Annotated in this window: 47 protein-coding genes, 1 tRNA gene, 4 pseudogenes and 1 other annotated feature (2 of these 53 cut by a window edge); of the genes and pseudogenes, 31 read left to right on the plus strand and 21 right to left on the minus strand. The window is 48.8% G+C overall.

The window, feature by feature from the left end:
• Together prc and htpX are read left to right on the plus strand one after the other, a co-directional pair.
• Positions 1-1,518, plus strand: partial view of a carboxy terminal-processing peptidase gene (prc, locus tag ACX9GV_RS07715; protein ID WP_473197641.1) — the 3' portion only. The gene continues 531 nt to the left of window position 1, outside the view; the window shows 1,518 of its 2,049 coding nt (coding positions 532-2,049); its start codon lies beyond the left edge, outside the window; it ends in the stop codon at positions 1,516-1,518.
• Between the two features lie 428 nt (positions 1,519-1,946).
• Positions 1,947-2,825 carry a protease HtpX gene (gene htpX / locus ACX9GV_RS07720; protein ID WP_023489683.1) on the plus strand — a complete coding sequence of 293 codons (879 nt, stop codon included), beginning with the start codon at positions 1,947-1,949 and terminating at the stop codon, positions 2,823-2,825.
• Between the two features lie 135 nt (positions 2,826-2,960).
• Here htpX and ACX9GV_RS07725 read toward each other — a convergent pair whose 3' ends face one another.
• The gene (locus ACX9GV_RS07725) at positions 2,961-4,349 is read right to left on the minus strand and encodes an MFS transporter (protein WP_037385759.1); all 1,389 of its coding nucleotides are present in this window, start codon (positions 4,347-4,349) and stop codon (positions 2,961-2,963) included.
• 252 nt (positions 4,350-4,601) lie between these two features.
• Between ACX9GV_RS07725 and kdgR the strand changes: the two genes are divergently transcribed.
• Positions 4,602-5,393: a DNA-binding transcriptional regulator KdgR gene (gene kdgR, locus ACX9GV_RS07730; RefSeq protein WP_473197642.1), complete on the plus strand. Its 792-nt coding sequence runs from the start codon at positions 4,602-4,604 to the stop codon at positions 5,391-5,393.
• A gap of 160 nt (positions 5,394-5,553) precedes the next feature.
• On the opposite strand, the gene ACX9GV_RS07735 is transcribed toward kdgR, so the two are convergent.
• From ACX9GV_RS07735 to hxpB, 3 genes are all read right to left on the minus strand, one after another.
• Positions 5,554-6,945, minus strand: coding sequence for an L-cystine transporter (locus tag ACX9GV_RS07735; RefSeq protein WP_473197643.1), 1,392 nt, complete (start codon positions 6,943-6,945; stop codon positions 5,554-5,556).
• A 370-nt stretch (positions 6,946-7,315) separates the two neighbouring features.
• Positions 7,316-7,864, minus strand: coding sequence for a metal-dependent hydrolase (locus ACX9GV_RS07740; RefSeq protein WP_023489304.1), 549 nt, complete (start codon positions 7,862-7,864; stop codon positions 7,316-7,318).
• A gap of 212 nt (positions 7,865-8,076) precedes the next feature.
• A complete protein-coding gene (gene hxpB / locus ACX9GV_RS07745) occupies positions 8,077-8,742 on the minus strand; it encodes a hexitol phosphatase HxpB (protein ID WP_473197644.1) in 666 nt (221 codons plus the stop codon).
• Between the two features lie 326 nt (positions 8,743-9,068).
• On the opposite strand from hxpB, the gene ACX9GV_RS07750 reads away from it, so the two are divergent.
• Positions 9,069-9,629, plus strand: a complete 561-nt coding sequence (locus ACX9GV_RS07750) for a YniB family protein (RefSeq protein ID WP_023489302.1) — start codon at positions 9,069-9,071, stop codon at positions 9,627-9,629.
• Positions 9,630-9,697: 68 nt separating this feature from the next.
• Here the strand turns inward: ACX9GV_RS07750 and ACX9GV_RS07755 are convergent, their stop codons facing one another.
• Positions 9,698-10,567 (minus strand): fructosamine kinase family protein, encoded by an 870-nt coding sequence (locus ACX9GV_RS07755; RefSeq protein WP_473197645.1) that lies wholly within the window; start codon positions 10,565-10,567, stop codon positions 9,698-9,700.
• Between the two features lie 711 nt (positions 10,568-11,278).
• On the opposite strand from ACX9GV_RS07755, the gene ACX9GV_RS07760 reads away from it, so the two are divergent.
• From ACX9GV_RS07760 to ACX9GV_RS07850, 19 genes are all read left to right on the plus strand, one after another.
• Positions 11,279-11,935 (plus strand): transglycosylase SLT domain-containing protein, encoded by a 657-nt coding sequence (locus ACX9GV_RS07760; protein WP_023490327.1) that lies wholly within the window; start codon positions 11,279-11,281, stop codon positions 11,933-11,935.
• Between the two features lie 70 nt (positions 11,936-12,005).
• On the plus strand, positions 12,006-12,890 hold the full coding sequence (locus ACX9GV_RS07765; RefSeq protein WP_473197646.1) for a PHP domain-containing protein: 885 nt from the start codon (positions 12,006-12,008) through the stop codon (positions 12,888-12,890).
• A gap of 349 nt (positions 12,891-13,239) precedes the next feature.
• Positions 13,240-15,168, plus strand: a complete 1,929-nt coding sequence (gene thrS, locus ACX9GV_RS07770) for a threonine--tRNA ligase (protein ID WP_023490325.1) — start codon at positions 13,240-13,242, stop codon at positions 15,166-15,168.
• A 3-nt stretch (positions 15,169-15,171) separates the two neighbouring features.
• On the plus strand, positions 15,172-15,723 hold the full coding sequence (gene infC, locus ACX9GV_RS07775) for a translation initiation factor IF-3 (protein ID WP_072011676.1): 552 nt from the start codon (positions 15,172-15,174) through the stop codon (positions 15,721-15,723).
• A 98-nt stretch (positions 15,724-15,821) separates the two neighbouring features.
• Positions 15,822-16,019 carry a 50S ribosomal protein L35 gene (gene rpmI, locus ACX9GV_RS07780; protein ID WP_023490323.1) on the plus strand — a complete coding sequence of 66 codons (198 nt, stop codon included), beginning with the start codon at positions 15,822-15,824 and terminating at the stop codon, positions 16,017-16,019.
• A gap of 44 nt (positions 16,020-16,063) precedes the next feature.
• On the plus strand, positions 16,064-16,420 hold the full coding sequence (gene rplT / locus ACX9GV_RS07785) for a 50S ribosomal protein L20 (RefSeq protein ID WP_004963673.1): 357 nt from the start codon (positions 16,064-16,066) through the stop codon (positions 16,418-16,420).
• A 108-nt stretch (positions 16,421-16,528) separates the two neighbouring features.
• Positions 16,529-16,653: a sequence feature (Phe leader region), on the plus strand.
• A 67-nt stretch (positions 16,654-16,720) separates the two neighbouring features.
• Entirely contained in the window at positions 16,721-17,704 is a 984-nt protein-coding gene (gene pheS, locus ACX9GV_RS07790; protein WP_023490322.1) for a phenylalanine--tRNA ligase subunit alpha, read from the plus strand.
• Between the two features lie 14 nt (positions 17,705-17,718).
• Positions 17,719-20,106 carry a phenylalanine--tRNA ligase subunit beta gene (pheT, locus tag ACX9GV_RS07795; protein WP_473197647.1) on the plus strand — a complete coding sequence of 796 codons (2,388 nt, stop codon included), beginning with the start codon at positions 17,719-17,721 and terminating at the stop codon, positions 20,104-20,106.
• 4 nt (positions 20,107-20,110) lie between these two features.
• Complete coding sequence (ihfA, locus tag ACX9GV_RS07800; RefSeq protein WP_023490320.1) at positions 20,111-20,407, plus strand: integration host factor subunit alpha; 297 nt, start codon at positions 20,111-20,113, stop codon at positions 20,405-20,407.
• Between the two features lie 104 nt (positions 20,408-20,511).
• Positions 20,512-21,546, plus strand: a complete 1,035-nt coding sequence (gene btuC / locus ACX9GV_RS07805) for a vitamin B12 ABC transporter permease BtuC (protein WP_473198002.1) — start codon at positions 20,512-20,514, stop codon at positions 21,544-21,546.
• A gap of 122 nt (positions 21,547-21,668) precedes the next feature.
• Positions 21,669-22,424, plus strand: a complete 756-nt coding sequence (gene btuD, locus ACX9GV_RS07810) for a vitamin B12 ABC transporter ATP-binding protein BtuD (RefSeq protein WP_473197648.1) — start codon at positions 21,669-21,671, stop codon at positions 22,422-22,424.
• Positions 22,425-22,766: 342 nt separating this feature from the next.
• The gene (gene arnB, locus ACX9GV_RS07815) at positions 22,767-23,921 is read left to right on the plus strand and encodes a UDP-4-amino-4-deoxy-L-arabinose aminotransferase (protein WP_473197649.1); all 1,155 of its coding nucleotides are present in this window, start codon (positions 22,767-22,769) and stop codon (positions 23,919-23,921) included.
• Positions 23,908-24,891 (plus strand): undecaprenyl-phosphate 4-deoxy-4-formamido-L-arabinose transferase, encoded by a 984-nt coding sequence (arnC, locus tag ACX9GV_RS07820; RefSeq protein ID WP_473197650.1) that lies wholly within the window; start codon positions 23,908-23,910, stop codon positions 24,889-24,891. The genes arnB and arnC overlap by 14 nt, the downstream gene beginning before the upstream one ends.
• Positions 24,888-26,870: a bifunctional UDP-4-amino-4-deoxy-L-arabinose formyltransferase/UDP-glucuronic acid oxidase ArnA gene (gene arnA, locus ACX9GV_RS07825; protein ID WP_473197651.1), complete on the plus strand. Its 1,983-nt coding sequence runs from the start codon at positions 24,888-24,890 to the stop codon at positions 26,868-26,870. Before arnC ends, arnA begins: the two co-directional genes overlap by 4 nt.
• Positions 26,867-27,760: a 4-deoxy-4-formamido-L-arabinose-phosphoundecaprenol deformylase gene (gene arnD, locus ACX9GV_RS07830; RefSeq protein WP_473197652.1), complete on the plus strand. Its 894-nt coding sequence runs from the start codon at positions 26,867-26,869 to the stop codon at positions 27,758-27,760. Before arnA ends, arnD begins: the two co-directional genes overlap by 4 nt.
• Before the next feature lie 13 nt (positions 27,761-27,773).
• On the plus strand, positions 27,774-29,438 hold the full coding sequence (gene arnT, locus ACX9GV_RS07835) for a lipid IV(A) 4-amino-4-deoxy-L-arabinosyltransferase (protein ID WP_473197653.1): 1,665 nt from the start codon (positions 27,774-27,776) through the stop codon (positions 29,436-29,438).
• The gene (arnE, locus tag ACX9GV_RS07840; protein ID WP_473197654.1) at positions 29,438-29,779 is read left to right on the plus strand and encodes a 4-amino-4-deoxy-L-arabinose-phosphoundecaprenol flippase subunit ArnE; all 342 of its coding nucleotides are present in this window, start codon (positions 29,438-29,440) and stop codon (positions 29,777-29,779) included. The genes arnT and arnE overlap by 1 nt, the downstream gene beginning before the upstream one ends.
• Positions 29,776-30,171, plus strand: coding sequence for a 4-amino-4-deoxy-L-arabinose-phosphoundecaprenol flippase subunit ArnF (gene arnF / locus ACX9GV_RS07845; RefSeq protein WP_023490311.1), 396 nt, complete (start codon positions 29,776-29,778; stop codon positions 30,169-30,171). Before arnE ends, arnF begins: the two co-directional genes overlap by 4 nt.
• 308 nt (positions 30,172-30,479) lie before the next feature.
• On the plus strand, positions 30,480-30,938 hold the full coding sequence (locus ACX9GV_RS07850; RefSeq protein ID WP_023490310.1) for an NlpC/P60 family protein: 459 nt from the start codon (positions 30,480-30,482) through the stop codon (positions 30,936-30,938).
• Between the two features lie 92 nt (positions 30,939-31,030).
• Here the strand turns inward: ACX9GV_RS07850 and ACX9GV_RS07855 are convergent, their stop codons facing one another.
• A complete protein-coding gene (locus ACX9GV_RS07855) occupies positions 31,031-32,077 on the minus strand; it encodes a 3-deoxy-7-phosphoheptulonate synthase (protein WP_473197655.1) in 1,047 nt (348 codons plus the stop codon).
• Between the two features lie 202 nt (positions 32,078-32,279).
• Between ACX9GV_RS07855 and ACX9GV_RS07860 the strand changes: the two are divergent.
• Positions 32,280-32,485 (plus strand): annotated as a pseudogene (locus ACX9GV_RS07860) (hypothetical protein); the annotation flags it as partial.
• Positions 32,486-32,568: 83 nt separating this feature from the next.
• Here ACX9GV_RS07860 and ACX9GV_RS07865 read toward each other — a convergent pair.
• The 7 genes from ACX9GV_RS07865 to ydiK all read right to left on the minus strand — a co-directional run bounded on the left by ACX9GV_RS07865 (position 32,569) and on the right by ydiK (position 41,582).
• A complete protein-coding gene (locus ACX9GV_RS07865; protein WP_473197656.1) occupies positions 32,569-33,192 on the minus strand; it encodes a CDP-alcohol phosphatidyltransferase family protein in 624 nt (207 codons plus the stop codon).
• The gene (locus tag ACX9GV_RS07870) at positions 33,185-33,826 is read right to left on the minus strand and encodes an ATP-binding cassette domain-containing protein (RefSeq protein WP_023490307.1); all 642 of its coding nucleotides are present in this window, start codon (positions 33,824-33,826) and stop codon (positions 33,185-33,187) included. Before ACX9GV_RS07870 ends, ACX9GV_RS07865 begins: the two co-directional genes overlap by 8 nt.
• 1 nt (position 33,827) lies before the next feature.
• Entirely contained in the window at positions 33,828-35,447 is a 1,620-nt protein-coding gene (locus ACX9GV_RS07875; RefSeq protein WP_473197657.1) for an ABC transporter permease, read from the minus strand.
• Positions 35,420-36,607, minus strand: coding sequence for an ABC transporter substrate-binding protein (locus ACX9GV_RS07880; protein WP_473197658.1), 1,188 nt, complete (start codon positions 36,605-36,607; stop codon positions 35,420-35,422). Before ACX9GV_RS07880 ends, ACX9GV_RS07875 begins: the two co-directional genes overlap by 28 nt.
• A gap of 23 nt (positions 36,608-36,630) precedes the next feature.
• Entirely contained in the window at positions 36,631-37,716 is a 1,086-nt protein-coding gene (locus tag ACX9GV_RS07885) for an FAD-dependent oxidoreductase (RefSeq protein ID WP_473197659.1), read from the minus strand.
• A complete protein-coding gene (locus ACX9GV_RS07890; RefSeq protein WP_473197660.1) occupies positions 37,716-39,866 on the minus strand; it encodes an FAD-dependent oxidoreductase in 2,151 nt (716 codons plus the stop codon). The genes ACX9GV_RS07885 and ACX9GV_RS07890 overlap by 1 nt, the downstream gene beginning before the upstream one ends.
• Before the next feature lie 615 nt (positions 39,867-40,481).
• Positions 40,482-41,582, minus strand: coding sequence for an AI-2E family transporter YdiK (gene ydiK, locus ACX9GV_RS07895; protein WP_473197661.1), 1,101 nt, complete (start codon positions 41,580-41,582; stop codon positions 40,482-40,484).
• 286 nt (positions 41,583-41,868) lie between these two features.
• Between ydiK and ydiJ the strand changes: the two are divergent.
• The 5 genes and pseudogenes from ydiJ (at position 41,869) to ACX9GV_RS07920 (ending at position 48,717) form a co-directional block, all read left to right on the plus strand.
• Positions 41,869-44,927 (plus strand): annotated as a pseudogene (gene ydiJ, locus ACX9GV_RS07900) (D-2-hydroxyglutarate dehydrogenase YdiJ).
• Positions 44,924-45,340 carry a 1,4-dihydroxy-2-naphthoyl-CoA hydrolase gene (gene menI / locus ACX9GV_RS07905; RefSeq protein ID WP_023490298.1) on the plus strand — a complete coding sequence of 139 codons (417 nt, stop codon included), beginning with the start codon at positions 44,924-44,926 and terminating at the stop codon, positions 45,338-45,340. Before ydiJ ends, menI begins: the two are co-directional and overlap by 4 nt.
• Positions 45,341-45,501: 161 nt before the next feature.
• Positions 45,502-45,876: pseudogene (locus tag ACX9GV_RS07910) on the plus strand (copper resistance protein).
• Between the two features lie 578 nt (positions 45,877-46,454).
• A complete protein-coding gene (locus ACX9GV_RS07915; protein ID WP_473197662.1) occupies positions 46,455-47,489 on the plus strand; it encodes an MBL fold metallo-hydrolase in 1,035 nt (344 codons plus the stop codon).
• A gap of 451 nt (positions 47,490-47,940) precedes the next feature.
• Entirely contained in the window at positions 47,941-48,717 is a 777-nt protein-coding gene (locus ACX9GV_RS07920) for a hypothetical protein (protein ID WP_473197663.1), read from the plus strand.
• An 86-nt stretch (positions 48,718-48,803) separates the two neighbouring features.
• Here ACX9GV_RS07920 and ACX9GV_RS07925 read toward each other — a convergent pair whose 3' ends face one another.
• The gene (locus tag ACX9GV_RS07925) at positions 48,804-48,902 is read right to left on the minus strand and encodes a phage integrase central domain-containing protein (RefSeq protein ID WP_473198003.1); all 99 of its coding nucleotides are present in this window, start codon (positions 48,900-48,902) and stop codon (positions 48,804-48,806) included.
• Between the two features lie 281 nt (positions 48,903-49,183).
• A tRNA-Arg gene (locus tag ACX9GV_RS07930) sits at positions 49,184-49,258 on the minus strand.
• A gap of 398 nt (positions 49,259-49,656) precedes the next feature.
• Here ACX9GV_RS07930 and ACX9GV_RS07935 point away from each other — a divergent pair.
• Complete coding sequence (locus tag ACX9GV_RS07935; protein ID WP_023490005.1) at positions 49,657-50,583, plus strand: L,D-transpeptidase family protein; 927 nt, start codon at positions 49,657-49,659, stop codon at positions 50,581-50,583.
• Positions 50,584-50,805: 222 nt separating this feature from the next.
• On the opposite strand, the gene ACX9GV_RS07940 is transcribed toward ACX9GV_RS07935, so the two are convergent.
• Both ACX9GV_RS07940 and ACX9GV_RS07945 read right to left on the minus strand, forming a co-directional pair.
• Positions 50,806-51,042, minus strand: coding sequence for a major outer membrane lipoprotein (locus ACX9GV_RS07940; RefSeq protein WP_023490004.1), 237 nt, complete (start codon positions 51,040-51,042; stop codon positions 50,806-50,808).
• Between the two features lie 288 nt (positions 51,043-51,330).
• Complete coding sequence (locus ACX9GV_RS07945) at positions 51,331-52,080, minus strand: YciC family protein (protein ID WP_473197664.1); 750 nt, start codon at positions 52,078-52,080, stop codon at positions 51,331-51,333.
• 345 nt (positions 52,081-52,425) lie between these two features.
• Between ACX9GV_RS07945 and ompW the strand changes: the two genes are divergently transcribed.
• Positions 52,426-53,067 (plus strand): outer membrane protein OmpW, encoded by a 642-nt coding sequence (gene ompW / locus ACX9GV_RS07950; protein WP_473197665.1) that lies wholly within the window; start codon positions 52,426-52,428, stop codon positions 53,065-53,067.
• 63 nt (positions 53,068-53,130) lie between these two features.
• Here the strand turns inward: ompW and trpA are convergent, their stop codons facing one another.
• The 4 genes and pseudogenes from trpA to trpD form a co-directional block, all read right to left on the minus strand.
• Positions 53,131-53,937 (minus strand): tryptophan synthase subunit alpha, encoded by an 807-nt coding sequence (gene trpA, locus ACX9GV_RS07955; protein ID WP_473197666.1) that lies wholly within the window; start codon positions 53,935-53,937, stop codon positions 53,131-53,133.
• Entirely contained in the window at positions 53,937-55,130 is a 1,194-nt protein-coding gene (gene trpB, locus ACX9GV_RS07960; RefSeq protein ID WP_473198004.1) for a tryptophan synthase subunit beta, read from the minus strand. Before trpB ends, trpA begins: the two co-directional genes overlap by 1 nt.
• Before the next feature lie 26 nt (positions 55,131-55,156).
• Positions 55,157-56,518 (minus strand): bifunctional indole-3-glycerol-phosphate synthase TrpC/phosphoribosylanthranilate isomerase TrpF, encoded by a 1,362-nt coding sequence (gene trpCF, locus ACX9GV_RS07965; RefSeq protein WP_473197667.1) that lies wholly within the window; start codon positions 56,516-56,518, stop codon positions 55,157-55,159.
• 3 nt (positions 56,519-56,521) lie between these two features.
• Positions 56,522-57,671: pseudogene (gene trpD, locus ACX9GV_RS07970) on the minus strand (bifunctional anthranilate synthase glutamate amidotransferase component TrpG/anthranilate phosphoribosyltransferase TrpD) (it continues 446 nt past the right edge of the window).

Here is a 57,671-nt window from a genome sequence, read left to right on the forward strand (position 1 = left end):
AAGCTGGCGGGTAAAACCGATCAGGAGATCCGCAATACGCTGACCAAACGTTATCAGCTAGCGATTAAGCGCCTGACGCAAACCAATAGTGACGACGTATTCTCACTGATCATGACCGCTTTCGCGCGCGAGATTGATCCGCACACTAATTACCTCTCTCCACGCAATACTGAACAATTCAATACCGAAATGAGCCTCTCTTTGGAAGGGATCGGTGCCGTATTGCAGATGGATGATGATTATACCGTCATTAACTCCATGGTACCGGGTGGCCCTGCAGCCAAGAGCAAAGCGATTACCGTGGGTGACCGTATTGTTGGTGTTGGGCAGACCGGCAAGCCAATGGTCGATGTTATTGGCTGGCGTCTGGATGATGTCGTTTCGCAGATTAAAGGGCCGAAGGGCAGCAAGGTGCGCCTGGAGATCCTGCCCGCCGGTAAGGGGACAAAAACCCGTATTGTTACATTAACCCGTGAGCGTATCCGCCTGGAAGATCGCGCGGTGAAGATGACCATCAAAACCGTTGGCAACCAGAAGGTTGCTGTGATGGATATTCCGGGCTTTTATGTCGGCCTGACTGATGATGTTAAAGTTCAATTGCAGAAAATGGCCAAACAGAATGTAGATAGCCTGATTATTGATCTGCGTTCTAATGGCGGCGGTGCACTGACCGAAGCGGTAGCGCTTTCTGGCTTGTTTATTCCAAGCGGCCCAGTGGTACAGGTACGTGATAATAACGGCAAGATCCGTGAAGATGCGGATGGCGATGATGTTATTTACTATAAAGGCCCGCTAGTGGTGCTGGTTGATCGCTTCAGTGCCTCCGCTTCTGAAATTTTTGCTGCAGCGATGCAGGATTATGGGCGCGCATTGATTGTTGGCGAACCTACCTTCGGCAAAGGTACAGTTCAGCAATATCGCTCGTTGAATCGTATTTACGATCAGATGCTGCGTCCGGAATGGCCAGCGTTAGGTTCGGTACAGTACACCATTCAGAAGTTCTATCGTGTTGATGGGGGCAGTACTCAGCGCAAAGGGGTGACCCCTGATATTCTGATGCCTACCGGCGTTGACCCAGCAGAAACCGGCGAGAGCTTTGAAGATAATGCTATGCCATGGGATAGCATCAATGCGGCCAATTATACTAAAACTGGCAATATGAAACCGCTAGAAGGCGAGTTGCTGAAAGACCATGCTCAGCGTATCGCCAAGGATGCTGATTTCCAATATATTGCCCAGGACATTGCTCGTTACAAGGCATTGAAGGAAAAACGCAATATCATCTCTCTTAACCTGGCCACCCGTGAGAAAGAGAACCATGACGATGATGCCATCCGCCTTCAGCGTATTAATGAGCGCTTGCAGCGTGAAGGTAAGAAGCCGTTGAAATCTTTGGAAGACCTGCCGAAGGATTACAAAGATCCCGATCCCTATCTGGATGAAGCGGTGAGGATTGCTCTTGATCTTGCCAATTTGGAAAAACAGAAACCCTCACAACAGATGACTGGCACCAAGTAAGTCAGCGGGTATAAAACAGAAAGCGTCCTTTTAGGGCGCTTTTTTTGTCGAAATAGTCAATGAGTTGAGCGGTATCAGGGTAGCAATAGGGCGTTAGCTATAATAAGTGATGAGTATAAAATTTAACCATTTTAACGGGTGTGGGGACTAAGTTTCTCCAACGATTTAACGTCTACGAAAAGATGTGTTGTGAGGTTATCTGGTTTATCACAGAGTTGGGGTGAACCGAATTTCTTAACTTTTACAACTCCCCCGCTATAATAAAAAGTGTTTATCTTTTGTAAGATTGTTGTGTGTACTCTGTATTGTAAAGTTTCGTATTTTTAGTAGGTTAATGATTCGCAACGCTTGAAACTACAACTTATGCCCATACGATTTGGCTATCAGAGATCGTTTTGTGTTAACACTAATGAGGAAGTAAACATTTTATGATGCGTATAGCTCTGTTTCTGCTCACCAACCTGGCGGTGATGTTAGTTTTCGGGTTAGTACTTAGCCTGACAGGGATTCAGTCTAGTAGCGTTCAAGGCTTGATGTTGATGGCGGGTCTGTTTGGTTTTGGTGGTGCGTTTGTTTCGCTGCTGATGTCGAAATGGATGGCGCTGCGTTCCGTCGGCGGGGAAGTGATCGAACAACCGCGTAATGAAACCGAGCGTTGGCTACTGGAAACCGTCAAGCGTCAGTCACAGCAAGTAGGTATTGCCATGCCACAGGTGGCTATTTACCATGCTCCAGACATTAATGCTTTTGCCACCGGGGCGCGTCGTAATGCCTCACTGGTGGCGGTGAGTACAGGCCTGCTGCAAAACATGAGCCGTGATGAAGCTGAAGCCGTTATCGCTCATGAAATCAGTCACGTTGCCAATGGTGATATGGTCACCATGACGTTGGTTCAGGGGGTAGTAAATACCTTTGTGATCTTTATATCGCGCTTGATTGCACAGGCGGCGGCTGGCTTCCTCGGAAACCGTGATGGTGAAGGGGAAGGTAATGGTAACCCGATGATTTATTTTGGGGTATCCATGGTGTTGGAATTGGTCTTTGGCATCTTGGCCAGCATTATCACCATGTGGTTTTCGCGCCATCGTGAGTTCCATGCTGATGCAGGGTCTGCCAAATTGGTGGGCCGTGAGAAGATGATTGCTGCGCTGCAACGATTGAAAACCAGCTATGAACCACAGGAAGCTGGCAGCATGATGGCGTTTTGCATCAATGGCAAATCCAAATCACTCAGCGAACTGTTTATGTCGCACCCACCGCTAGACAAGCGGATTGAAGCATTGCGTGCTGGGCAATATCTGAAGTAAAGATCAGATGATAACCCCATCATCCTGAGCTGCTGTAGTGCATTTCGTGTTCAGGTAAAGGCGTTTAGAAGTTTGTAGTATCTTTGCAACAACAAGCCCCGGTAATAATCCGGGGCTTGTTGTTTGTGAAGTGAGCTATTGGTTTTTATCAGCGGTGACTAAGCGTGGCTGCGTCATACGCAGGCAACTGACTAAGGCAGCCAGACTGGCAAATGATCCCGCCAGCACTAATGAGATATGCGTTCCGTTAGACGGGAACCAGTTAAACATCAATGCCACCAGCGCAGCCCCGGTGGTTTGCCCTAACAGACGAGCGGTGCCCAGCATACCACTGGCTCCACCACTGCGGTGCCGAGGCGCAGATGAGATAATAGTGTGGTTATTCGGGGATTGGAATAACCCAAACCCGGCGCCACAAAGCACCATACGCCAGATAATATCGAGGTCGGTCGGGTCGCTGGGGAGTAATGCCAGCAAAAATAACCCCAGCGCGAAGATAGCGAGGCCAATTCCCCCCAGTAAACCCGCATGAATACGCTCCACCAGTCGACCTGCAATGGGAGCCATCACGATGATGGCTAACGGCCAGGGGGTTAATAGCAATCCGGTGGCGACTACATCACGCCCTAAATGAGTCTGCAGAAAGAAGGGGAGTGATACCATGGCCAGCATCTGAGCGGCAAAGGAGCAGACAGAGGTGCCCATCGACAAGGCAAAAATAGGGATGCGTAACAGGTCTACCGGCAATAGTGGTGATTCTTGATGTAACTGACGGCGGACAAAGAAATAACCGATTACCAGCAGGGCGGCAACCTCTGCAGCAATCAATGGCAGGCTTTGCCCTTGAGCAAAGCCACTGATACTGATGATCAATAGACCGAAGGTTAACGCATTCATCAGAGCACTGAGTAGGTCAAAACGCTGGTTGTTACTTTTCTGACTATTGGCAGGTAGAAATTTCATTCCCAAGAGTAGTGCGACGATGCCGATAGGTAAGTTAATGGCAAAAAGCCATTGCCAAGAGGCGACGGATAGAATCGCAGCGGCAACGGTAGGGCCAGCTGCTGAAGAGAAAGCAACAATCAATGAGTTGATACCGATACCTCGCCCGAGGATCCGTTGTGGATAGATGATACGGATCAATGCCGTATTGACGCTCATAATGGCTGCAGCGCCAAACCCTTGCAGCACGCGAGCGATAGTCAGCGTTAATAGCGAATCAGCAAGTGCACAGAACAAAGAAGTAATACTGAATAGCAATAACCCAGCCTGATAAACACGGCGATAACCAATCAGGTCACCCAGTGAAGCCAGAGACAGCAATGAAATGGTGATGGCCAATTGATAGGCGTTGACGATCCAGATCGAACTGGCAGGGCTAGCCTGCAGGTCGGTGGCGATAGTGGGCAAAGCCACATTGGCGATGGCACCATCAAGCACAGAAACGGTGATGCCGAGGGCAATAGCCAGGATCGCACCATAGCGTTGTGGAATGGGTAAACCGTCGGAATCGGAGTGCGTCATAGCCAGGCTGTTAATCAACTTAGGAAGTATTAACATGCTAATCATATTCGATGCTGAATGCACCCTCAGTTTCTGTGCTAATTGTAAAAATGGTGAGGAAATGGGGCTAATTGCTTCATTGCTGGCTATTTTTAGGCAACTTTCATTGCATGGAATAAATTGTTGCGCTTATACTCACTACCTTCAGATAGAGTATATTGAAACTCTTATTCAAATTTCCTAAAACAAAAGCAGCTAAGTAAGGTATTTACTATGGCTAGTATCGATCTAGACAAGCAACCAGACTCGGTTTCATCAGTATTAAAGGTGTTTGGTATCCTGCAGGCACTGGGTGATGAACGTGAGATTGGTATTACCGAGCTTTCGCAGCGGGTAATGATGTCAAAAAGCACGGTTTATCGTTTTTTACAGACCATGAAATCACTGGGATACGTATCCCAGGAAGGGGAGTCTGAGAAATATTCACTCACGATAAAACTGTTTGAACTGGGGGCTAAATCACTTCAACACGTTGATTTAATCCGCAGTGCCGATGTTCAGATGCGTGAATTATCAAAGCAAACCCGTGAAACCATCCACTTGGGTGCATTGGATGAGGACAGCATTGTTTACATCCACAAGATTGACTCAATGTATAATTTACGGATGTATTCGCGTATTGGCCGCCGTAACCCGTTACACAGTACTGCTATCGGTAAGGTGCTATTGGCATGGCGTGATCGTACAGAAGTTGCTGAGATCCTCTCCCAGATTGAATTTACGCGTAGTACCCCTTACACCATCAGTTGTGCTGCAGATTTGTTGCCATTGCTGGATAAAGTGCGTGAACAGGGTTTTGGCGAGGATATTGAAGAGCAGGAAGAGGGGCTGCGCTGCATCGCGGTGCCAGTGTTTGACCGCTTTGGTGTGGTTATTGCGGGGCTGAGTATCTCGTTCCCGACGATCCGTTTCTCCGAAGACGCTAAAGATACTTATGTACAACAGTTACATACCGCAGCCCGGTTGATTTCAGTACAGATGGGCTATCGCGATTATCCATTTTAACCCATCAGCAGATGTTGGCGAGGGTGTGATGAGCGCCCTTGTTGTCGGTTCTCTGGGTCATTATTGATCTGCAATTGCCTGCTAACGAGGGTGATATCGGCTTATCAGCTAGAGATGTTAACCGCCGCCGAGGCAGCGGTTAACGTTGTGAATGGATTACCTATTGATGGGTTAATTCTTTCTCATCTTCGCTATCCATAATGCTTTTGTCTGTCTGTTTCATTAATTGACTGGTTACCGTTCCCGCCGTCATGGAGCCACTGACATTCAGTGCCGTTCTTCCCATATCGATCAGCGGTTCAACCGAAATCAATAAGGCTACCAGGGTAACAGGTAAGCCCATTGCAGGCAGAACGATCAGCGCAGCAAAAGTTGCACCACCACCCACACCAGCCACACCTGCGGAACTGATGGTAACGATGCCAACTAGCGTAGCTATCCACAGAGGGTCTAGCGGATTGATTCCCACCGTTGGGGCAACCATCACGGCCAGCATTGCCGGGTAGAGGCCTGCACAGCCGTTTTGACCGATGGTGGCACCAAAGGAGGCAGAAAAACTGGCGATTGATTCTGGTACACCCAGACGGCGAGTCTGTGCTTCCACGTTGAGCGGAATAGTGGCTGCACTTGAGCGACTGGTAAAGGCAAAAGTGAGCACTGGCCATACTTTACGAAAGAATTTCAGTGGGTTCACACCGGTAAAACTTAGCAGTAGGCCATGAACCACAAACATAATAGCCAAGCCAATGTAAGAGGCGACGACAAAACTGCCTAACTTAACGATGTCATGGAAATTGGACCCAGCAACCACTTTGGTCATCAATGCCAAGACACCGTAAGGGGTGAGTTTCATCACTAAACGCACCAACTTCATTACCCAGGCTTGCAAAGTATCGATTGCTGCCAGAACACTAACCCCCTTGGGATTATCATCTTTAAGCAACTGTAGTGATGCTATGCCCAAGAAGGCGGCGAAAATAACCACACTGATGATGGATGTAGGGTTGGCTCCCGTCAGGTCAGCAAACGGATTTTTCGGTATAAATGACAAAATCAACTGTGGGACGCTAAGATCAGCCACTTTGCCGGCATAGTTGGTTTCGATAGCGGACAAACGTGCCGTTTCCTGGGCACCTTGCACCAAACCTGATGCCGTCAAACCAAACAGATTGGTGATGAACACACCCACCAATGCGGCAATCAAGGTGGTGAACAATAGGGTACCAATTGTCAGTAAACTGATGGTGCCTAAAGCAGCGGCATTATGCAGTTTTGCCACTGCACTGAGAATAGAAACGAAAACCAATGGCATGATGATCATTTGCAGCAATTGCACATAACCATTACCAACGATGTTAAACCAACTGATAGACTCTTTCAGCAGCGGATTATCTGAGCCGTAAACCAGTTGCAGCCCTAACCCAAAAACGACCCCAAGTACCAGGCCAGCCAACACTTTTTTAGCCAGACTCCATTGCTTATGGCGGGATTGTGCCAACAGCAATAGAAGGGCGGCAAAAACCATCACGTTTATTACGAGAGGTAGGTTCATCCCCATTATTTCTCCAATTATCTTTTTTGGTTGTAAAAGTGGTTACGCACAGACAGGCACCCCCATGCCTATTCAAGTTGCATGGGGCGGTTTGGTGACTCGGCCATCGTCAGGCTTTGCGCGGTTATTACCTGTGTACAATTCAACGGAACTGGCTGACAACAAGGCAAATATCGTAACAGTTTGCTAATCAACTCACTTATACCCAAGTAGAATTTGATATAACTTTTTATACAGAATCAGTGGCTTTATTGCCAGCAAAAAGGATATCTAGCCAAGTTTACCTCTGTGGTACGCCATAACCCTGTGACGCGAACCACAACGGAGCTGTACCTGCCAAGGGCAATTTCACGTTGCTCAGACCCAATGGCTATAAGCGGAAATTTTTAATTTGTTGCCAATATGACCCTATAGGCATGCTGTCATTGCCTGGCCAGTAAAGGGAAAATGCCACTAGGCACAGGCACAGAACCCGTTCTAACTGGTTGCCCTTTTGGGAATTGAGTAATGGCAGGCAGAAACGCCAGCGGCAGGGCCACAGCAAGGGGACGCCCGCCGGGGTAAGGGCATCTGCTAGCAGGTGACTAAAATAACCAATAATCATGGCATGCAATACATCGGCCGGAATGAGCCAACGACCATACACATCTAATTGTAATAACAACATACCGCCGACGATAGCCAGCAGGCTATGAGTAAAACCCCGGTGACCAAAAATGCGTGCGATAGGGATCGCAATCCAGCGCAGACGCTGACCCAATAATGACTTGGGATGATCAATATCAGGTAATAATGAAGTCAGCAGGGCGGCGGGAATGATGTGCCACCAGTCACCATGGGCAAGTGTGTCTGTTACCGCTGTTTTCTTGGCGAAAATGATACAAGCAACGGAGAAGATGAGGTGGCCTTCCGCGGTCATACTTTTACATCCTGTGCAATTTACTGTTAATTTATCCAGTATATTGATTTTCTGACTGTCAGGAAAGCGCTTTCAGTGTAACTATTTGTTAGTATTGCTCTTTCATACTTTAAGTGCATTCGGGTTTACAGCGAGTGTTGCCAGCAGTCCAACCGCATCAATGGTGATGGGCAGAGTAAGAATGGGCACTGGCACAAGCCAGTGCTAGCAGGTCAGTTAAGGTGTTCTGAGGTTAATTGTTCCAGACTTTGCAGTTGATAGTCAGCTAAGGCCCAACGGGGGTCTTGGCGATATTCTGCCGGGGGGATAACTATTGAGCGCATACGGGCTGCTTTGGTAGCAATCATGCCATTGATGGAATCTTCCAAGGTAATGCAGCATTGTGGATCACTGTTCAGACGCTCAGCGGCGATCAAATAAACTTCCGGGTGGGGTTTACTGTAAGGTAAGTATTCGGCGGAAACCAGTTGGTCAAAATAACTTTCCAGATTAAACATTTTCAACACTTGTTGCTGCATGTGCAGCGGGGAGGCAGAAGCCAGGCCAATGTTTAAATCAAGGGACCGGCAAAGCTCCAGTGATTGTTGTACCCCGGGTAACAGTGGGCGCTTTTCTTGTACCAGTTCGATGGCCCGTTCAATAATGCGCTGGGCAACTTCCTCTTGGGAAACACCTTGCCACGGCATGGCCTGATACCACATTCTGACTACTTGATCGATCCTTAACCCCAGTGTATCTGGCAAATTATGGCGATCTGACAGATCCAGACCCAATGCGCCAAAAATATCCAGTTCCGCCTGAAGCCACAATGGCTCGGAGTCGATCAGTAAACCATCCATGTCGAAGATAGCCGTTGTTATTGGTTGAAAATATGCCATTAAATATTCACTCCTACAGTGCTGGTAGATACCCATAGTTTGATGTTTTCATCACTCTACCATTTTTACTCATCGGCGGCTTGCACAGCATCAAGTGGCTGAGCAAGCCATGTGAACATCGCATATAGCCAATCTCGGTATCGCTGGATAACGACAGGTAAGAAAACGGTGGGCGAGTTTGATTAACTGCGGGTAAACTGGTAATCAAGTTTATTCAAATGTAGCCATATCCTAGGAGGGTCAATCCTCCATTGATGCAACAAGGTTGTCGTTTATCGGTGATGGGTATAGCTCAATGAATAGTTACGTCCTTATAAGGGGAACTCATGACGTATCAACAGGCCGGGCGCGTTGCCATACTTAAGCGGATTTTTGGATGGGTTATTTTTATCCCTGCGTTGGTTTCGACACTGATTTCTCTATTGAATTTTGTCTATCAGCACAGTGAAAAATCCGCAGGGCTTAATGCCGTTATGTTGGATTTTGCGCATGTTATGTTGGATATGGCACGGCTGAACTCACCATTTTTAAATGTCTTTTGGTACAACTCGCCAGTTCCTGATGCGGCTAACAGCTTGTTTGCTGGTGCAAACTTGATGTTTATCATTATCTACTTTCTGATCTTTGTCGGTCTGGCATTGCAAGCCTCGGGTGCGCGGATGTCGCGGCAGGTGAAGTTTATCCGTGAAGGTCTTGAAGATCAGATGATTTTAGAACGCGCTAAGGGAGACGAAGGGCAGACTCGGGAACAGTTAGAGGCGAAGGTCATTTTGCCGCACCATACCATTTTTTTGCAGTATTTCCCGTTGTATATTTTACCAATAATGATTGCGGTGGTGGCTTACTTTCTATTCAAGTTATTGGGGCAAATGGCAGGGGCGTCTTAATACTTTACAGGATAGGAAATCGGGCGCGGTGAGCGCCCTGATGGTTTATGGTGTTTTTGCCTGATGGTTTATGGTGTTTTTGATTTTAACAACGCTTCCACCGCTCGTTGCGCGGTAACCAGATGCTGACCACCAAACAGGTTGCAGCGGTTAAGCAGATAGTAAAGTTGATACAGGGGTTGGCGTTCAATAAAACCGGCTTCCAAAGGCCATATGCTTTGGTAGCCATCATAAATTTGCGGGGGTAATTCAGGGTAAAGCGGTAGCATCGACAAATCACACTCCCGATCACCCCAATAGCAGGCAGGGTCAAACATAATTGGCCCATCGACAGCTTGTGCACAGTTAGCTGGCCAGAGATCGCCATGTAACAGAGAAGGTTGTGGCTGATGATGTTGTAGCTGCTGGTAGACGAGGTCAATAATGATGTCGATATCACCGAAAGTGATGCCTTTCTCTGCCGCCAATTGTAACTGCCAGCCGATGCGTTGTTCAGCGAAGAACTCACCCCAACGGCGTCGCCAGGTATTGGGTTGTGGCGTGGTGGAGAGCTCGTTATCAAAGTCGAGACCAAACTGAGGCTGTTCGCTCCATTGGTGTAGACGGGCGAGTTGTTGACCTAGACAATAGGCCCCATGAGCATCGAGCATTTTTAGTGGTTGGTATTCGAGTAGTAAAAAACTGTTATTACGATCACTACCAACACCATAGACTTCGGGTACCCGCACAGTTTTACTGCGAGCCAGTAGCGTTAGCTGGTCAGCTTCTGCGCTGAATATGGGTAACATTTCACGGGTATCGCATTTTACAAACACGTCGTTATTACCAAAGCGTAGGTACCATGCCGGATGAATTTCTCCTCCAGGTAGTTCTTTCTTTTCGCGGATTTCTGCGTTACCAAGGTGTTCACTTAATAGACGGCTAACGGCTTGCCACATAGTAATCCCCTTTTGTGTTACCTACGATTTCATTAGCTTAACGCTTTTTCTGCTGTGAAAACACGATGTGGCGCACAGCAACTCACTCTGCTGGCGTAAATATCATCATATGTTTAACAGACTATATACCATCGGCATGCCAGCGACTACAGTAGGTTGGCAACAACATGAGTCAGGGAGAGGGATAATGTTATTTACTCAAATAATAATTAACAATATCAATGTTATTAAGGGTAATCAGAGCAAAACAGGGCAAGTAAGCATAGGCACTGAAAATAATAGTACCGACTTGTGGTGGTAAAGTTTTATGTATCAATATGTAACCGCGTTATATCGTTATAATCGTCATAGTAGTCCAAGGGCATTACCTCAGATTTTAACTTTATCAATCACCGATTCTCTTTAGTATATTATCAATTATCCTGTTGATATATATATTGTATTTACTTTTCGATGTGAATTTCAGACCTCAATAAGCCCTTTGTATATTGGCGGCATTGATAAAGTTATTAAGAAATAGCTATTGGTATTGATGTGCTAGCTAGGGCCAGTTATCCATTTGGATAGGTTGAATACCTGCACGAAATGTGAGCTTTAAGATTGACTCATCAATCACCTCTTGGTATATGGGTACCCTGATAATAGAACCAAGCATCCTTAACCAGTTGTATCTACGAAGCAACTTATTACAAGGAGTGGGGGATTCTTTCTGTGAAAACAAAAATTGCCTGCCTAACGGCGATCATATTATTGGTTGGTTGCGCTAAAACACCGCAAACAACCAGCAACATAACAAGCAGTCCCGGTGGTTGGTTGAAGCCTCCTACGCAGATGCCCAATAATCGTACAGGAACACCGGTCGCTTATAACGATTATATTCGCCAGGCTGCCAGCAATTACGGCGTGGATGAGGCGTTAATTAAGGCGATCATTAAGGTAGAATCTGGGTTTAACCCGAATGCGGTCAGTACTTCTAATGCCGTGGGGTTAATGCAACTAAAATCGTCAACTGCTGGGCGCGATGTCTATCGTTTGAAGGGGAAAGATGGGCAGCCAAGTTCACGTGAGTTGAAGGACCCGGCAGTCAATATTGATCTGGGAACAGCCTATATCAATATTATTCAAAGCCAACAACTTGCCGGGATCACCAATCCCCAAACGCTGCACTATGCCACTATTGTCTCTTATGTTAACGGTGCTGGCGCAATGTTACGGACGTTTTCGCAGGATAAACGTGTGGCAGTAAACCGCATCAATCAGATGAGTCCGGATGAATTTTACCAGCATATCCAGAAGAGACACCCGGCACCGCAAGCACAGCGTTATTTATGGAAAGTGACCACGGCTTATAAGACGATGGTAGAGTAACTACCTATTAACATAACTGGTCACGATAAAGTGGCCAGTTTTGTTTTAGCAGACTGGGGAGTGACTATTGATGGACAAGATCGACCTACATATGCACTCCAGCTACAGTGATGATGCAGATTTTCCGGTTGAAACCGTTATCGCTCGCTGCCAAGCCAATGGCATCAGTACGTTAGCGATAACCGACCACAATAGCGCTTACTCGGTGCTGAAAGCCAAAACATTTGCTTCCCCCAGTCTGAATATACTCTCCGGCATTGAGATCGATTGTACCTTTGAAGGTCGTAACTTCCATCTGTTGGGATATGGGTTTACTCACAGTGACGACTTCGTCACGATCCATAATCATTTTAATGGTATCCAACGGGAACAGACGCCCAAAAAGTTTGAAAAACTGCGTGAATTAAATTTTTATCTTGATGAGCAACGGCTGGAACAGGTCTGTGGCGGTGCAATCCCACAAGAGGAACAGATGGGGGAGGTGATCCTGGAGGATCAGCGCAATGCGGATCACCCTCTGTTATTACCTTACCGTGCTGGTGGCAGTAGGTCGGATATGCCGCTGATCAACTTCTACTGGGATTTTTTTGGTCCAGGAAAGGTGTGTTATCTTCCGGTGACTTATCCTGCAATGAGCACGATGGTGGAGGTGATCCGTCACAATGGCGGGATACCGATTTTGGCACATATTGGGGCTAACGTTAAATTCCACCATAGCCAGGTGATTGACGATGTGCTCAAGATCGGGGTGATGGGGGTGGAGGTATTCTCAAGTTATCATTCACCAGAGTTGGCGGAGCAACTGTATCAATTTACTGTTGGCCGCTCGGCATTTGTAACTTGTGGTAGTGATTTCCACGGGCGTAACAAACCTAAAATCGAAGTTGGACAATGTGCCTATGGCCCGCAGCATCTTGCTGAAATAAAACGTTTTGTTTCTGCTGCCAGCGCATGAATCCCTTCTGTTCGGCTCGGTACAATAAAAGCGCTTAAGAACAGTACCGTCATTATCTGATATCAATAGCTTGTTAAGCCTCCCAAAACTCTTGATGAGAACCTCATCGGAATGAACCGATGTTGCTTGTATTCGGCTAAGTTGTTCTGTGACGCGTAGACAAATTTAGTGTTATTATTCATGCTGCTTTTATTAATTATTGAAAGCCTGCCGTTAGCGGCCTACCAGGTTATGTGCCAATCTGGCAATTGTGGGCGAGATATGACATATAACTTATTAATTACTAATCAAATATCTGTACTACATGTGATCTGTCGTGAGGGTCACCACTGTAGATAAGGAATTATTAATGCCCGTTATTACTCTTCCTGACGGAAGTCAGCGTCATTATGATCATGCCGTTTCTCCAATGGATGTTGCTCGTGATATTGGTCCTGGTCTGGCCAAAGCCTGTATTGCTGGCCGCGTAAATGGTGAATTGACCGATGCCAGCGATTTGATCGAATCCGATGCTCAGTTGGCTATCATCACGATAAAAGATGATGAAGGCGTAGAAATCATGCGTCACTCTTGTGCGCATTTGCTGGGTCATGCCATCAAACAACTGTGGCCAAATACTAAAATGGCCATTGGGCCAGTGATCGATAATGGTTTTTATTATGACGTTGATCTCGACCATACTCTGACGCAGGAAGATATTGATCTGCTGGAAAAGCGGATGCATGAATTGGCTGACAAAGATTATGACGTCATCAAGAAAAAGGTGAGTTGGCAGGAAGCGCGTGACACTTTTGCTGCCCGTGGTGAAAGCTATAAAGTGGCGATTTTGGATGAGAATGTCAGCCGTGATGACCATCCGGGCCTTTATCATCATGAAGAATATATCGACATGTGCCGTGGTCCGCACGTGCCGAATATGCGCTTTTGCCACCATTTCAAACTGCAGAAGACCTCCGGGGCTTACTGGCGTGGTGACAGCAAGAATAAAATGCTGCAACGTATTTATGGTACTGCCTGGGCAGATAAAAAGCAGTTGAACGCCTATTTGCAGCGCCTGGAAGAAGCCGCTAAACGTGACCACCGCAAAATTGGTAAACAGCTCGACCTTTACCATATGCAGGAAGAAGCACCGGGTATGGTGTTTTGGCATAACGATGGCTGGACCATTTTCCGTGAGCTGGAAGCTTTTGTCCGTATGAAGCTTAAAGAGTACCAGTATCAGGAAGTGAAAGGGCCGTTTATGATGGACCGTGTCCTTTGGGAGAAAACTGGGCACTGGGAAAACTATAAAGAAGCGATGTTTACCACATCGTCAGAAAACCGTGAATATTGCATTAAACCGATGAACTGCCCGGGTCATGTGCAAATCTTTAATCAAGGGTTGAAGTCTTACCGTGATTTGCCGCTGCGTATGGGTGAGTTTGGTAGTTGCCATCGTAATGAACCATCCGGTTCGCTGCATGGCTTGATGCGTGTCCGTGGTTTCACTCAGGATGATGCTCATATCTTTTGTACCGAAGATCAGGTTCGTTCAGAGGTGAATGACTGTATCAAGATGGTCTATGATATGTACGGTACCTTCGGCTTTGAAAAAATCGCAGTGAAACTCTCTACGCGTCCAGAGAAACGTATCGGTACGGATGAGATGTGGACCCGCGCTGAGGACGATCTGGCCGCTGCGCTGACTGAAAACGGTATTCCGTTTGAGTTTCAGCCAGGTGAAGGGGCCTTTTACGGACCAAAAATTGAATTTACCTTGCATGATTGTTTGGATCGCGCATGGCAATGTGGTACCGTGCAACTCGATTTCTTCTTACCAGGCCGTTTAGGCGCATCGTATGTTGGCGAAAACAACGAACGTCTGGTTCCGGTAATGATTCACCGTGCTATCTTGGGTTCCATGGAACGTTTCATTGGTATCCTTACCGAAGAATATGCCGGTTTCTACCCAACCTGGATTGCTCCAGTGCAGGTAGTGGTGATGAATATCACCGATAGTCAGTCTGATTATGTCCAGCAATTGACAAAAAAACTGCAAGATGCAGGCATTAGAGCAAAAGCGGACTTGAGAAACGAGAAGATTGGCTTTAAAATTCGCGAACATACTTTACGTCGGGTTCCTTACATGTTGGTGTGCGGTGATAAAGAAGTCGAAACAGGCAAAGTTGCCGTTCGTACTCGCCGCGGCAAAGACCTGGGAAGCCTGGATGTAAGTGACGTTATAGACAAGCTGCAAAAAGAGATCCGCAGCCGTAGTCTTCATCAACTGGAGGAATAAAGTATTAAAGGCGGAAAACGAGTTCAACCGGCGCGTCCAAATCGGATTAACAGAGAGATTCGCGCGCAAGAAGTTCGCCTAACAGGCGTCGATGGCGAGCAGATTGGTATTGTCAGTCTGAATGAAGCTCTTGAAAAAGCTGAGGAAGCAGGTGTTGATTTAGTAGAAATCAGCCCAAATGCCGAACCGCCAGTTTGCCGAATCATGGATTACGGCAAGTTCCTTTACGAGAAGAGTAAGTCGACTAAAGAACAGAAGAAGAAACAAAAAGTTATCCAGGTGAAGGAAATCAAATTCCGTCCTGGTACCGATGATGGCGACTATCAGGTCAAACTACGCAACCTGATTCGCTTTCTGGAAGATGGCGATAAAGCCAAAATCACCCTGCGTTTCCGTGGGCGTGAAATGGCGCACCAGCAGATCGGTATGGAAGTGCTTAACCGCGTCCGTAAAGACCTGTGTGATGATATTGATCTGGCAGTGGTCGAATCCTTCCCTACGAAGATCGAAGGCCGTCAGATGATCATGGTGCTCGCACCTAAGAAGAAACAGTAAGGCTTCCAAGTAATTTAACCTGCGCAGCGCTTGCGTTGTGCAGGTTTTATTCGCCTTATTGATTCGTTGTTTAACAATGCGAAGTGGATTTAATTAACATGCCAAAGATTAAAACTGTACGTGGTGCAGCCAAGCGCTTCAAAAAAACCGGGAGCGGTGGTTTTAAGCGTAAACATGCTAACCTGCGTCATATTCTGACCAAAAAATCAACCAAGCGTAAACGTCATCTGCGTCCGAAAGGCATGGTGTCTAAGAACGATCTGGTCCTGGTAATTGCGTGCTTGCCGTACGCATAAGCCGCTTTTTTTTGAATCAAGAATAAGACTTTAGGAGAGAGCATATGGCTCGCGTAAAACGTGGTGTAATTGCACGCGCACGTCACAAGAAAATTTTAAAGCAGGCGAAAGGTTACTACGGTGCCCGTTCGCGCGTATATCGTGTTGCCTTCCAGGCAGTAATCAAAGCAGGACAGTATGCTTACCGTGACCGTCGTCAACGTAAGCGTCAATTCCGTCAGCTGTGGATTGCACGTATTAACGCAGCTGCTCGTCAGAACGGCCTGTCCTACAGCAAGTTCATTAATGGCCTGAAAAAAGCCTCTATTGAAATTGACCGTAAGATCCTGGCTGATATCGCTGTATTTGACAAAGTGGCCTTTGGCGCACTGGTTGAAAAAGCGAAAGCAGCTCTGGCGTAAGAATAAGAAGAGGGAGCTTGCTCCCTCTTTTATCCTTGTATCAGAGAGTAAAAGTGACATTTGTTGGCCGTAGCATAAGACAGGCCGATTTTTATTTAACAAGGTAATGCAAGTATGCACACTGCTATGTTTCGTTTCTTTTTTTCCTTTAGCGCCTGATTACAGGGGGCTTTGCGCGTAAGAAAAGAAACGAAAAATAGCGCTCAAGCCTCCCTCATGGAGGCTTTTTTGCTTTTGGTCATAGAACATAAATTATCAGTCATGACTTAGGGCCATATCGGCCAGAGGAAGAGGAACATAATGCCACATCTCGCAGAGCTGGTTGCTAAGGCAATAGCAGCCATAGAAGATGCCCAGGATGTTGCCGCGTTGGATTTGGTACGCGTCGAATATTTAGGCAAAAAAGGTCATTTTACCTTGCAGATGCAGTCACTACGGGATGTCCCCGCAGATGAGCGCCCGGCCGCTGGTGCAGTAATTAACCAGGCTAAACAGGATGTTCAGGATGCGCTGAATACACGTAAGAATGCGTTGGAATCAGCCGTATTGAATGCGCGCTTGGCCGCAGAGACCATCGATGTCTCTTTGCCTGGTCGTCGCCTGGAGAATGGTGGTTTGCATCCGGTTAGCCGCACCATTGAACGTATTGAAACCTTTTTTGGTGAGCTGGGCTTTTCAGTAGAAACTGGGCCTGAAATTGAAGATGACTATCACAACTTTGATGCCTTGAATATTCCAGGGCACCACCCGGCACGGGCCGACCATGACACCTTCTGGTTTGATGCGACACGCCTGCTGCGTACTCAGACTTCCGGTGTGCAGATCCGCACCATGAAGAACCAGCAACCGCCAATTCGTATTATTGCGCCGGGTCGTGTGTACCGCAATGACTACGATCAGACACATACGCCAATGTTCCATCAGATGGAAGGCTTGATCGTTGATAAAAATATCAGCTTTACCAATCTGAAAGGAACGCTGCACGAATTCCTTAATAACTTCTTTGAAGAACATTTGCAGATCCGCTTCCGTCCTTCTTATTTCCCGTTTACAGAACCTTCAGCGGAAGTGGATGTGATGGGGAAAAATGGCAAATGGCTGGAAGTGTTAGGTTGCGGCATGGTGCACCCGAACGTGCTACGTAATGTTGGCATCGATCCAGAGATCTATTCTGGCTTCGCCTTCGGTATGGGCATGGAGCGCTTGACTATGTTGCGTTACGGTGTCACCGATTTGCGTGCATTTTTCGAAAATGACCTGCGTTTCCTCAAACAGTTTAAGTAAGGCGGGAATATCACATGAAATTCAGTGAACTCTGGTTGCGTGAGTGGGTAAACCCAGCCATCAGCAGCGAAGCATTATCCACTCAGATCACCATGGCAGGCCTTGAGGTAGATGGCGTTGAAGCCGTTGCAGGTGTTTTTGATGGTGTGGTGGTGGGGCATGTCGTGGAGTGCGGGCAGCATCCTAATGCCGATAAACTGCGTGTCACTAAAGTAGATGTCGGGGGTGAACGCCTGCTGGATATCGTTTGTGGGGCACCTAATTGCCGTACTGGCCTTAAAGTCGCGGTGGCTACCGTGGGCGCGGTGCTGCCAGGTGATTTCAAAATCAAGGCCGCCAAGTTACGGGGCGAACCGTCTGAAGGTATGTTGTGTTCATTTTCCGAACTAGCGATCTCCGATGATCATGATGGCATCATTGAATTGCCGCAAGATGCGCCAATTGGTACGGATATTCGTGATTACTTAAAGCTGAATGACAACGCAATCGAAATCAGTGTGACGCCAAATCGTGCCGATTGCCTGGGTATTATTGGTGTCGCGCGGGATGTTGCCGTATTGAACCAACTGCCGCTGAATGAGCCAGAGATGAGCCCGGTGGTTGCGACAATTTCTGATACGCTGCCAATCCGTGTAGAAGCGCCACAGGCGTGTCCACGTTATCTCGGTCGAGTAGTGAAGGGCATCAACGTAAAGGCACCTTCACCGCTTTGGATGCGTGAAAAACTGCGCCGTAGTGGTATTCGTTCTATTGATGCAGTGGTGGATGTTACCAACTATGTACTGATGGAGTTAGGTCAGCCGATGCACGCCTTCGATTTGAATCGCATTGAAGGTGGCATTGTGGTGCGTATGGCAAGTGCTGGGGAAACCTTGCGCCTGCTGGATGGTAACGAGGCCAAATTAAGCGCAGATACCTTAGTGATTGCCGATCATCAAAAAGCCCTGGCAATGGGCGGTATCTTTGGTGGCGAACATTCTGGTGTGAATGATGAAACGCAGGATGTGTTGCTGGAGTGTGCTTTTTTCAATCCACTGGCCATTACTGGCCGAGCGCGTCGTCATGGCCTGCATACCGATGCTTCCCACCGCTATGAGCGCGGCGTGGATCCTGCATTGCAATACAAAGCCATGGAACGCGCAACAAGCTTGCTTATCGAAATCTGCGGTGGTCAGGCCGGCCCGGTGATTGATGTTACCGATGAAAACAGCTTACCAAAACGCGCCTCCATTCTGTTGCGTCGTGAAAAACTTGACCGTTTGATTGGTCATGTGGTGCCGAGCAATCAGGTGAGTGATATTTTGCGCCGTTTGGGTTGCCAGGTAACTGAGCAGGGTGATAATTGGCTGGCGGTTGCACCAAGCTGGCGCTTTGATATGGAAATCGAAGAAGATCTGGTGGAAGAAGTTGCCCGTATTTATGGCTATAACAACATTCCCGATGTGCCAGTGCGTGCCGATTTAGTCATGTCTCAGCATCGTGAATCTGATCTGGACTTGAAGCGCGTGAAAACCATGTTGGTGGATCATGGCTTCCAGGAAGCAATTACTTACAGTTTTGTTGATCCGAAAGTGCAGGCATTACTGCACCCCAATGAAGAGGTGCTGATCCTGCCAAGCCCTATTTCCGTTGATATGTCGGCAATGCGTCTCTCGTTGTGGACGGGGTTGCTGTCAGCGGTGGTATATAACCAGAATCGTCAACAGACACGTGTACGCCTGTTTGAAAGCGGGTTGCGCTTTGTGCCTGATACTCATGCTGATCTGGGTATCCGTCAGGATGTCATGCTGGCAGGGGTGATCGCTGGGCATACACACGAAGAACATTGGGATCTGGCAAGAAAGCCTGTGGACTTCTATGATTTAAAAGGCGATCTGGAATCTGTATTAGAATTGACAGGTAAATTATCTGACATTCAGTTCAAATCGGAGGCCAATCCCGCATTACATCCAGGGCAGAGTGCTGCAATTTATTTGCAGGGTGAGCGCATCGGTTTCATCGGTGTAATTCACCCAGAACTTGAGCGTAAACTGGATCTTAACGGCAGAACAGTGGTATTTGAACTGGAGTGGAACAAGGTCGCGACCCGCGCTGTGCCTCAGGCGCGTGAGGTTTCCCGCTTCCCTGCAAACCGCCGTGATATTGCTGTCGTAGTGGCTGAAAACGTCGCGGCAGAAGATATTTTGGCGGAGTGCAAGAAAGTTGGCGTAAATCAGATAGTTGGCGTAAACTTGTTCGATGTGTACCGTGGCAAAGGCGTAGCAGAGGGTTACAAGAGCTTGGCTATCAGTCTGATATTGCAGGATAATGCCCGTACACTGGAAGAAGAGGAGATTGCCTCTACCGTTGCGAAATGTGTAGAGGCGCTAAAACAGCGGTTCCAAGCATCCTTGAGGGATTGAACCTATGGCGCTTACTAAAGCTGAAATGTCAGAACACCTGTTTGAAAAGCTTGGGCTTAGCAAACGGGACGCCAAAGACCTGGTAGAACTGTTCTTTGAAGAAGTCCGTCGGGCTCTGGAGAATGGGGAACAAGTGAAACTATCGGGTTTTGGTAATTTTGATTTGCGAGATAAAAACCAACGTCCGGGACGCAATCCGAAAACCGGTGAAGACATTCCGATTACGGCGCGTCGTGTGGTCACCTTCCGTCCGGGTCAGAAACTGAAAAGCCGGGTTGAGAATGCGAACCCGAAAGAGTAAGTTGGAATAAACCAAAAAGGCCGCGTTTGCGGCCTTTTTCTTATGGGAAATATAAGGACTGGGAGCTTGGCGCTATGTCTGCCAATAACACGTCTGCCAATAACATGCCAACCAATCACACGCCAAATAACACACCAACCAATCACACCTTCACTTGGTTGCAACAAAATCAGCAGCGCCGTGATAAGCGTTATTTGTTGTTATTGATGCTGGCAATGTTAGTGGTTTTTATTCTCAGCTTAAGTGCGGGAGATATCTGGATCTGGCCCTCACAGTGGTTCAGTGAATCAGCCCAACTATTTGTTTGGCAGTTGCGTCTGCCACGTGCTTTAGCGGTGATGGTGGTCGGCGCGAGTCTGGCAGTAGCGGGAGCGGCGATGCAGGCAGTGTTTGAAAATCCGTTGGCAGAACCCGGTTTACTCGGTGTGGCGAATGGTGCTGGTGTGGCGTTAGTACTGGCTGTTCTGTTGGGGCATGGCTTGCTCCCTGTCATATTACTGAGTTTGAGTGCCATTGGCGGTGCGCTGGCCATGACTTTTCTGCTGCTGGGTTTTGCCTTGCGCCATCGCTTGAGTAATGCCCGTTTGCTGTTGGTGGGGGTTGCGTTGGGGATGGTATGCAGCGCAGTGATGATCTGGGCGGTTTATTTTAGCTCAAGCCTTGATCTGCGCCAATTGATGTATTGGATGATGGGGGGATTTGGCGGAGTGGATTGGCGGCAGAAGTGGCTATTATTGTTGCTGTTACCGGTGCTGGTCTGGTTATGCTTGCAAGGTTCGGTGTTAAACATGATGGCACTGGGTGAGGTACAAGCCAGGCAGTTGGGTCTTTCTATTCACCTTTGGCGCAATCTTATCGTGCTGGCTATTGGTTGGCTGGTCGGTACCAGCGTGGCTTTAGCGGGCGTTATTGGTTTTATTGGGCTGGTTATTCCGCATATTTTGCGTTTGACGGGGTTGACTAACCAACGTTTCCTGTTGCCGGGTTGCGCTATGGCCGGGGCTGGAGTGCTATTGGCTGCTGATGTGGTCGCACGTATTGTACTTTTTTCATCCGAATTACCTATCGGTGTGGTGACCGCGACATTGGGCGCACCGGTATTTATCTGGTTGTTGATTGGGACAAAAAATGTCAGATAACAATGTCAGATAACAATGCCAGATAACTATGCCAGATAAAAATGCCAGCCAGCCAGTGGTACGGTGCAAAAGTTAACGGGCATCAACCAACAACCTCTGTTGACGTAAGGAATATCAGGAATATGCTGCAATTGAGTCAAGTGGGTGTAGCAGGGCGTTTGACCCGCTTTTCTGGGCAGATTGCCGCTGGGGTGCAACTCCATTTGGTCGGTCCAAATGGCGCAGGGAAAAGCACCTTGTTGGCACGGTTAGCGGGAATATTGCCGGGCGTAGGTGAAATCCGCTTATCAGGGGTGCCAATCGATGAGTATTCAGCCAATCAACTGGCCAGATACCGCGCTTACCTTTGTCAGCAACAACCTCCAATGGCACTGATGACGGTATTTCAATACCTCGCACTACATCAACCGACTGGATCCGATGAAAGTCATTTGGAAAAGGCGATTTGCTACCTGACACAAAGCCTCAAACTTGAGGATAAGTTGCCGCGTATGCTGACACAACTTTCCGGTGGGGAATGGCAACGTGTTCGTCTGGTTGCGGTACTGCTGCAGGTTTGGCCGACGGTGAATCCGCAAAGCCAACTATTGCTACTTGATGAACCTACCAACAGCCTGGATATTGCTCAGAAAATGGCGTTGGACAGGCTGCTAGGTGAATTTTGCCATAGTGGCCGCACTGCCTTGGTGTGTGCACATGACCTTAACCATACATTACAGCAGGCAGACCAGATATGGCTGCTACATCAAGGGCGTTTGGTGGCCCAGGGCCGTGCGCAGGAAGTGATGGTGCCAGCGTTATTATCCGATGTTTATGGTATTGATTTTCATCTACAGGTGTTAGGGGATCAAAATTGGCTGATAGCCAAGGCGCTGTAACTATTACTAGGCGTTGGTTATCCTTGTGCACTGAGGTCACTTAAGCGTGGGCATATATTAAAAGAATATCTGAAAAACCCGGTTAAAAAACTATTTAATATTGAAGAATTCGAGTTTCGTGCTACGATGGAAGCTCTAAGTTAGAATTAAGTAAATAAGTATTATAGCATAAAAATATTTTTCAAATTTTTAGCGCTATCTATCGGTAATACAGGTAGTTAGCTCCTTTCTTGAAAATAGTCAATTCGATCTATCTGGGATCACTCTCTGATGTTTACCACTTGTTAAACATTAGAGTTTTACCGTGGCTTAAAGAATTCTTGCGATGTTTGGGGTTTAATTATGGATCAATTTCTACCTTTTTCGCGCCCAGCGATTGGTGATGAAGAGATTGCGGCGGTAGAAAAGGTATTACGTTCCGGCTGGATCACTACCGGGCCGCAGAATCAGCAATTAGAAAGTGAGTTTTGCAAAACGTTTGGATGTAAACACGCAATTGCTGTCTGCTCCGCTACTGCGGGTATGCATATCACCTTGATGGCATTAGGAATAGGGCCAGGTGATGAGGTGATTACACCTTCCCAGACCTGGGTGTCTACCATCAATATGATCGAACTGCTTGGCGCAACGCCGGTGATGATCGATGTGGATCACGATACGTTGATGGTTAGCGCTGCGGATGTTGAGTCTGCCATTACTGCACGGACTAAAGCCATTGTGCCGGTTCATTATGCAGGGGCACCACTACCGATAGCGGCGTTACGCGAAGTGGCCCAGCGCCATAATATTCCTTTGATCGAAGATGCCGCCCATGCAGTGGGGACGCGTTTCAATGGGGAGTGGGTTGGCGCACGTGGTACAGCGATTTTTTCTTTCCATGCCATCAAGAATCTGACTTGCGCTGAAGGTGGCTTGATTGCCACTGATGACGATGCGCTGGCTGATCGCTTGCGTTGTTTGAAATTTCATGGCTTGGCTGTTGATGCTTTTGACCGTCAATTGCAGGGGCGTAAACCGCAGGCCGAGGTGATTGAACCGGGTTATAAATATAACCTTTCTGATATCCATGCCGCCATTGCCGTGGTACAACTGGCTCGGTTGCCTGAGCTTAACGCGCGGCGCAAAGTGTTGGCTGAACGCTACCTCAGCGCACTGAAAGATTCCCCATTTCAGCCTTTAGGCTTGCCCGATTATCCCCATGATCATGCGTGGCATCTGTTTATGATCCGTGTTGATGCACAACGTTGTGGCATTGAGCGTGACCAATTGATGGAGCGCTTGAAAGAGGTGGGGGTGGGGACGGGTTTGCATTTCCGCGCTGCCCACATGCAAAAATATTATCGTGAACGTTATCCGGACCTTTCTTTGCCGAATACTGAGTGGAATTCAGCGCGCTTATGCACGTTACCGCTATTCCCGGATATGACAGAAGCGGATGTCGACCGCGTCGTAAATGCCTTATTTTCTATTCTGGAGTCTTCACGTGTCTCGCTTTGAACCGATTAAAAAAGTGTCGGTGGTGATACCGGTATTTAATGAGCAGGAAAGTTTGCCTGCATTACTGGAGCGTACCACCACCGCCTGTAAGCAATTATCACAACCCTATGAAATCATTTTGGTTGATGATGGTAGCAGTGACAACTCAGCCGAGATGTTGGCCGCAGCTGCGGAGCAGCCGGATAGCTGTATTATCGCGGTATTACTCAATCGTAACTATGGTCAGCACTCTGCCATTATGGCGGGTTTTAATCAGGTCAGTGGTGACCTGGTGATCACACTGGATGCTGATCTGCAAAATCCACCAGAAGAAATTCCTCGGTTGGTTAGTGTGGCAGAAGAGGGGTATGACGTCGTCGGTACGGTGCGTGCCAACCGTCAGGATTCTTGGTTCCGCAAAACGGCCTCGCGTGTGATTAATATGATGATCCAGCGAGCCACCGGTAAATCCATGGGGGATTACGGTTGCATGTTGCGGGCTTATCGTCGCCATATCATTGATGCAATGCTGCATTGCCATGAGCGCAGTACCTTTATCCCGATTCTGGCGAATACGTTTGCGCGCTCTACAACAGAGATTGAAGTGAGCCATGCAGAGCGTGAGTTTGGTGACTCCAAATACAGCCTGATGAAGCTGATTAATCTCATGTATGACCTGGTGACCAGCCTGACCACCACACCACTGCGTTTGCTTAGTGTTGTCGGTAGTGTGATTGCGTTGTCCGGGTTTGTGTTGGCGATATTGTTGCTGGTACTGCGCTTGATTTTAGGCCCGGATTGGGCCGTTGGCGGTGTATTCACCCTGTTTGCCGTGCTGTTTACCTTTATTGGTGCACAGTTTATCGGTATGGGATTGCTGGGGGAGTATATCGGTCGTATTTATAACGATGTTCGTGCTCGCCCGCGTTATTTTGTTCAGAAAGTAGTCGGTGCCAAACAGGCCCAAAATACTCAGGAAGAAGAAAGATGAAAGCCATTGTATTTGCTTACCATGATATCGGCTGTGCCGGCTTAAAAGCAGTCACTGAAGCGGGCTATGATGTGCAGGCTGTTTTTACACATACCGATGATCCTGGTGAGAACAACTTCTTCTCCTCTGTCGCGCGTCAAGGGGCGGAGCTTGATCTGCCTGTCTATGCACCAGAAGATGTGAATCACCCGCTGTGGGTCGAACGTATACGTGAACTGCAGCCAGATATTATTTTCTCTTTCTATTACCGCAACATGCTGGGGGAGGAGATCCTCTCACTGGCCCCGCAAGGTGGTTTTAATCTGCATGGTTCACTGTTGCCAAAATATCGTGGTCGTGCACCCATTAATTGGGCCGTATTGAACGGGGAAACGGAAACCGGGGCAACGCTACACAAGATGGTTAAGCGCCCAGATGCAGGTGATATTGTTGGTCAGCATAAAGTGACCATTAGCGAAGATGACACCGCCTTGACGCTTCACAAGAAAGTGTTGGAAGCGGCTAAGGTCGTCTTGGCAGAGCAGTTGCCTAAGCTGAAGAACGGCACGGCGATCTTTACTCCGCAAAACGAAGCGCAAGCCAGTTATTTTGGTCGCCGTACTGCGGCTGACGGTGAGCTCCAGTGGCATAAATCTGCCCATGAGCTCAACAATCTGGTGCGTGCCGTAACCGAACCCTATCCCGGTGCCTTCAGCTATCTTGGGCAACGGCAGTTGATTGTCTGGCGTTCACGTGTGTTGAATATGCAACATGACAAACAACCTGGCACAGTGCTAAGCACATCACCGTTGGTTATTGCCTGTGGTGAAGGGGCACTGGAAATCGTCGCTGGGCAAAGTGAGTCCGGTTTATACGTGCAGGGTAGCCGCTTGGCGCTGGAAATGGGCATTGTGACTGATGTCCGCTTGTCACCAAAGGCTAGTGTTACCAAGAAGCGTAGAACACGTGTATTGATCCTCGGGGTTAACGGTTTTATTGGTAATCACTTGACCGAGCGTTTGCTGCGTGAAGATCAGTATGATATTTATGGCCTGGATATCGGTTCTGATGCTATCAGCCGTTTCCTGGATAACCCACGTTTCCACTTTGTGGAAGGGGATATCAGTATTCACTCTGAGTGGATCGAATATCACATCAAGAAATGTGATGTGATATTGCCACTGGTAGCTATTGCTACGCCGATTGAGTATACCCGTAACCCGCTACGTGTTTTCGAACTGGATTTTGAAGAGAACCTGAAAATCGTTCGTGACTGCGTGAAATACAACAAACGCATCATTTTTCCATCCACATCCGAAGTTTACGGTATGTGTGATGACAAAGAGTTTGATGAGGACCATTCGCGTCTCATCGTCGGGCCGATCAACAAGCAGCGTTGGATTTACTCGGTTTCCAAGCAATTGCTGGATCGCGTCATCTGGGCTTATGGTGCCAAAGAAGGGCTGAAATTCACGTTGTTCCGTCCATTTAACTGGATGGGCCCACGTTTAGATAACCTGGATGCCGCACGTATCGGTTCTTCCCGTGCGATCACTCAGTTGATCCTTAATCTGGTTGAAGGTTCACCGATTAAACTGGTGGACGGTGGTGAGCAGAAGCGTTGCTTTACTGATATCAATGACGGTATTGAAGCGTTGTACCGCATTATTGAAAACCGTGATGGTCAGTGTGATGGGCAAATTATCAACATCGGCAACCCGACTAACGAAGCGAGTATTCGTGAATTGGCGGAAATGTTGTTGGCTAGCTTTAACGCGCATCCACTGCGCGGCAATTTCCCACCTTTTGCCGGGTTTAAGGATATAGAGAGTAGCGCTTATTACGGTAAAGGCTATCAGGACGTTGAACACCGTACTCCAAGCATCAAAAACGCTCGCCGTTTGCTGGACTGGCAGCCAACGATTGCCATGCAGCAAACCGTTGCCGATACGTTGGACTATTTCCTGCGTACTACGGTAACGGAAGGTCATGATGCATGAAGAAGGTTGGCCTACGCGTCGATGTAGATACCTTCAGCGGTACCCGTGATGGGGTACCGCGACTGCTGGAATTGTTTGATAAGTATGGTATTCAGGCCAGTTTCTTCTTCAGTGTCGGGCCAGACAATATGGGGCGCCATTTGTGGCGCCTGCTTCGGCCTCAATTCCTGCTAAAAATGTTGCGTTCCAATGCGGCCTCGCTGTATGGCTGGGATATTCTATTGGCAGGCACTGCCTGGCCAGGGCGGATTATTGCCAAAACCCAAGGGCCGGTTATCAAACGTACCGTGGTAGCCGGTCATGAAGTGGGGCTGCATGCCTGGGATCATCAAGGCTGGCAGGCGCGTGTCGCTCGTTGGTCAGAAGCTGAATTGGCTCGTCAGATTCAGTTAGGGGTTGATGCCTTGGTCGCTTGCATCGGGCAACCAGTTAGCTGTTCTGCGGTGGCCGGGTGGCGAGCTGACCAGCGGGTGGTTGAGGTGAAACAAGAATTTGCTTTTCAGTACAACAGTGATTGCCGTGGCACCCATCCGTTCCGTCCATTATTAGCCAATGGGCAGCACGGGACGGTACAAATTCCCGTTACTCTCCCTACCTTTGATGAAGTGATAGGGCGCGACGTCAGCATGGCAGATTTTAATGATTACATTTTGCGTGCCATTGAAAATGATGCGGGCGTGCCGGTGTATACCATTCATGCTGAAGTCGAGGGGATGTCGCAGTCAGCCATGTTTGAACAGTTATTACAGCGTGCCAGACAGCAAGAGATTGAATTCTGCCCGCTCAGCAACTTATTACCGCAAGATACCGCATCACTGCCGTTAGGTTATATAACCCGTGCGCCGTTTCCTGGCCGTGAAGGTTGGCTAGGTTGTCAAACGGAAATATAGGAAAGACGTTTCAATGAAAGCGCTGAAAGGAACCTGGGCTATCATCTTAGCCATTTTTTTTGTTTTAGTTTATTTGATCCCGCTTAACGGGCGCCAACTCTGGCAGCCGGATGAAACCCGTTATGCAGAAATTAGCCGTGAAATGTTGGCAAAAGGTGATTGGGTGGTGCCCAATTTGCTTGGCTTGCGCTATTTTGAAAAACCGGTAGCAGGTTACTGGTTTAACAATATCAGCCAGTGGCTATTTGGTGACAACAATTTTTCTGTCCGTTTTGCTTCAGCATTGAGTACTGCTCTGACCGCGCTATTGGTCTTTGCCTTAGCCTGGCTGATGTGGAAAAATGCCCGTAGAGCCAGTTTGGCAGCCCTGATTTTCTTGTCGATGTTCTTGGTTTTCGGTATCGGAACCTACAGTGCGCTTGATCCGATGATCGCATTGTGGCTGACTGCGGCGATGGTCAGTTATTATTTGGCACAGAACGCAACCAGCAAAAAAGGTAAGCTGGGTGGCTTTATTTTGCTGGGTCTGGCTTGTGGTATGGGCTTTATGACCAAAGGGTTTCTAGCCCTGGCGGTACCGGTGATTGCGGTTATCCCGATTGTTATTCAGCAACGGAAATTTAAAGAGCTATTCAGTTATGGTCCGATCGCTGTGGTGGTCGCGGTGCTACTTAGTTTGCCGTGGGCATTGGCAGTGGCGCAGCGTGAACCGGATTACTGGCATTACTTTTTCTGGATAGAGCATATTCAGCGTTTTGCTGAGGAGAATGCACAGCATAAAGCGCCATTCTGGTATTACATTCCAGTTCTGATTGCCGGTGTGCTGCCTTGGGTCGCGTTATTACCGGGCTCATTATTGAAAGGTTGGCGTGAACGTGTTCGCGCTCCTGAGTTATTCTTTTTACTCAGTTGGGTAGTGATGCCGATACTGTTTTTCAGTATCGCTAAAGGCAAACTGGTGACTTATATCCTATCTTGCATGGCACCGCTGGCATTGCTGATGGCCGCTTATGCTGATGATTGTATGGCTCAATTGCGCCGTGGGGTATTCAAGGCGAATGCCATTATCAATGGGTTATTTGGCGTAGTCGGCATTCTTGCCTTGTTGGTATTGGCGTCAGGTTGGCTACCGAATGTACATCTGTTTTCTTCTGAAGAGTGGCCAAAAATCGTCCTGGGCTTGATCGCTTTTGCCAGTTGGTTGTTGTTTGCGGTCGTTTCTGTCCGTGATAATGCCCGTTATTGGCCTTGGGCGGCAGCATGCCCGGTGGTGCTGTGTTTATTAATTGGTTATAGCATTCCGCAGCAAGTGATTAACTCGAAACAACCGCAAGAGTTTATTGCTGCCAATATGACTCCTCTACGAGAGAGCAAGTTTGTGCTTGCTGATAACGTCGGCGTGGCTGCCAGCCTGGCTTGGGAGCTGAAGCGTAGCGACATACTGATGTTTAGCGCGAAAGGCGAGGTGACTTACGGGCTGAGTTATGCTGATGCACGCGACCATTACGTTAGTGAGCAGGATTTCCCCCAGTGGTTGGCACAGGCGCGTAAGCAAGGGGCGGTTGCCTTGGTACTACAGCTTTCCCGCAATGAGCAGGTATCCCCCAGCCTACCCAAGCCCGATAGTGTGACTACGACGCACCGTCTGGCTTTGTTATGGTATAAGCAGCAACCCTGATGGCTTATTTTTTAGTGATCCTGGTCTGCCTGCTGACTTGCGCTGGGCAATTATGCCAGAAGCAGGCAGCACAGTCCTGGCAACAGGTCTCTGAACAGCGGTTGGCAGTGACTTTGCGCTGGCTGGCTGCGGCGATTGTTTTTCTGGGCCTGGGGATGTTGTTTTGGCTTAATGTGTTACAGCGTTTGCCTCTCAGCTTGGCTTATCCGATGATCAGCTTTAATTTTGTGCTGGTGACGTTGGCGGCACGCTGGCTGTTTAATGAACCGACGACACCACGTCATTGGTGTGGTGTCGCATCTATCATGCTGGGGATATTACTGATGAGCCTTGATTTATGAAAGGTTACCTATGGGGGGCTGCCAGCGTCCTCTTGGTGACGTTGGCACAGTTGCTAATGAAGTGGGGGATGACCCAGATCCCATTATTATCTCTCGCTGAAATGACCTTATCATTTTTGCAGCAATATTGGTTGGTCTTGCTGGCAGTAGCTGGCGGGATCTTTGCCTATGCTTTGTCGATGTTATGTTGGTTCTTTGCCTTGCGTTATCTGCCGTTAAACCGGGCTTATCCGTTATTGAGCGTCAGTTATGCCTTAGTTTATTTCGGCGCGGTGCTTCTACCTTGGTTTAATGAGCCAGTGACATTGTTTAAAACGCTGGGCACGTTACTTATTCTATTTGGCGTCTGGTTGATTAATAGCCGAAGCCCGGTAGGATCTCACCCTAAATAAACAAATTCCTTTTGTTACTATTGATATCTGCTGTTTAAATAACAGCAGATATATTTCTTGCAAAATTTGCTTTTGGTTATACTCAGAGATAAATTAGCCAGAAATAATCCGTTGTATATCGGGGCTCAGGGTAAGACTTGGGCAGTATAAATCCGGCAATGTATACACTAAATAATTCGAGTCGCTTGTAGGCAGCCAGCGATGGAATCCCCAGGAGCATAGCTGACTATGTGACTGGGGTGACAGAGAGCAGCTAACACCCAAGCAACTTGAAGGATGATGAGTATATCAGTGAAGAGAACAATGCGATGCGCATATGGTTTTTATTGGCTTGTTTAATTCTTGCTGGTTGCAGTAGCCAGGCACCGCCACCGAGTGGCCGTTTATCAGACTCGATAGTGGTGGTGGCAAAACTCAATGAGCAATTGAATCAATGGAATGGTACCCCGTATCGCTATGGGGGCTTGGATCGTAATGGTGTTGATTGCTCCGGTTTTGTTTACCGTACTTTCCGTGATCGCTTTGATATGCAATTGCCGCGTTCTACCGAGCAGCAAACGGAGTTAGGAACTAAAGTTTCTCGTGATGAGCTGCTACCGGGTGACTTGGTATTTTTCAAAACCGGCAGTGGTGAGAATGGATTGCATGTGGGTATTTATGATACCGATGATCAATTTATTCATGCGTCAACCAGCAGAGGCGTGACGCGGTCGTCATTGAATAATAGCTATTGGCGTAAAGTGTACTGGCAAGCACGTCGCATTTGATGGATAGCAACTCCTGACCTATTACTGGGTAGAAGGTGTGTATCCATCATCATTCAAGTTGCGCTTAAGGTTGTGTCTTTTTCTGCCCTGGATCAGAAACGGCTATCTACCGCATCAGCTAGCATAGCCAGCAACCGCTCGCTATCAGACCAACTCAGGCAGGGGTCAGTGATGGACTGACCATAAGTCAATGCATGACCAGAAACGACTTTTTGTGTTCCTTCCACCAGAAAACTTTCTGCCATGACCCCGGCGACTGCCATTGAGCCGGCGCGAATTTGTTGGCAGATATCTTCAGCGACATCCAATTGGCGACGGTGTAATTTCTGGCAATTGCCGTGACTGAAATCAATCACTAACTGCTCAGGGAGATCGAATTCGCGCAGACTATCACAAGCGGCAACAATATCTTCGGCATGATAATTCGGTTTTTTACCACCACGCATAATGATGTGGCCGTAAGGGTTACCGCTGGTTTGATAAATCGTCATTTGCCCCTGTTTGTCGGGTGATAGAAATAGATGCCCGGCTCGAGCGGCGCGGATGGCGTCAATGGCGATTCGGGTATTGCCATCGGTACCATTTTTAAAACCTACCGGGCAGGAGAGTGCTGATGCCATTTCACGGTGGATCTGGCTTTCCGTGGTTCTGGCCCCGATAGCTCCCCAACTGATCAGGTCGGCAATATACTGCCCGGTCACCATATCCAAGAACTCCGTGGCGGTCGGTAGGCCAAGCTGGTTCACTTCCAGCAGCAGCTTACGGGCCATTTCAATCCCACGGTTAACCTGATAACTGCCATCCAGGCCAGGGTCGGATATCAGCCCTTTCCAGCCGATTACGGTGCGTGGTTTCTCAAAATAGGTACGCATCACGATTTCCAGGCGGTCTTGATAATGCTGGCGCTGGGAATGCAGGCGATGAGCATAATCGGTTGCGGCATCCAGGTCATGGATGGAACAAGGGCCAATCACCACCAGCAAGCGTTTATCTTCACCGGTCAGGATTTTTCCAATAGCTTCACGTGACGTTGTCACGCATTGTGCGACTGAGGGTGTGATGGGTAATTTTTCAGCCAGTGATTTTGGCGTGATAAGGCTGTCGATGCGCGTAGTCCGCAGTTCATCTGTTTTTTGCATGGTTTTCTCTGAAAGCTGTTCTTCGCGACGGTAGAAGTACCGGGAAGTGATGTTGCTCACAATAACCTAAAAACCGCCGAATTCAACTGTAGAGAGCAGGCTCTGCTGATTGATGCGGATAAAAAACGCCACGGACAGTGTTCAAAAAAAACTACGTATCAAATAACACAGTCGCTGTAGTAAGAGCAAAAGGCGCTGTATTTTCTCTATCGATTCTAACTATATGACCCAGTTAACGTCGGGGCAGGAGCGAGACTCCGGTGCGGTTTCTGAATTGTTTGATGAACGCAAAGGTGTGATTAACGCACTGCTTTCTATGGTGATTCGATGGACCAGGGCATCGATGGTTTATCCCTCAATCCCGATACGGTGGTGCAAACCTGGGTACGTTTAGCGCAGAGAAGCTAGTTGTTGGTGCGTTGAGATCAAAAAGCCGTCACGGGATGTGGCGGCTTACAGGCTGTTGACGAAGCCCTTCTTATCATCTTGGGTTATCCGTCCGTGCTTTTGGATGAAAAGAGTGTGAGCCCAGCCATTATCCTCGTGACGGTGGTGATGGCACACAAGGCGGCAAAGCCATAGGCCAGCCAGGAGAAGTGCTCAGGTAGCAGGCACATTAATACAAACAGCAACAGGGTTTCACTGCTCTCCGTTAAGCCCCCCAGATAATAAAACCCTTTGTTAGGATAAGCGCTGCTGGCAATAGCGCGTTTCTCGGCGATAACAGCAAACGCGAGAAAACTGCAACCGGTACCAATAAAACAGTAGATCAAGACGCTGGCGGAGAGAGCATTGTTAGTGGGGTCGGCAAAGGCAAAGCCCAGCGGAATGGAGGAATAGAATAAAAAATCCAGGGTAATGTCCAAAAAGGCTCCCCGATCGGTTGGGCCGTTTAATCTTGCCAGGGCACCATCGAGTGTATCGGCCAGTCGGTTCAGTACGATAAAGAATAGTGCCCAATAGTATGCATGAGAAACAATTAAAAGAGGCGCGCACAAGCCCAGTATAAACCCCAGCCAGGTGATCTGATCGGCTTTTACCCCCATCCGTTGAAACTTTCTAGCGACGGTTTCACGTACTTTTTTACTCTTTTCCAGCAGGTAACGATCAAACATGGTGACTTTCTCCTAGTAGGATGACCTTTCCATTAGGAGGGATATCCTGAGCATCATGAGTCACCAGCACCGCCGGTATACCCTTGCATGCAATGTGTTCAAAAACAAACTGACGAAATCGTGCGCGCAGATGAATATCCAATCGGCTGAACGGCTCATCGAGTAACAACGCTTCCGGTTCAGCCAGCAGGGCACGCAACAAGCTGACCCGGGCACGTTGCCCACCGGATAACGTTGCCGGATCCCGGGTATAAAATCCTGCCAATTCCGTCTCATCCAGTTGGCGTTCAATATATTGTTTGCGTTGATCTTTACCTGTCATAGTAGCGGGTAGCGCCAGAGCCAGGTTTTGCCCGACACTCAAATGCGGAAACAGTAAATCATCCTGAAAGAGGATACCGATGCGCCGCTGCTCTGTCGGGCGTAGATCCCGGCGAGTCCCGTTCAACCATAACTCGCCCTCCGCGCCAAAGGCAGGCGGGAGTTCACCTATCATCCAACTGAGCAACGTTGACTTTCCTGTGCCTGAAGGCCCCATCAGGGTCACGATGTGACCGGAAGGCACATCGAAACTGATATTTTGCAACAACGGATGTGTTGAGCGGGTGAGCGTAACCGCACGAGCAGACAGCATATCAGCGTAATCCTTGTCGATAGTAACCAGCCAGCAGGCCGGACAAAACAGCAACCAGAAATACCATGGCGGGTAAGAAAAATTGCAGCAAGGCCTGAACGGCCAGCGTTCGGGGATCGCCACCACTGCTCAGGGCGACGGCCTCAGTGGTTACGGTAACAAAACGGCCCGCACCGGCATAAAGTGTGGGCAAATATTGGGCAATACTGACGGAAAAACCAATCGCCCAAGCGGAGAGGAAGGGGCGCAATAATGATGGCCACTTCACCCACAATAAAACCTGCCAGGCAGGTAGCCCCAGAGAGCGCGCTGATAGCAGGAGACGGGGTTCAACCTGACGGTAGGCCGGAGTTAGAACCAGTAACATATACGGGATCATCCAGAGCAAATGACTCCATGCCACGGCAATAAACGTGCCATCCCAGCCCCAGCGCAATAACACACCGTATTGGCCTATCACCAACGGCAATGCAGGCAGCAAGAGAGGTAGCCACAGAAAGAAACCGTAGCGCGGAGTTCCCCATTCAAGCCAGAAAACGACCATCACTAGTGCACAGAGGCTGGTCGCGATCCCCAGCATCAGGGCTGTCAAAAGTGGGGTCAAGTCGGTGAGCTGCCAAGCTACCAATGACCAGCGTTGTGGTAACAGCGCGGGGTAAAACCAGCTGCTGGCCAATGACCAGACCAACAATATCAGCAATACCATCCCCCCTATCAGGGTCATCATATCTGCCAGCCAGGAGAGTACATGCGTGCCAGACGCCAGATAGCGCTGACCAGAATGTGGGAACAGGCAGCTACGCCACACCCGCCACAGCAGATACCCCGCCAACGAAAGTGCAGCGAGCAGGGCAATCAGCAGCAACGCAGCAATCATGCCTTTGGCCTGGATGGCTGGTGAAGCGTCATTGAGCCACTGCCAGGTCAGCACGGCTAATGTGGGCGGATTACCTGGCCCCAGGATAATCGCCACATCGACGACTGAGATATTGTAGGCCAGCACGGCCACTATCGCCCACCCAAGGGAGGGCAGCAATTGGGGAAGCAACACCAGCCAACTGCTTTGCAGGCGGCCATATCCGAGGCTGCGCATGATCAGCAATTGAGGCTGTAAGTCAGTCTGCTTCAGTTGGGCACTGACGACCCATAATAAAAACCAACTCTCTTTCAGCGCGAGAGTCAGACCAAGGCCCACGCCATAAGGATCATACAGGGCTTCCCAACCACTTGCCGCCATCAGCCGAGCCAACCATCCGGTTGAGGAGAAAAGCAGCAGACTTCCGGCCGCGAATGCCACGTGTGGTATCGCCAGTAACGCAGGCAATTTGCGCATGTAGCGCTGCCAGCCAACTCCTGGGTACAACCCCAGCACAACGGACAGGCAAAGTAGCAGGGCACCCAGCGTGCCGATGGTAGAAGAGATGAGGGTGGTCAGCATGGCCGGAAACCATTGACCATCACGCCAGAACGCCCCCCAATTCTGCCCATGGAGGGTGGGTTCCAACATGAAACCCAGCCCCGGCAAGACAGGAAAAAACACTACCCCTACGCCACTCCAGGCCAACACTTTGCCGCTCAACGCACGGCTAGGTTTCAACGTACACCGTACCGTTTCAACCATTCAGCCTCCAATGCTGCAATCCAGGCTGAATCGGGCTCAGCCAAAACAGGCACTGACGCTTGAGTGCCGGGCTGGTTTCTCTCCAGTTCGGCTTGCCAGTGCAGAGGAAGTTTATGAGGATCGAGGACAGTCGGATCGCCCCAGACCTGAGGGTCAGCTTTGCGCAGTTGTGCCTGTGGGGAAAGAAGAAAGTTGGCCACGACCTGGGCTCCCGCTTTGGCGTTGGCATTAAAAGGGATAGCCACGAAATGGACGTTACCCAGCATCCCTTGCTGAAAACCAAAGGCATAGGCACTGTCAGGAAGTTGTCCACCGGCAATCAGGTTGGCAACATGTGCTGGATTGAACGTCATAGAGAGCCTGACCACACCATCCGCCAACAGGCGATCAATCTGTGCAGCAGAGGCCGGGAAGTCTTTGCCCTGACGCCACAGTAACGGATGGAGTTGGTCAAGGTAGTGCCACAACGGGGCTGTGAGTGTGGCAAATTGTTCTGGCTGTGGAGGCGTGCTGAATGCCTTGGGTGTTGTGGTCAGTGATAGCAACAACTGCTTCAGAAAAGCCGTTCCAATAAAATCCGGTGGGCGAGGGTAGGTCAACTGGCCGGGATGCGCGCGTGCTAATGCCAGCAGACTGGCGGGATCGCTGGGGGGTGTTGCCACACGCTGACTATCGGCAATCAACATCAGTTGTGCTTTGCCCCAAGGAGACTCAGCTCCCTCAGTGGGGATGGAAAAATCCTCCCGTACCGGCAGCGTGGTATCGACATACTGCCAATTGGGCAATTGCTCCGCCCAGTCGGTAGACAATAACCCTTCCATTTTCAGAGTTTTGAAGTTTTCACCATTCAGCCAGAGCAGATCGACGGAGCCTTTTTCGCGCCGACCTGCTGCTGCCTCTGCCTGTATGCGCCGCACGGCATCCGCAGTGTCAGAGAGAGGAACCAGCTTCAGGGTAATGGCGTACTGTCGTTGCATTTCTATCGCCACCCAACGTAAATAGGCATTGGCAGCAGCATCGCCACCCCAGGCATTAAGATAGACCGTTTGTCCTTGTGCCTGTTGTTTAAGCCGTTCCCAATGAGACGTTTCCGCTGTTGCCTGAAAGGTCCAGCCGAACATCAACATCACGATTACACTTACGCTTTGTAGTTGCCTCATCAACCTCATTTTATACTCTTTCCTCATATCAATTCGTCGACGCTGTGATGCCGGATAAACCGTCGGTCGAGAAAATCCTTCCACCGCCCCGCCCAACGCCCTTCGCCAGTCAGCGGCCCCCAACTCATCAGTGCGCCTCCTTGCCCGTCAGCCAAGAGTGCTAATGCCGAGGTGGCGGGTTTAAAGCGGACAAGGGGTTGCCGAGTGAACAGACGTTGCAGATTATTTGCCAAAACCTCTCCCTGGCGTACCGCATATACGCCGTTTTTGGGGGTATTGGGGATTGCTGCGCAATCTCCAGTGACAAAAACATGGGGATGAGAGGGACTTTGTAGCGTGGCAGAGCTCTGAATAAAGCCTTGCCGATCACACTGCAGCCCCGAACTCTGCCACCAGGCTAATGGTGCCGGCCCGGTTGCCATGATCACCCTGTTTCCCTGCCACACCGCCTGCTTTCCGTTCATCAACTTGTCTCCGGCAAGGGTATCAGCAGTACAGTGCTCATGCACCTGAACACCCCTTTGGCGCAGATGACGCAGCGCTCGTGTCCGTAGCGAGGGGGGGTGACCGCGAAGCAGAGTACCGCCACAAAACAGTGCTAAAGAGGGTGTCTGATGCACCAGTGCCAGGGCTAACTCCACGCCAGCTGCGCCGCCCCCGATGATCGCCACAGGTTCGGGATTTTTCTGCCATCGCTCCACTGTCAGCAGAAAATCGGCAAAGGGTTTCACCGGACATATCTCGATGGATGATCGTTGACACTCGGGTAACCGGGGTATTGAACCGGTATTAACTGATAACCACTGCCCTTGCAGCCAGGTTCCGTCTGTCAACCTGACTCTTTTTCTGTCCGCCTCCAGTGTATCCAGCGTGCCTTGGATAAACTCAACCCCCGCAGCCCGACAGAGAGGGGGCAAATGAATACGGCACTGTTCCGGTCGATAGTGCCCGGCCAATAATCCCGGCAGCATACCGGAGTACCACGCATAGGGGGATGGAGAAAGCAAAGCGATGCGCCTTGCCTTGATAGGATGGGTTGCCCACTGACGCAACACCACCACATGTGCATGCCCTGCACCGAGCAACAGGATATCGAACGCTGCAGCCATCAGGCCTTCCCCCCCAAACGCCAACGATGAAAACGTGCCAGCCACTGCATTAACCATGGCGGTGTGTGGGCCTTTTTCCATGCACCTGCAACGTATTTATTAGCCTCACTCAGCGTAGGATAAATATGGATGGTCGCCAATATCTTGTTTAACCCATAGCCGTGCTTCATGGCGGCGACATATTCCGTGATCAGTTCGCCGGCCTGTTCACCCACCACCGTCACCCCCAGAATACGGTCACGACCTGGTTCGGTTAACACCTGTATATAGCCATGCGCCGCGTTTTCAGTGATGGCCCGATCAAGTTCACCGAGTTCAAACCGGGTAAGCTCATAAGCGATGCCTAGCCGTCTGGCTTCCTGTTCATTTAATCCAACCCGGGCAACTTCGGGATCGGTAAAGGTCGCCCAAGGCATTAGTCGATAATCCACTTTAAAGCGTTTTATCTGGCCAAACAGGCCATTGACAGCGGCATACCAGGCCTGATGCGCCGAGGCGTGCGTAAACTGATAGGGGCCAGTGACATCCCCTACGGCAAAAATGTGCGGAAACCGGGTAGCCAGATATTCATCGGTTTCCAGGGTACCATTTTCCCTGACAACCAGGGAGAGCGTCTCCAGGCCAAATCCACTCACATTAGCCACGCGACCCAATGCCAGCAGCACGCGATCAAAGGGCAGAGAGACTTCCGTGTCATCGGCCTGACTATGGCAGATGAACTGATGCTTGCCTGCGTTTGTCTCAAAGCGCACCGCATGATGCAGCAGGCGTAGATCCACGCCATCGGCTCGCAGTGCCTGCATCACGGCTTCACTGGCCTCGTGGTCCTCGCGCTTTAGCACCCGATCCCCCCGTTCAACTAGCGTGACCGCGCACCCCAGGCGCTGAAATGCCTGCGCCAACTCACACCCGATAGGGCCGCCCCCGAGGATTAATAACCGTTGGGGTTGTTCACGCAGTGACCAAATCGTGTCGGTCGTCAAGGCATCAATCTGTTCCAGGCCAGGAATATCCGGGATGACAGGTCTGGCACCGGTTGCAATCACCATCGAGCGAGTACTCAGGTGCTGTCCGTTGACCTCCACGCTCCAGGGGGAGGTCACTGTCGCTTTTCCCTGGATCACCTCTACGCCGAGTTGAGAATAACGCTCAACAGAATCATGAGGTTCGATACGTTGGATAACCTGTTGGACCCGCGCCATCACCGCCGCAAAATCGACCTGACCGGAGACATGTCGGAAACCCAGTTGCTCAGCATGTTTCAGATCGTTTGCCAAACGGGCTGCACGAATTAACGCCTTTGAAGGTACACACCCGGTATTCAGGCAGTCTCCACCCATGTCACCTTTTTCAATCAGCGTCACTTTTGCCTTGACGGCTGCCGCGATATAAGCCGAGACCAGACCGCCGGAACCTGCACCGATCACCACCAGATTCCGATCAAAGTGTGCCGGTTTGCGCCAACCGGCCAACAGTTGACGGCGTTTAAACGCCTTCAATGCACTACGGGAAATCAGGGGTAACAGACCGAGCAGTGCAAATGCCCCGAGCAACCCCGGTGAGACAATCCCCGCCAGAGAGGTGATCTGCGCCAGCTCGCGGCCTGCATTCACATAGACCAGTGTCCCTGGCAACATGCCCAATTGGCTGACCCACCAGAAGGTTTGTGCTGGCAGGCGGGTTACCCCCATCGCCAGATTGATCAGGAAGAAGGGGAAAACCGGCACCAGCCGCAATGCGAACAGGTAGAAAGCCCCATCCTGCATGATCCCTTTATCAATGACCCCAAGCCGATGCTGAAAACGCCGCTGTACCCAATCACGAAGCAGGAAACGGCTGATCAACATGGCCAGTGTTGCCCCCAGGGTTGAGGCAAAGGAAACCAGTACGGTGCCTTGCATCATGCCAAACAAGGCCCCGGCAAGTAACGTCATCAGTACAGCACCCGGTACAGAGAGCGCGGTAATCAGCACATACAATAGGAAAAAGGCGCCACCGACCAGCCAGGGTTTCTCTGCTACCCAGCCATTCAACCTCGCCTGATGACTTTTCAATACTGCCAGATTCAGGTACTCCGCTGGCGGGAAGAGTGTGAAAAGCCCCACGGCCAGCAGGATGATCACCAGCAAAAGTGTTTTTTTGTTATTCATTATCATGCTCAACATCCTTTGACAGAGAACCAAAGTGAAGCGTTTGTGACCACCCGGAGAGGCCAGCGGGGCGCAAATTACCAGAATTTTTCCAGACCAGGTTGCTTCTTGGAATCGCCTTCGGCGCATTGTGTTTTGGCCGTTCGCTTTATGGTGTGCTGCCAATGCGCAGCAGTTGTTCCAATGCTGCTATATCCGCTTCCTGAGCGGCTGAATCAGTTCAGGACGCTGTATCATGGTGTATTCCTTTTCAGTTTCATGCTGTTGAGTATAGGTAACGCTCACGGTTGTCGTCATGCTGAAATATCTTTTGGGCTGACCTTCCTATAAATATTGGTCGCGGCTGAGAGCCTGTCCGACGATGTGGTTAAAAATCTGCTGGAAGATGACGCTGTGGATGAAGTGGTTGCTACAGTTCTGGCTAAGGGTAGAAGCGTAAGGAACTTTTTCGGTGTGAGTCATGTGATGGGCAGACGGTTCTTTTAGCATGGAGAACAGTCCATTTATTGCACAGACGTTATTAGATCAAAGCCCTGACCAATAGTCAGGGCTTTGTCAGCGATCTGAAAGCCGTCACTAGATGTGGCGGCTTTTGACATTTATTGTTGGCCCTATTTATTGCTGTTCAGGCTCTTTTTCGGCATCCATTGGCGCAGTAATCGGCTCTGGTGCTTCATTAACCCAGGCGCTGATCAGGCGATAAGAGACCGCCAGAACCACCGGGCCAATAAACAGACCAATCATACCAAAGGCCAGCAAACCACCGATAACGCCGGAAAGAATCAGAATCAATGGCAGGTCGGCACCCATGCGGATCAATGCTGGGCGCAGGACGTTGTCCAAGGTACCCACCACACAACTCCAGATCAACAACACTGTCCCCCAAGTGGTATCGCCACTCCAATACAGCCAGATAATGGCAGGGATTAAGACCAATAATGGCCCCAATTGAGCAACACAAAATATAAACATCAATACTGACAGCAAGGTCGCGGCGGGAATACCGGCAATCGCTAAACCAATGCCTCCTAGCACTGATTGTACCAATGCGGTTACAACCACCCCGAGAGCCACGGCGCGGATAGCTTGCCCGGCGAGTACTACGGCGGCATCACCTCTGGCAGCACCAAGACGCACGGCAAAGTGGCGAATCGCCATACCAACCTGTTCCCCTCGGGCATACAACAAGGCACTGAATAACACCATCAACACGCAGTGCATCAGGAAACGGCCAATATGAGCTGCCTGGGTGACAAACCAGGTGGCTGTCTGACCGAGGTAAGGTTGCACTTTAGCAATCAATGCGCTGCCACCGGTATTGATTGACAGATGATAGCTGCTATATACCCGCTCCCCGATCAGCGGAATATCGCGTAACCAGGCTAATTCAGGAATATTGACTTTACTGGGGGTATTCACCCACTCCAGGAGTGGGGCGCTGTTATCCACCACACTGCTAACCAAAAGTGCAATAGGGAGAACAAACAGTAAAAGCAGTAGGATGGTCATCACCACTACGGCGAGGGAGCGGCGACCCCAGAGTATACGTTGTAGCTTAATCAACAGCGGCCAAGTGGCAATCACCACCATGCTGGCCCAGGCAAAGCCAAGAATAAACGGTTGCACTACCCAAAAACTGGCAAGAATCATAATGGCGATAAACAACACACCAAAAATAATCGTGGGTAAATCGTATCGGCGTTGCAGTTGTGTCATGAATGCATTTTCATCCTGTTTCAGTTAAAACCTTTACGCTTTCATCATGGTGCATTTGCAGCAATTTTCACAGTTGGCAGAGCGCTTAACGGCGACCGCTTCTGTTGCTCTCACTTTATGATAATGTGAATGCGTTCACGAAATGAAGTATGTTAGTTTTTACTGACCATAAAAAATAGGGGGAGTTGTGAATATAGGCGTATTCCCCAATTTATTTCGTTGCCGGCTGCACCCATGCAGTTGGTTATCATCATGCAATTAAATAACAGACAGGGTCAAAAAGCGAATGATCCCACAGATTTCCCAGTCACCCGGCATCGTTCAACCGGTAGTCGATTTTTTAGCAGCGCTAAAACAGAACGGATTCAGCGGCGATATGGCCACCAGTTATGCGGATCGCCTAACGATGGCAACGGACAACAGTATCTATCAATTATTACCTGATGCAGTGCTGTTCCCCCGTTCAACGGCAGATGTGGCATTACTGGCCCGTTTGGCGGAGGATGAGCGTTTCAAAGCGCTGACTTTCAGCCCACGCGGCGGCGGTACCGGTACTAACGGCCAATCCCTTAACAGTGGCATTGTGGTTGATATGTCACGCTACATGAACCGCATCCTGGAAATCAACCCAGAGCAAGGTTGGGTCCGGGTTGAAGCTGGGGTGATCAAAGACCAGCTTAACCAGTATCTGCGACCCTTCGGTTATTTTTTCTCGCCAGAATTATCCACCAGTAACCGAGCCACGCTGGGGGGGATGATCAATACCGATGCTTCCGGCCAGGGATCACTGGTTTATGGTAAAACGTCGGACCACGTGCTGGGGTTGCGGGCAGTATTGTTGGGGGGGAGATGATCGATACCCGCGCGATGCCCACCCTGTTGGCGGAAACCATTGCCCAGGAAGAGACACCCGAAGGGCGTATCTATAATACCGTGCTAAACCGTTGCCGTGAGCAGCGCGCCCTGATTTTAGAAAAATTCCCCAAACTTAACCGTTTCCTTACCGGCTACGATTTGCGCCACGTTTTGAGCGACGACCTGCAAACCTTCGATCTGACCCGTATTCTCACCGGGGCCGAAGGCACCTTGGCATTTATTACGGAAGCACGGCTGGATATTACCCCGTTGCCGAAGGTACGCCGTTTGGTCAACGTAAAATATGACTCTTTTGATTCCGCGCTGCGTAATGCCCCGTTTATGGTGGAAGCCAACGCCTTATCGGTAGAAACGATTGATTCTAAAGTGCTCAATCTGGCCCGTGAAGATATTGTCTGGCATTCGGTCAGTGAGTTAATCACCAATGTGGTGGATAAAGAGATGCTGGGGTTGAACATCGTCGAGTTTGCTGGCGATGATAGTTCCGTTATCGATAGCCAGGTGTCGTCGCTCTGTCAACGCTTGGATGAATTGATCGCTACGCAGCAGTCTGGGGTGATTGGTTATCAGATATGCGGTGACCTCAGTAGCATCGAGCGTATTTACAATATGCGCAAAAAGGCAGTAGGGCTGCTGGGAAATGCTAAAGGGCAAGCTAAACCCATCCCGTTTGCCGAAGATACTTGCGTACCCCCGCAGCATTTGGCGGATTATATTAGTGAGTTCCGTCAACTACTCGACAGCCATAACCTGAGCTATGGCATGTTCGGCCATGTTGATGCGGGAGTGTTACATGTGCGCCCGGCCTTGGACATGTGTGACCCGCAGCAAGAAGTGCTCATGAAGCAGTTATCTGACCAAATAGTCGCTCTGACAGCCAAGTATGGTGGGTTGTTATGGGGGGAACATGGTAAAGGTTTCCGGGCGGAATACAGCCCGGCATTCTTTGGTGAGACGCTTTATCAAGAGCTACGGCGCATTAAGGCGGCATTTGATCCGCTTAATCGCCTGAACCCAGGCAAGATTTGCCCACCACTGGGTGTGGATGCCCCGATGATGAAAGTGGATGCGCAGAAACGCGGCACACTGGATCGCCAGATCCCGCTGGATACCCGTCTCTCGTTCCGTGGTGCCATGGAGTGTAACGGTAATGGGTTGTGCTTCAACTTTGATGTTAACAGCCCGATGTGCCCATCAATGAAAATCACTGGCAACCGGATCCACTCACCGAAAGGGCGGGCAGCATTGGTTCGTGAATGGTTGCGTCTGCTGGCGGAGCAGGGCTGTGACCCACTTGCCCTGGAAAAACAGTTGCCACAACAGCGACTCAGTTTCCGCTTATTGATCGAAAAAACGCGTAACTCTTGGCTGGCGGCAAAAGGCGAGTATGACTTCTCCCATGAAGTGAAAGAAGCCATGTCAGGTTGCTTGGCTTGCAAAGCCTGTTCAACGCAATGCCCGATTAAAATCGACGTACCGAGTTTCCGCTCACGCTTTTTACAGCTCTATCACACACGTTATTTACGGCCGGTGCGTGACTATATGGTTGCTGGCGTAGAAGGCTATACCCCATTGATGGCCAAAGCGCCGAAAGTGTTTAATTTTTTCTTTAAACAACCGTGGGTGGGTGAACTGAGCCGTCGTACAATCGGTATGGTGGATTTACCGCTGCTTTCCAGCCCAACGTTGCGTCAGCAACTTGCCGGCCATGGTGCCGTTAGTACCACGCTGGAGCAGTTAGAAGCGATGAGTGAAGCACAGCGCCAACAGTATGTGCTGGTGGTGCAAGATCCCTTTACCAGCTATTACGATGCACAGGTGGTGGCTGATTTTGTTCGCCTGGTTGAGAAATTGGGCTACCAACCGGTGCTGCTGCCTTTCTCGCCAAATGGAAAAGCGCAACATATCAAAGGCTTTTTGGCGCATTTTGCCAAAACAGCACGTAAAACCGCGGATTTCCTCAACCGGGTGGCCAAATTAGGCTTACCGATGGTGGGGGTCGACCCTGCGTTGGTACTGTGCTATCGCGATGAATATCAAGAAATTCTTGGCGATAGCCGGGGGAGTTTCCAGGTACAGCTGGTACATGAGTGGCTACAACCCTTGCTGGCGGCACGTGAACAGCAGCCGACAGTGGAAGGGGAGGCATGGTATCTGCTTGGGCACTGTACTGAAACCACCGAGTTACCGGCGAGCACTGGGCAATGGAGCGCCATCTTTGCCTGTTTGGGGGCCAAACTGGAAAATGTGAATGTGGGTTGTTGTGGTATGGCGGGAACCTATGGGCACGAAGCCAAAAACCAACAAAATTCGCTCGGTATCTACCAGTTATCATGGCATCAGGCGCTACAACGTTTGCCACAGCAACGCTGCCTGGCAACGGGTTACTCTTGTCGTAGTCAGGTGAAACGTATGGAAGGTAATCAGTTACGTCATCCGTTACAGGCTTTGTTGGAGATAATAGTGTGAAGCTGTGGAAGCGCGAAATAACCTTGGAACAACTTAACCAGACCGGTGAAGGTTGCATGGTAGGCCATGTGGGGATCCAATTTACCCATATGGCAGAGGATTACCTGGAGGCAACCATGCCGGTGGATCACCGAACCACTCAGCCATTTGGTCTGTTACATGGTGGTGCTTCGGTGGTACTGGCGGAATCGATGGGTTCCATGGCCGGTTATTTATGCACCGAGGGGGATCAGAAGCTAGTGGGGTTGGAGATTAATGCCAATCATATTCGGGCGGTATTTAAAGGGCAGGTGCGCGGTGTTTGCCGTGCCTTGCATATTGGGCGCCGCAATCAGGTGTGGCAGATAGAAATTTTCGATGATCGTGATCGTCTATGCTGCACTTCACGCCTGACCACGGCGGTGCTGGAGTAAGGTGCTGGCGTAAATAGCAATAAAGGTGGCGAGGCTTAGGGACGAGCCGAGTCATTAAATATGGAATTTACGTAATTTGACAGTTCTGTTTTTTAGTTTTATTGCAAAAAAAACTAAAAAAGGATACTGTCGCTCAATCTGAAATAATAAGTAGCTAACGACTGATTGCGCGCCAGCGAATTGCGAAATGGTTTTTATACTTAACTTGCTTAGTTGTGTTAACTTGTGTAACACAGCGAATGGCCGTATTTCATCCGTTACAACTTGCCGTTGAATCATCTAATGTAAGCGTAAACCAACATTCTATTAACAGTGATGTAGATACCACTTCCTCTGTTTCATGTAAACTTGGTGCCAAACTGCTAATGGCAGCATCACCAGTGATGTTTGAAGCAGTGATATTTGGGCTAGGAATGTTGTTCTTTATTTAGTCCCTGCTCATTGTTCCGCGCTTACAGTTACGTTTCCCTCCGCCAAGAGTTATCTCTCCAACTACCCTCCGGCTACATCTTCGATTATGTGTGTTCCGAGAATAAACAAACCCTCTGTTATACGGGGTGCTTTTTACTAATAAGTGAAATTTTATTTCATTAGTATTAACTTTGCTTAAAATTATATCTTTTACCTATACATAAAGTTAAAGATATTGATTGAAGGTCATCGGCAAAATTCATCTTGAAAGATATGACTCTGTGCCAATGGTTGTAAAGTTAATAAAAGGTATAAGTATTATACCCAAAATAATTCGAATTACTTGAAGGCAGCCAGCGATGGAAGCCCTAGGAGCATAGCCGACTATGTGACTAAGGTGACAGAGCGCAGCTAACACCCAAGCAGTTTGAAGTATGAAGGGTATATATCTCGGTATGAGATACCGCCCTGTGTAACTTAATAAATATAAAATTCACACAAGTGTTGTGTTAGGCATTGACCCAAGTTGATTCAAGATGCAACTAGGTGAGAGCTGAGCGAAGCACCAGACGCACAGAGCACTATGTGACTGTGTAGATAGCGTTCAGCCCATACCCAGGTACCATGAATGACGATAGGTATCGTCTGACCAATGAGCTTAAGATAAATATTTACGCCCAACCTTAATTGTGTTGAGTGAAATATGTTACTGAAAATGGTTAATTATATGTTTTTTAATAAAAATTCAAAATTTAAATTTACTCTGTTTAATATTGTTATCACTGCAATGTTACTGAATGCGCCTTCTGCCTTGGCAGAAAACAAATCTTCCCTTGCGGAAAGCAAACCTTCGATAAAAGTCACCTTGCTTGGTACAGGAACTCCAGAACCCTCTATTCAGCGCTTTGGTTCAAGTGCACTCGTAGAGGCGGGGCCGGAAAAAATGATTTTCGATGCTGGGGCTGGCACTGGCAAACGGCTATGGCAGCTAGGTATTCCTATTGGTAAAGCCGGTCCATTTTTTCTGACACATCTTCACTCCGACCATACAGTGGATATCCCTGATATTTGGTTGAATGGCTATGTTGCAACACCCTATGGTGGACGTAAGACACCATTAGAAATTTATGGACCTGAAGGTACTCAAAATATGATGATGTATTTGAGGAAAGCATTTGATTGGGATATTCGTGGCAGGGAAAATGGTCCAGGAAATCCTGTTATTAGCTTTAATGCCACAGAAATTAAAGAAGGTGTTGTTTTTAATCGAAATGGCGTCGTGGTGACTGCATTTCTTGTCGATCACGGACATTCTGACCTTACCCCGGCATTCGGTTATCGAGTAGATTATGCTGGGAAGTCAGTGGTTATCTCTGGTGATACGCGCTTTAATGAAAACTTGATCAAACATGCCAAAGGGACGGATGTTCTTATTCACGAAGTGACCGCAGGAAATAAAGAGTTATTAGCTCAATCTAAAGCGGCTAGAGGTATCGTCGCACTTCATACCCCACCGGATGATGCAGGGAGAGTATTTAATGCTGTCAAGCCAAAGCTCGCTGTATATACTCATATTGTTCTTTTAGGTAATAGTTCCTTTCCGGCACCTAGCGCCGATGACTTGATCCCTCTTACCAGAAAGACATATAAGGGGCCGCTAGTGGTTGGAGAAGATCTAATGAGAATTAACATCGGTGATGAAGTTAGTGTTGAAAAACTGAAGCTTCCCGCCCATTAAAATGGTACGACGAGTGGCTCTCGCTTATTAGCGTAGATAAGCCAGGAAAATACTTTTTCCGGTGATAAGCCCCTTGGGGTGTAAGCCGGAATTTCAGATTTTGCCGGGCTATAAGATCCAATTTTCCAATTCCGAGTTTGAGTAGCATTTCGCCCATCAGTCCGACTCGTCATACTAAAGTCATCGTTCGAATGGCCAGCGGTTCATCTCTCACTTACTCCACATGATAGTTGGAGACTAGGTTGCGAGCTGGTAAGCTCGAACAGCATAATGGGCAGATTATGAAGTGCTATTAATCCGGTATGCTCTAAAATATTCAATAATCGGATTGTTATTAAAGTACTAAGCACATATTTCAATCTCCAATCGTAATACTCTGCTGCTATGATGAGGTGGGTCCGAGTTACAGAGTATCTTGTTACTATATTTTATTGATTTTTAAGGAATATAAATGCAGGGAAAAACGGTTATAAAAAATTTTGGCGTATCCGGGTTAGCACTGGCGTTACTGCTAACGTTGTCGCTGTCGTCACATGCAGCAACTTCCACCCCCGCAGCAGGTCAACGTTTTAAAACGCTTGCTGATGTGATGGACAACATCATGCGTACCAAAGACAGCGCATGGCTTAGGGCGAATTTGGGTGAACCTGATAAAAAAGACACGCAATACCCTGGCTATGTGGTGTGGCGCTGGAATACGGCGCATCGAAGCGAAAATACTAAGCGGGAAATCCCCTGCGTTCAAAATTTTGCGCTGGATACAAAAGGACAACTTGTGGGCTGGTCTTCTGATTGTGCTGTAAATACGCCAGATAAAATGTATGGCGAAATAGCTGCGACAGCACCTATTCCAAAATCGGTTATACCTGCCGGCATTGCTGCAGCCACCCGGGCTAATGCAGACAAAGAGATCTCTCGATCAGCAACATTTGCTGACTATCTGGCTACCAAAGTCGGTAAAACAGAAGAGCAGATACATATTTGGTACAAAGACGTCAGCAGTATTGATAAATTGAGCAACGGCAAAGTAGTTAAAACCTACTACATTGAGTGGTCAACGGGCGATGTAGTGATAAGTTTCGATTACGACTGCAAATTCAGTTTGTCTTTCCTTAATGGTAAAGTTGTGGGTTATGATGCCGGTAACTGTAAGGATGCTTGGCCAGAAATAGTGGCAGGTACATTTGTCCACTATAGAACACCAGAAGCTCCCTGGAGTACCTTATAAGTTGTATTAGCTCAGACGAGATCTGATAGTTACCGATTATTTATACAGGTATCTGTCAGATTACATCTGGCTTAAATTTTTCTCAGCTAAGTTACGATTGCATATCGAAAAACCTCCCCACAGCGTTGACGGACTTTACTTGCTAACGCTGGCGCTCCTCGCTTTTCTATACACTGCAGTAAAATAGTAACTTAAGTGGCTTGATCTTATTGATAGGCCGAGAACCTTATATGGGAACACAGTGTTTTTGACAGCTCTGTTAACGTAACTGCATGATTTTTGGTCAACCCGAAAATTTTGGCGTGTGCCATTCAGTTACAATAGTTTCGAATGTATTCTCAGCAGATAATTTTTTGGCAAGTTGATCTGCTTTTAGTTAGGTAGATATCATTTTGCCTTAACGGTGGGATCTTTGTTGATTATACGAGGTTTTTATTGAGTTTGGGGGAGTTCAGTAGAGGTGTGATGGTGTCCCCTGCAGGAATCGAACCTGCAACTAGCCCTTAGGAGGGGCTCGTTATATCCATTTAACTAAGAGGACGCTGAGCAGAGATTATACTGTTTGATCAAGTCGTTATCTTACCGTAATTCCTCATGATTTTTCAAGTCATCCTCTGCGCGCGGTTCAGTGAGCTTTTCGGTGTTTGTTCACTCAGGATGGCAAGAGACAGGGCAAATGCAGGCTTATATTATGTCAATGAGAATTTACAATTCGGTTCACTGTTTTCCTTGCCAAGCTAAAACAGTGATCTTTCATTAAGTTAGTTGTTGACGATTCATTGACAATACTGATGATGGTTAGTGTATAACATATTGATTTCTAGGTGACTTGTTGCCTTTGAACTTATTCTTGCTACTATTGCAAAGGTATTAGTCAAATTTATTCACTGGCAAACTGCCGATAACCAGCAATAAACCGTGATAATAGTAGGGATGATAATGAAACGTGTGTTGACTTTAATTGGTGTGCTGTTGGCTACGGTAGTGACCGGTGCCCAAGCCACTAATGTAAACGAATATCCATTACCACCGCCAGGCAGCCGTCTGATTGGTGAAAATAAGGTCTATAACGTCACTAAGGATGGCCGTTCCTTGGAAGCCATTGCTGCTGAGTTCAAAGTGGGCCTATTGGGAATGTTAGAAGCTAATCCGGGGACTGACCCTTACCTGCCAAAGCCGGGTTCGGCGTTGACTATCCCACTGCAGATGCTGTTGCCAGATACGCCGCGGGAAGGGATTGTGGTGAATCTTGCGGAACTGCGTCTTTACTATTACCCGCCAGGTGAAAACAAAGTGATTGTCTATCCGATCGGTATTGGTCAGACGGGTATGCATACACCGCTGAAGGTGACGTCAATCAGTCAGATGATTCGTAACCCTACTTGGACACCGACACCAAATATTCGTAAGCGCTATCTTGCAGACGGTATCACGTTACCTGCTGTGGTACCGGCAGGGCCTGAAAATCCGATGGGGTTGTTTGCTATGCGTCTGTCCATGGCAGGGGGCAATTATCTGATTCACGGTACCAATGCTAATTTCGGTATTGGCATGCGTGTTAGCTCGGGTTGTATTCGTTTGCGTCCAGATGACATTGAAGCGCTGTTCAATATGGTGTCAGCAGGAACACGAGTACAGATTATCAATGAGCCAGTAAAAGCCTCTGTTGAGCCGGATGGTAAACGTTATGTAGAAGTTCATCAGCCTTTGTCGAAAGTAGAGAGTGATGATCCACAGACTATGCCAATCCTGCTTTCTAGTAGTAAGAAAGCATTTGCTGCTGATGGGCAGACAGATAGAGCAAAATTCGACAGCGCGATGGAACGGCGTTCTGGCATACCGGTGCTGGTCAGTGTAGGGCAATAGCATTTAAACAGCTTGTAGCACCTTATAGGAGCTAATTACAGGCTTGAACCATCAATCAGTTAAGTGGGTTAAAACGCTTGGCTAATGGGTTAACAAGAAGGGGGCTGGCATCTGTCGGCCCTTTTTTGTGGCTGGTAGTGAGTGGACTAAAATGCGATATAGTGGAGCTGAGAAGCAAAAAAAAACGGCGCACTAAGCGCCGTTTTGATAACATAGACAATCTTACTTTCTGTAAGAATGAGCCATGTTGTCCAGACGCTGGTTAGCGCGCGCTGCTTCGTCTTTAGCAGTTTGAACGTCAGCACGAACTGCGTTCACGTCGTTGCTCAGTTGGTCAACTTTAGAGTTCAGAGTCTGAACGTCAGAAGACAGTTGATCCAATTTAGCAGTGCTTGAGCAACCAGCCAGCATAGTAGAAGCTAAGATTACCGCGCCCAGTACCAGTTTAGTACGATTCATTATAACACCCTCTAGATTAAGTTAATCTCCATGTAGCGTCATAAGTATTACATAAACTTTTTTCGAAAGAGAATAATTTTTTTATATTTGGGCTCTTATTTTTGATCGTTCGCTCAAACTTGCACCTTTTTTTACAAAAGAGTTAAAAAAGCAAAGAAAAACAGGTGGATTTTACAGCGTAATCTTTGGTTTTGACTGGTTAAATAATGAGCAGGTGGGTGTATTCTTAAGAACTCAGGTTCAAAAGCAGGCACGGGGTTGAAAAAAATCGTGCCTGCTTGGTAATGATCAGTTACGCAGTAACATATACAGACGGGATAGATAAATCAGATATAGTGCGGAAATCAGATTGCTTAATGCAGTCAACACTATGCTGGCAACCTCACGTGTTAACGATGACTGACTGATCATAAACAGTACCAGAAATTCAGCGGCTAACCACAGCATCATTGCCGGGACGATCACTCGGGCATTGGCAAAAGCCAGTTTGCAGCTCTGCCTGAGAGAAGCAAAGATGCCAGGGCGGTCAGCAAAATAAATCACCGGAGCTAATGAGAACGAGATAGCCAGGATCAAACCTGGCACAATAAACAGCGTAAGACCTAATTGGATCAGAAGGGCACAGATAAACAACATCAGCAGTAAGCCGGGTAATTGTGGCAAAGAACTCCCCATCGCTCGTAATGCACTGGTGGTATGGCCTGCAGATACCATGCCTATTAACGTGAGAACTCCCCCCACCAGTAACGCATTGCCTACCAAAGCGGAGACGAGCGCGGCAGCAGATTGTTTCAAAAACAATATTTGCTGTTCTGGCGTCATAGTTTGAATGATTTCCTGGAGCCCCATTCCTGCTGTGGCGGTTAAATCATTCTTTGTGGCATTCAACAGTGCTAACTGCTCAGCATCGGGCTTTAAAGCCTGATTAAGCAACACAGAAATAAATGCCGTCAGCAGGGCTATCAGCAAGATACCGACCACCTGGTTACGGAAAAAGTTAAAACTGTCACGGTATAACATGCTGGCCGTGATAGGCATGCGGACTCCTTGGTGTCGATAGCAAAATAAATCAGTGTGTAATTGTACCCTGTTCTGTGCTGCTGTTGCACCCCGTGAAATACTCAGCGCTGATTTCTTCTACGATTATTGTATCAGCCACGAAAATGGCAGCGGTTTGAGCAACTGGAATTTTATATCGATCCGTTCACTGGCAAGTTGTGATTTTTGATTTACATCAAAATAGGTTTTTATTTCGATTCTGTTAATTGTTGTTTTTGGTGGAAATTTACAACTCTAGGCACAAGATGTGATCTCGATTGGATCATAACTCGCTGTAAATAGGTATATTTAACCCGGATATAAACCACAAAAATGGAATGGATAATGAAAAAGACAACTCTGGTGATATTGGCTACCATGCTGACCCCGATGTTAGCAAGCGCGCATCAAGCTGGTGATTTCTTGGTCCGTGCAGGTACGGCAACCGTACGTCCGAATGCCGGCTCCGATAATGTTCTGGGGCAGGGCTCTTTCGATGTTAATAACAATACACAATTAGGGCTGACCCTTGGTTATATGGTCACCGATAACATTGGTGTTGAGCTGTTGGCTGCCACCCCTTTCCGCCATTCAGTTTCGCTCAATGGTTCCGCTGTTAATGGAACCATTGCGACAGTCGAGCATTTACCGCCGACCCTGATGGCGCAGTACTATTTTGGTGATAAGCAGGACAAACTGCGTCCTTACTTGGGTATCGGTGTCAACTACACCATGTTCTTTAATGAGAAGTTTAACGACTATGGTAACAGTGCTGGTGTGAGTAATCTGGATCTGAAAAACTCTTGGGGTGTAGCGGGGCAGGCTGGCCTGGATTACAACCTGGATGAGCACTGGATGCTGAATATGTCAGTCTGGTGGATGGATATCAAAACCGATGTACGCTTTGATGTTGCCGGGCAAAGTCAGAGTATTGACACTCGTCTCGATCCCTTTGTGTTTATGTTTGGCGCAGGTTATCGCTTTTAAATCAGTCCATTCAGGAGGCGCTTTTGGCGCCTCCTTCTTGTGACCCGGTCATAATAGAAGAGATTATACGCGCGTTGCCGTTTTCATTCTGCGAACAAAGTCCCCTAATTTAGCTAACATTTCATCAGGTTGAGCCAGGTTCTGTTCGATGACTTTGACAATAGCGGAGCCAGAGATTGCCCCAGCGGCCCCCGCTTGTAAGGTCTCCTTAACTTGAGAAGGCTCAGAGATGCCAAACCCTTGTAATGGTGGTGGTGCGTTATATTCACGTAGCTTATTTACCAAATGGTGCAGTGGTAACTGCGCGCGACTTTCGGCTCCTGTCACCCCGGCGCGTGAAAGCAGATAGGTATAACCACGGCCATGGGAAGCAATGTTGCGCAGCAAATCATCATCAGCATTGGGTGGGCAAATATAGATGGGAGCGATGCCATGGCGGGTTGCGGCGGCACGAAAGGGTGCCGATTCTTCGAACGGCACATCAGCTACCAATACCGAGTCAACCCCGACCTCAGCGCAACGCTGGTAAAATGCATCAATACCACGATGGAATACCAGGTTGGCATACATCAGTAGGCCAATGGGGATCTGGGGATGTTTCTGGCGTATTGCTGCCAGTATTTCGAAACATTGTGTGGGTGTCACCCCAGCCTCAAAAGCACGTAGTGTGGCATTTTGAATGGTTGGGCCGTCAGCGAGAGGATCTGAGAAGGGGATCCCCAACTCCAGGGCATCGGCACCGTTTTCTATCAAGGTATCAATGATTTTTAGTGATAACGCCGGGTTTGGATCCCCCAGGGTAACAAATGGGACGAACGCGCCTTCTTTATTATGTTCTAAGCGCTTGAACAGTTGCTGATATCGTTCCATCAGATTTCTCCCCGTGCTTGCAAAATATCGTGAACGGTAAATATGTCTTTGTCGCCGCGGCCAGATAGGTTAACCACCAGAATTTGCTCTTTCTGCGGGGCTTCGCGCACCATTTTCAGGGCATGTGCCAGAGCATGAGAGGACTCCAGTGCCGGGATAATCCCTTCGTGGCGAGAAAGCGCTTTAAAGGCGTCCAGAGCCTCTTCATCAGTAATAGAAACGTATTCTGCGCGGCCAATACTGTTCAGATAGGCATGCTGTGGGCCGACAGAAGGAAAATCCAGCCCGGCAGAAATTGAATAGGACTCTTCGATTTGCCCTTCAGAGGTTTGCATCATCGGCGATTTCATCCCGAAGTAGATACCGATGCGGCCATGCTTCAGCGGTGCGCCATGTTGACCGGTTTCGATACCCAGACCGGCGGGTTCAACGCCAATCAGGCCTACACTACTTTCATCAATGAAATCCGCAAACATGCCGATGGCGTTGGAGCCACCACCGACACAAGCCAGGACGGCGTCAGGTAGGCGACCTTCACGCTCCAACACTTGGCGTTTAGTTTCTTCACCAATCATGCGTTGGAATTCACGGACGATGGTCGGGAAGGGGTGAGGACCGGCAGCGGTTCCCAACATATAGTGAGCCTTTTCATAGGAGCCAGACCAGTCACGCAGGGCTTCATTACAGGCGTCTTTTAATGTGGCAGACCCACTGTGTACGGCGATCACTTCCGCACCCATCAAACGCATACGGAACACGTTTGGCGATTGGCGTTCAATGTCTTTGGCACCCATATAGATGCGGCATTTGAGGCCGAGCAGGGCACAGGCAAGTGCAGAGGCGACACCATGTTGACCGGCGCCGGTTTCAGCGATGATCTCAGTTTTACCCATACGCTTGGCCAACAGCGCTTGGCCCAGTACCTGGTTGGTTTTGTGCGCGCCACCATGTAGCAGATCTTCACGCTTCAGGTAGAGCTTGGTCTTAGTACCTGCAGTCAGATTTTTACACAGTGTTAGCGCAGTTGGCCGCCCCGCGTAGTTGCGTAGTAAGTCGATAAATTCTGCTTGAAACTCTGGGTCACGCTGCGCGCTGACAAAGGCTTCTTCAAGTTGTTTTAACGCCGGCATCAGAATTTGTGGTACGTATTGCCCACCAAATTCGCCAAAGTAAGGGTTAAGTAAGGTCATTATTTTTCCCGTTATTATCTATGAAAAGATCAATAGTTGCGCAAAGCCTGGAAAACTGCCGCCAGGCGTGAAGCATCTTTGATGCCGGGTTGCTGCTCAACGCCCGAATTGAAATCCAGGCCAACACTACCCAGTAATGCGGCATCCTCACAGTTATCGGCGTTTAAACCACCGGCCAGCATCACGTTATCGAGCGATTGCCCAGGCAGCAGTGACCAGTCAAAACGCATTCCAGTACCGCCTGCTCCATTATCCAGCAGGTAACGGTCAACATATTGTAGATTGCGGTCTGGCAAAGATGCCTTGACGCTCAGTGCTTTCCAGATCTGGCAGCTTGCGGGGAGTTGGACTCGCAACGCGTTGATATAGTTTTGATCTTCCATACCGTGTAATTGCACGGCATGCAAACCAAGCTGTTCGGCAGTTTGTGCCACCTTCGTTATCTGCTCATCGCAGAATACACCGACATATTTCAAGGGTGCACCAGTGAGCACTTCTCTTGCACGGCCGACATCCAGATAACGCGGTGAGCGGCTGACGAAGATCAACCCACCATAGTTGGCACCGGCCTGGTAAGCAGCCGCCGCATCTTGGGGCCGGGTCAAACCGCAGACTTTATTATCACCTAAGGTAATGCGGCACACGGCACGGCGTAAGTTACTTTCTGACATTAGTGCACTGCCAATCAAGAAACCATCGGCATACTGGCTGAGTTCACGGATCTGCCGGTAACTGTTAATCCCGGATTCACTAATCACAGTTACCCCTGCTGGTACCTGTGGAGCCAGCAAACGGGTACGGTTCAAATCAATGGAGAGATCGCGCAGGTCACGGTTGTTGATGCCAATCACCCGAGCTTCAAGCTGTATGGCACGTTGCAGTTCGTCCTCGCTGATGACTTCAGTCAACACCCCCATATTCAGGCTATGAGCTACGGCGGCCAACTGACGATATTGTTCATCATTTAACACCGACAACATCAGGAGAATGGCATCAGCTTGGTAATAACGGGCCAGATAGATCTGATAAGGGTCGATGATAAAGTCTTTGCACAGCACCGGTTGAGTGACTGCTTGGCTCACCAGGGGTAAAAAATCAAAGCTGCCCTGGAAATACTTTTCATCAGTCAGCACCGAGATCGCTGAGGCAAACTCCCGGTAGACCGAAGCAATAGCCACTGGGTCAAAATCCTCACGAATTAACCCCTTGGAAGGGGAGGCTTTTTTGCATTCAAGAATAAAGGCGGTTTTAGGCCCTTGCAATGCCTGATAAAAATTGCGGGTAGTGGGCACCACCTCATGTTGAAAGCTGGACAGTGGTTGCTGTTGGCTACGTGCCGCGACCCATTGCACTTTGTCACGCACAATCTTGTTAAGTACGGTTTCCTGCATTATTTATCCTCTCGCTGCCAAGGCAGTGACAAGCTGGTAAGCTTGCCCACTGTGGAGCATATCTAATGCCTGCTGCGCATTATGCCGCAGGTCTTCCTGACCGAATAATTTCAGTAACAGTGCTACGTTAGCCGCCACGGCTGCCGCATGAGCGCGCTCACCCTTACCTTGTAATAACCGGCTCAGAATATCACGGTTATCCTCAGGTGTTCCGCCCAGCAGTGCTGACAATGGGTGACTCTCTAAACCAAAAGAACTCGGCGACAATTGATAACTTTCAATTTCGCCATCACGGAGCTCAGCGACATGGGTAGTGGTATGGATTGCCACTTCATCCATGCCACCGCCATGAACCACAGCAGCACGTCGGTAACCGAGCACACGCAGCGTCTGGGCAATGGGGAGCACCAGGTCTGGGCTGTAGACACCGATTAACGCCAAAGGAGGGCGTGCTGGATTGATGAGTGGACCCAGTACGTTAAACACGGTGCGGGTTTTCAATTGCTGACGAACGGGCATCGCATGGCGAAAACCGATGTGGTATTGCGGTGCAAACAGGAAGCATACGCCAAGTTCATCCAGCGCCAAGCGTGACTGTTCTGCAGGTAAATTCAGATTGATGCCAAAGGCCGCCAGTAAATCAGAAGAACCGGAACGGCTGGAAACACTGCGGTTACCATGTTTGGCGATTTTAGCTCCGCAGGCGGCAGCGACAAAGGCACTGGCCGTAGAGATATTAATACTGTTGGTGCCATCGCCTCCGGTACCAACAATGTCAGCAAAGTCATAATCTGGTCGTGGAAAGGGGAGCGCATTGGCTAACAATGCTTGCGCGGCACCGGCAATCTCCTCTGGGCGTTCACCGCGCACTTTCATGCTGATCAGCGCAGCGGCCAATTGGCAATGTTCCAGCTCACCACGCACAATGGCGTTGAACAGTTGCTGGCTTTCCAACTGATCCATCGTCTCTGAGCGATACAGTTTTTCAAGAATAGGTTGCATAGTCATTTACCTTAATTATTTCGCCAGTACCCAGGCCAGCGTCTGCTCAAGCAAACGGGCGCCCTGGATAGTCAGAATCGATTCGGGGTGAAATTGAAAACCACATACGCGGTGTTGATCATGGCGAACGGCCATCACCATGTCACCGAAA

Source organism: Serratia sp. 25CWL12, assembly GCF_055790885.1.

Bases quoted from the DNA above. Each gene is read 5' to 3' on its own strand.
- htpX (WP_023489683.1), top strand. From the start codon at position 1,947: ATGATGCGTATAGCTCTGTTTCTGCTCACCAACCTGGCGGTGATGTTA.
- ACX9GV_RS07725 (WP_037385759.1), bottom strand. From the start codon at position 4,349: ATGACGCACTCCGATTCCGACGGTTTACCCATTCCACAACGCTATGGT.
- kdgR (WP_473197642.1), top strand. From the start codon at position 4,602: ATGGCTAGTATCGATCTAGACAAGCAACCAGACTCGGTTTCATCAGTA.
- ACX9GV_RS07735 (WP_473197643.1), bottom strand. From the start codon at position 6,945: ATGAACCTACCTCTCGTAATAAACGTGATGGTTTTTGCCGCCCTTCTA.
- ACX9GV_RS07740 (WP_023489304.1), bottom strand. From the start codon at position 7,864: ATGACCGCGGAAGGCCACCTCATCTTCTCCGTTGCTTGTATCATTTTC.
- hxpB (WP_473197644.1), bottom strand. From the start codon at position 8,742: ATGGCATATTTTCAACCAATAACAACGGCTATCTTCGACATGGATGGT.
- ACX9GV_RS07750 (WP_023489302.1), top strand. From the start codon at position 9,069: ATGACGTATCAACAGGCCGGGCGCGTTGCCATACTTAAGCGGATTTTT.
- ACX9GV_RS07755 (WP_473197645.1), bottom strand. From the start codon at position 10,567: ATGTGGCAAGCCGTTAGCCGTCTATTAAGTGAACACCTTGGTAACGCA.
- ACX9GV_RS07765 (WP_473197646.1), top strand. From the start codon at position 12,006: ATGGACAAGATCGACCTACATATGCACTCCAGCTACAGTGATGATGCA.
- thrS (WP_023490325.1), top strand. From the start codon at position 13,240: ATGCCCGTTATTACTCTTCCTGACGGAAGTCAGCGTCATTATGATCAT.
- rpmI (WP_023490323.1), top strand. From the start codon at position 15,822: ATGCCAAAGATTAAAACTGTACGTGGTGCAGCCAAGCGCTTCAAAAAA.
- rplT (WP_004963673.1), top strand. From the start codon at position 16,064: ATGGCTCGCGTAAAACGTGGTGTAATTGCACGCGCACGTCACAAGAAA.
- pheS (WP_023490322.1), top strand. From the start codon at position 16,721: ATGCCACATCTCGCAGAGCTGGTTGCTAAGGCAATAGCAGCCATAGAA.
- pheT (WP_473197647.1), top strand. From the start codon at position 17,719: ATGAAATTCAGTGAACTCTGGTTGCGTGAGTGGGTAAACCCAGCCATC.
- ihfA (WP_023490320.1), top strand. From the start codon at position 20,111: ATGGCGCTTACTAAAGCTGAAATGTCAGAACACCTGTTTGAAAAGCTT.
- btuC (WP_473198002.1), top strand. From the start codon at position 20,512: ATGCCAACCAATCACACGCCAAATAACACACCAACCAATCACACCTTC.
- btuD (WP_473197648.1), top strand. From the start codon at position 21,669: ATGCTGCAATTGAGTCAAGTGGGTGTAGCAGGGCGTTTGACCCGCTTT.
- arnB (WP_473197649.1), top strand. From the start codon at position 22,767: ATGGATCAATTTCTACCTTTTTCGCGCCCAGCGATTGGTGATGAAGAG.
- arnA (WP_473197651.1), top strand. From the start codon at position 24,888: ATGAAAGCCATTGTATTTGCTTACCATGATATCGGCTGTGCCGGCTTA.
- arnD (WP_473197652.1), top strand. From the start codon at position 26,867: ATGAAGAAGGTTGGCCTACGCGTCGATGTAGATACCTTCAGCGGTACC.
- arnT (WP_473197653.1), top strand. From the start codon at position 27,774: ATGAAAGCGCTGAAAGGAACCTGGGCTATCATCTTAGCCATTTTTTTT.
- arnE (WP_473197654.1), top strand. From the start codon at position 29,438: ATGGCTTATTTTTTAGTGATCCTGGTCTGCCTGCTGACTTGCGCTGGG.
- arnF (WP_023490311.1), top strand. From the start codon at position 29,776: ATGAAAGGTTACCTATGGGGGGCTGCCAGCGTCCTCTTGGTGACGTTG.
- ACX9GV_RS07850 (WP_023490310.1), top strand. From the start codon at position 30,480: ATGCGCATATGGTTTTTATTGGCTTGTTTAATTCTTGCTGGTTGCAGT.
- ACX9GV_RS07855 (WP_473197655.1), bottom strand. From the start codon at position 32,077: ATGCAAAAAACAGATGAACTGCGGACTACGCGCATCGACAGCCTTATC.
- ACX9GV_RS07865 (WP_473197656.1), bottom strand. From the start codon at position 33,192: ATGTTTGATCGTTACCTGCTGGAAAAGAGTAAAAAAGTACGTGAAACC.
- ACX9GV_RS07870 (WP_023490307.1), bottom strand. From the start codon at position 33,826: ATGCTGTCTGCTCGTGCGGTTACGCTCACCCGCTCAACACATCCGTTG.
- ACX9GV_RS07875 (WP_473197657.1), bottom strand. From the start codon at position 35,447: ATGGTTGAAACGGTACGGTGTACGTTGAAACCTAGCCGTGCGTTGAGC.
- ACX9GV_RS07880 (WP_473197658.1), bottom strand. From the start codon at position 36,607: ATGAGGCAACTACAAAGCGTAAGTGTAATCGTGATGTTGATGTTCGGC.
- ACX9GV_RS07885 (WP_473197659.1), bottom strand. From the start codon at position 37,716: ATGGCTGCAGCGTTCGATATCCTGTTGCTCGGTGCAGGGCATGCACAT.
- ACX9GV_RS07890 (WP_473197660.1), bottom strand. From the start codon at position 39,866: ATGAATAACAAAAAAACACTTTTGCTGGTGATCATCCTGCTGGCCGTG.
- ydiK (WP_473197661.1), bottom strand. From the start codon at position 41,582: ATGACACAACTGCAACGCCGATACGATTTACCCACGATTATTTTTGGT.
- ACX9GV_RS07915 (WP_473197662.1), top strand. From the start codon at position 46,455: ATGTTACTGAAAATGGTTAATTATATGTTTTTTAATAAAAATTCAAAA.
- ACX9GV_RS07920 (WP_473197663.1), top strand. From the start codon at position 47,941: ATGCAGGGAAAAACGGTTATAAAAAATTTTGGCGTATCCGGGTTAGCA.
- ACX9GV_RS07935 (WP_023490005.1), top strand. From the start codon at position 49,657: ATGAAACGTGTGTTGACTTTAATTGGTGTGCTGTTGGCTACGGTAGTG.
- ACX9GV_RS07940 (WP_023490004.1), bottom strand. From the start codon at position 51,042: ATGAATCGTACTAAACTGGTACTGGGCGCGGTAATCTTAGCTTCTACT.
- ACX9GV_RS07945 (WP_473197664.1), bottom strand. From the start codon at position 52,080: ATGCCTATCACGGCCAGCATGTTATACCGTGACAGTTTTAACTTTTTC.
- ompW (WP_473197665.1), top strand. From the start codon at position 52,426: ATGAAAAAGACAACTCTGGTGATATTGGCTACCATGCTGACCCCGATG.
- trpA (WP_473197666.1), bottom strand. From the start codon at position 53,937: ATGGAACGATATCAGCAACTGTTCAAGCGCTTAGAACATAATAAAGAA.
- trpCF (WP_473197667.1), bottom strand. From the start codon at position 56,518: ATGCAGGAAACCGTACTTAACAAGATTGTGCGTGACAAAGTGCAATGG.